Here is a 55,008-nt window from a genome sequence, read left to right on the forward strand (position 1 = left end):
GCGCGTCGAAGCTGATCCGGCCCATCAGCGCCAGCAACAGGTCGCTGGCCGTGCCCCCGACCCGCGACCGTGAGGAGGCACGGATGGCGCCAACCCAGCCGCACCCACCGGCGTGGCTCACGTTCGACACCGCGCCGTCGGACCACCCGGCCGGGGTCGCCCTCGACGGGGCGGCGGCCCGTACCCGCGCCGGCCTCTTCGACGCGCTGGCCGCGGCCCTCACCCTGCCCGACTACTTCGGCCGCAACTGGGACGCGCTCGCCGACGTGCTGGCCGACCGGCTGGACGCCGGCCCGCTCACCCTGGTCGTGTCGGACGCGGGGGAGCTGCTCGCCGAGGAGCCGCCCGGTCAGCTCGCCACTCTGTTCGCCGTGCTCGACACCGCCGCCGGGGGCCGGTCGCTGCGGGTGCTGCTGCGCGACCACTCCGATCGCCTCCCCGCGTTGCGGCACCGTATCGCCACCGCTCTGAGCACCCGCGCCGCCGCCCCGACCTCCGACAGGCGGGATTAGTTGGGGTCGAGGATGGCGCTGAAGCGTTCCTCGGCCAGGTCGAGCTGGGCGAAGATGTGCCGCTTCACCGGCGCGGACAGCGGCGTGTCGGGCCGGGCGATGAGATCCCGGAAGACTGGCACCAGCGGCCGGTACTTGGCGGCCGACCGGGCCACTTTCGGCCCGACAGTGTGGATCACGCCCACCCCGTTGTCGGTGAAGTCCGACACCTTGATCACCCGGGCCCACGGCTCCCGGTCCAGGCTCGCCGCGACGTGTTCGCGGTACTGGACGTGCCGGTCACGCTCCGGGTCGTAGGCCGGGTTGGTGACCGCGCCGACCAGCCGGGCGACCCGCGGGCCGAACCGGTCGGCCAGCACGGCCAGCGCCGCCATGGTCGGGTCGTCGGCGCCCGGGCCGGCCAGCTCCATCGGGTGGTCCTCCACCGCGTCGTGCAGCAGGCCCGCCACGATCACGTCGACGTCCCGCACCTGGTAGTGGTGCATCATCCGGATCGCCACCCGCAGCAGGTGGTTGAGGTACGGCTCGCGGACCCGCCGGTCGTCGCGGTGCAGTTCGGCGGCGAGGTCGAGGGCCGCGGTGAGCCGTCCCCGGGCGGCGGCGTCGAACGCCCGGATCTCCAGGCGGAACCGCTCCAGCAGGCCCGGTTCGCCGTGGATCTCGGTGATCGCGTGCATCGGCATGCTGGCCAGGTAGGCGGGGAATTCCATCCGTCTCTTATAGCTGATCTTCGCTGCCGGCGGGATCCGCCGTCGGTCATCCGACGACCGTCAGCCGTCGCCGGAGAGCCGCTTGACGAGGCGGACGATCGTCCCGTCCGAGGTGCCGACGATGGTCGCCTCGTCCATCACCCGTGCCATGATCAGCCGCCCTCGGCCCCGGTCGGTGCCGGGGGTGCCGGCATTGTCCCGCCAGCCCCCGTGGTCGCGTACCTCGATCTCCAGCCGGTCGTCGCGCAGCTCGGCCCGGAGTGTGGTGATCCCGCCGGCGGCGAACCGGTAACCGTGCTCGATGGCGTTCGCGCACGCCTCCCCGGTGGCGATCAGCACCGTCTCGACGTCCCATTCGTCCAGGCCGAGGGCGTGCAGCCAGCCGCGCAGCCGCTCCCGGGTGGGCGCGAGCTGCCCCGGGTCGGCCGGCACGGCGGCGGTGAAGACGGTCCCGGCCCGGTGCCCGTTGGTCGACGTCACGCAGGGCAGCGCCGGTCCGGGTCCGACCGACCCGGCGGCCGTCCGGGGCGTACTGCTGGTCGGCGCGCCCTCCGCCATCGACCCGGTGGTGGCTGTCCCGTCCTCCACGTTCGTTTCCCCGTCCCGCGCACGTCCGGCGGGCGTGGGCGCTCGTCGGCGCTGTCACCGCCCGGTCCTTGCCTTATTGTCCCCGGTGCGGTCGTCCTTCATTCCCCGACCCGGCGGATCGTGCCGGTGCTGGTGACCGACGAGTTCCCGGGCCGGCGGGCGGGGTGCCCGGCCACCCTGGGCATCGGCGCCGCGAGCTGCGCCGGCCCGGGCGGATCCCGCCGGGTGGCGGGGGACAATCGGCGGATGGACCGGGTGCTGAACCTGCTGATGGTGCTGCCGCCCGCCCTGGTCCTGGCGCTGGTCTTCCTGTTACCGGCGCTGGAGGCGTCGACGTTCCTCGGGCTGGTCGTACCGGGTGAGGTGGCGGTGCTGGTCGGTGGCGTGGTCGCCCACACGGGGCGGCTGCCGCTCTGGGCCGTGGTGCTGGCCGCGATCGCCGGGGCGACGCTCGGCGACCAGGTCGGCTACCTGGTCGGTCGCCGGTACGGCCACCGGTTGCTCGACCGGGCGCCCCGCCGGTTCGTCCGCCCGCACGACGTGCGCCGGGGGCTGGCCCTGATCCGTCGCCGGGGCGCCTTCGCGGTGGTGCTCGGCCGCTGGGTGGCGGCGCTACGCGCGCTGGTCCCCGGCCTGGCCGGGATGAGCGGCATGCCGCACGGCCCGTTCACCGTCGCGAACGTCGTCGGCGGCACGCTCTGGGCGGTGGCCGTGGCCGTGCTCGGGTACCTGTTCGGGGCGTCGTACCGGGTGTTGGAGCGGCGGCTCGGCTGGGGCAGCGAGGCGCTGCTGGCCCTGGTGCTGCTGCTGGTGCTGGTCCGGGTGATCCGGTCGCGGCGGGCCGCCCGCCGTGAGCGGGAGAAGGCCGCGGCGCGGCCCTGAGCCGGCGCCCCCGAGGGGACGCCGGCCCGGTCACGGGCGGTGGTCAGCCGCTGGCCGGGGCGGAGGTCGTCGCCGTCGGGTCGGCGCTGTCCGACCCCCGGCGGGTCGACCGACTGGCTACGCTCGCCACGGCCCGGGCGGCGACCCGGATCGCTGAGTGTCACATCACGCCGGTTCGGCGGATGAATGGAGGCTTTTGCCCGGTATATCCATCGTCCGTTCGGTTGAATTGATGGCGACGTTCGGTTTAAGGTGGCTGGCACGACCGGTGCTGGGAGGCACCCGTTCTCCCCAGGACAGCCGTTCTCCCCAGGACAGGAAGGGCAGCATGACCACGATGACCATCGCGCCGACGAAGACCACCACCGATGTACACCGCGCGGCGGTGACCGGCGAGGAGTCCCGCGCCAGCGAGCTGATCGCCGCCCTGTCCGCGCTGCCCGACGGGCATCCGGACCGGCCGGCCCTGCGTAACCGGGTCATTGAGGCGTGGCTGCCGCTGGCCAACCACCTCGCGGCCCGCTACAGCGGCCGGGGCGAGCCGGCCGGGGACCTGGCCCAGACGGCGGCCCTCGGCCTGATCAAGGCGGTGGACCGCTTCGACGCCGCCCGCGGCGTCGACTTCGCCGGCTTCGCCATCCCGACCATCCTCGGCGAGATCAAGCGGCACTTCCGCGACCGCACCTGGAACATCCGGGTCCCGCGGCGCCTCCAGGAGCTGCGACTGCGCATCTCCGAGGCGAACAGCACCCTCGCCCAGACGCTCAACCGGGCGCCCACCGTGGCCGACATCGCGGCCCACCTCGACACCACCGAGGAAGAGGTCCTCGAAGGGCTGGAGGGTGCGCGGGCCTACAACGCCGTCTCGCTGTCCACCCCGATCGGCGACGGCGACAGCGCCACCGAGCTGGGCGACACGCTCGGCACCGAGGACAACGAGTACGAGCTGGCGGAGCTGCGCGCGTCCCTCGGCCCGGCGCTGGCCACGCTCGACGAGCGGGAGCAGAAGATCCTCACGCTGCGCTTCTACGGCAACCTGACCCAGAGCGAGATCGCCGCCCGGGTCGGCGTGTCCCAGATGCACGTGTCCCGGCTGCTCGCCCGCGCGCTGGCCAAGCTGCGCGGCCAGCTCGCCGAGGTCTGATCCGCCCGGCTGCCCCGCCGTCCATGGCGCGGCGCAGATGCGCGGCGGAAGGGCCAGCGACAGCGGTTGATCTCGGCGCCTGTTCCGCCGACCCGTTCCTGCTCGCCGACGACAGCGGCGCGCGACCGATGTCACGCGCCGCGTTCGTCGCCGCCCTGCCCCGCCGCGAGCAGATGTTCGCCGCCGCCCGTCTCGGCCCGGCGGCGCTGACCGACGTCACCTGGCAGCGCCTCGACGACCGGTACGTCCTGGCCCGTACCGACTGGGACGCCCCGCGCGTCGACGGCGGCGGCGCGCCGGTGCGGCTCGCGTCGTCGTACCTGCTGCACGACGACGGCGGGCAGTTCCGCGTCGTGCTCTATCTCAACCACGAGGGCCTGCCGGGGCCTGAGCCCGCCGGGAGGGCGGCCTCCTCCCGGCGGCGTCCGTGTTCCCGCTACCGCATCGTGCACGGGGAGCCGTCGACCGTGCACGACGCGGGTGCGTTCGTGACAGGGTCGCGGTCCCGCACGTCGAACCGGAACGTCACCGACCCCCCGGCCGGCACCTCCGCACCGGTGAAGGTGACGACCTGCCCCTTCTGCTGCCACTCCGCCCCGCTGGCGTTGCTGATCGTGGCCCCCGCGCCCAGCGTCACCACCACCACCCAGCCCGGCTTCGCCGCGCTGCCCGGATTGCTCACGACGACCTCGCCCCGGTAGCCGAACACGCGGTCGGAGACGGTCTGATAGCTGGCGGTCAACGGGGCGGCGGCCGGGGTGGGGCTCGCGCTGCGCGTCCGGGTCGGCGTGGGGCTCGGGGTCAGGGTGGGGGACGGCGTGGCGCTGGTGCGGACGACGGCCGGTGTGGTCCGCGACGGGGTGCTTCGGGGCGGGTGGCTGGTGGGGGTCGGCAGCAGCAGCGGAGCCGAGGGCGGCGTGGCCTCCGGGGCGCGCGGCTCCGGTCGGGTCGCCCACACCGCCGCCCCGGCGGCCAGGGTGAGGCACGCCAGGCCTCCGCCGATCACCGCCGCCCGCCGGCGGCCCGTCCGGGTACGGACGTCGCCGAGCAACCGGACCACGGGCAGCTCGGCGGTCAGCCCGCCCTCGGCGCGGCGCAGGTCGACGCGCTGGAAAGCCAGCCAGTCGAGGATCGCGGGCAGGCGTACGGTCACCGCCTGCTGATGGTGCTCCGTGCGGCGGGCGCGCCGTTCGGCGTCCCACTCGCCGTGCACCGGAACCTCCTGCAGAGACAGCCGACAGCCGTGGCCGGCGGGGAAGAGCTGGCAGGTCAGCCGGCTACGCCCGGAGCCCTCCTGGCAGTCCAGCACGTACCGGTGCGGCGCCTGCTGCTCGACCACCGTCGCCTCGACGTCAGCGTCGAACCCGGGTAGTCCCGCCGTACGCAGCAACAGCCGCTCCGGCTGGTCCGCCTGCGGCGCGCACTCGGCGAACCACTTGGTGAGCAGCGTGGGTTCCGTCAACGCCCGCCACACCGTCTCGCACGGGTGGAACAGGTCGACCTCGATGCCGATCTCGATCACGCGCAGACTCTACGGGCCGCCGTTCCGGACGGGGATCCCGCCGGCAGTCACTGCGTGGGCTGCGTGGGGCCCCCGTTGTGCCAGCGGGCCCGAAACGCGGCCTCGCTCGTCTCGTGGCTGACCTTCTCCTCGTGCACGGCCCGGCGCAGGGCGTCGCGGGCGTCCGCGAACACCACCACCTCGACGACGGCGAGCGCGACGCAGATGACGGTCAGCAGGGTGAGCGCGGCGAGCGCCGGCAGCGGTCGGGCGGCGAAGAGCCCGGCCGCGAGCGCGACGAGTGTGCCGACCCGCGTCCACGCCACGGTCCCCAGCGTGCGCAGTTGGAACGCCAGGTCGGTGGCCAGGTAGATCATCACGCCGCCGAACAGCAACGGTACGGACGAGTCGCGTCCCCGTTCGGCCAACCCGCCCACCGGATCGACGATCGTCGCCACCAGCTCTTCCGCGCCGATCGCGAACAGGATCACGCCGGCGATCATCGGCAGGTAGAGGTAGGCCCACGCGTCCCGGGCCATCGTCACCCGCGGCGCGCCCTGGGCGGCGTGCAGCGCGATCCGGGCGGCCGGACCGATCATGTCGAAGTGCGCCCACCACAGCGCCGCCGTGAAGAGGATGCCCAGCATCGCCGCCACCACGGCCGGCCAGGTCACCGGCTTGCCGAGCAGGTTGCCGCCGACGCCGATGGAGATGACCGACTCGCCGAGCGCGATGATCAGGATGAGGTCGTAGCGTTCCGTCCAGTGTTCGGCGGAGGTGATCTCCCAGCCCCCGGGGCCGACCAGGAATCCACTGCCGTACTGGATGACGACGACGGCGATCCAGAGCCCGTCCCGGACCCACAGCGCGAGGTTCGGATCCGAGATGTGGATCGGGAGCAGTGCCGCGAGCAGCAGCAGGGCGGCCGTGATCACCGCCTCGGGGAGGAGCCGGGACAACTGGCGACGGGCCACCGGCTGCCCCCGGGTGGCGTGCGCGTACAGCACCAGGTGCATGCCACGGAACACGACGTAGCTGACCGTGACCAGGACCGGCCCGCCCGGTCTTCCGCCGCCGTCGCCGAAGGTCTGCGGCAGGGCCAGCGCGAAGGTGAACAGCGCGATCATGCCGATGACCATCAGTGCCGGGACGAAGCCCTCGCCGAGCCGGAGCCGGGACGCGACGACGCTGTGCACCACCCAGCACCACCAGAGCACGCCGATCACCAGCATGGCGTGCAGCAGATTTCGCCCGCCGACGTTGGTGGCGGTGGCCCGGGTGATGATGAAGAACGACACCACGAAGATGAGGTCGAAGAAGACCTCGAACTTGTCCACCCGGGCGGCCGGGGCGATCGGGATGGCCGGCCCCAGGCCCCCGCGTCTCCGCTCGCCGCCCACCGGACGAGTCTCCCAGCGCGGGAGCTACCGTGCGCCGGAATCGGCGCAGGCCCACCCGGGCCGGTTCTCACCCGGCCGGCTCTCACCTGGGCCGGCGGTCGGTCGGCCGAGGTGGGTGAACGGACCCGGGTCGAGCACCGGGATCACCTGGAGGCCCAGCCGGTCGTAGAAGCCGCGGGCCCGGACGTTGGCGGTGACCATGCCGACGTGCATGGCGGGCCCGCCGGCTCCGGGTAGCGGTCCGCCAGCCGGGGAATCCATTCGCGACGGTAGGCGTGGACGAAGGAGGGGGTGTCCGCCGCGCCGATCAGGTTGCCGACCACCCGGGCCCGCGTCCTCCGGCACGAAGGCCAACTCCGGCGCCAGGTGCAGGTAGGGGCCGGCGAACAGGTCGGGCATCAGGTGGTCGCTGGCGTACCGGCCGCGGGCGTCGCCGCGGGCGTCGGCCGTGCGGACGCAGCCTCGTAGACCGCGTCGTGGTCGTCGGGCCGGTACTGCCGGATCGTGGGCGGGTGCGGATGCGTCGTGCTGCTCAGCCCCGGACCGTACGGCGTGAAAACGCTCTCATGGTAAGCCGGCGACTCGGTCGCCCAGGCGCTGGCGGGCGAGGAACTTCGGCACCACCATCCGCCAGGATTCGGTCACCAGCTCGGTCATCCGGTCGTGGTCGAGCCGGTCCAGGTGGCAGCACACCCAGTTGAACCGCAGGTCGGACGGGCGGGGGAGCAGGAACAGGTCCGGCTCGGCGGCGATCAGGGCGCTCCGCTCGTCCCTGGGGTAGCCGAAGCCCATGATCCGTTCGTCCTGGCTGAACGCGACGTAGACGATGGCGCCCACCCGGAACTTGACGCGGTCGCGGATCAGGTGCTCGCTGGTGCGGGGGAGCGTCCGGGCCAGGGCACGGACGTCGTCGACGGTGACCACGGGCGCCACGGTAACTCCGACCGGCGACACTTTCGCCGCCGTGCCACGGCTCGTGCCGGGCCGAGGGTCAGCTCCCGCCGTCGGAGGCGGGCGCGGCGTGGGCGAGCGCGGCCCGGATCGCGTCGATCATCGGGGTGTCCGGGTGCTCGATGCCCTGCTGGGTGGCGACCCGCACGGTCGCCAGGAAGGTCGCCGCCAGGACCCTGGCGCGCAGTGTCTGGTCGGGGCCGGTGAGCCGCCGAGCGAGTTCGCCGGCGAGTTCACGTTCGATCGCGGCGTACGCGGCGGCCTGGTGCGAGAGGAGGCCCGGGTGGCCGTGCAGCCGGCGGCGGCGGTTCAGCCAGGCCCTGGCCGGACCGTCGTCCACCTCAGCCGCCAGGTGCAGGGCCGCCCGGCTCAGGGCGGCCCACGGCGGCTCGTCGGCCGGTTCCGCGTGCAGCAGCTCCAGCAACCGACGCAGCCGGGTGGTGTCGCCGTAGAAGAGGGCCTCCTCCTTGCTGGAGAAGTAGTTGGAGAACGTCCGCCGGGACACGTTCGCGGCGTCGGCGATCGCCTCGACGGTGACCCGGTCCGGCCCCTGCTCGGCGGCGAGCCGCAGGGCCGCCTCGTGCAGGGCGAGGCGGGTCGCCGCCTTCTTGCGCTCCCGCAGCCCCGCCGCCTCATCCATGATCCCAGCCTACGTGAGACGTGATCCTTTTCTCAACGAGCAAACTTGCCTGGTGCGCAAGATTCCCCGATCCTTGCTTGAGGCAACCAACGATGGGCAGGAGGACAAGAGTGGATACCGCCGTCCGTGCACTCGGTACCCGGCTGCACGACCTGCTGACCGGCGTGCGGCTGCTCCGGCAGCGGCGCGTCGACGAGCGCCCGGCCGTGCCGTCCGGGCTGGTGGGCCTGCTCATGCTCATCGACCGCTGTGCCAGCGGCTGCCACGCCCGGGACCTCGCCGAGCGCGGCCGACTCGACCCCTCGACGGTCAGCCGCGCCGTGGCGGCCCTCGTCGCGCACGGCCTGGTCGAACGGCGGACCGACCCGACCGACCGGCGCGCCAGCCAACTGACCATCACCCCGGCCGGCCGGGCCGCCCTGGCCGAGACGAGCGACTGGTACGGACAGGTGCTCGACCGGGCGCTCGCCGGCTGGACGCCCGCCGAGGTGACGACGCTGTCCACCGCGCTCGGCCGCTTCACCCGCGACCTCGAGGTCGCCCTCGCACACCACGATAACCAGGAGGACTCGTTATGAGTGAGCGCAGCGAGCGAATCGTCAAGCGCAGAGCGGTGGCGCCTCGCGCGGCCGCCGAGCGGAGCGAGGTGGCCGCGTGAGCGCACCCACCGCAACGGCCGAAGCCGCACCGATGAGCCGGCGCCAGACGCTCGAAGCCCTCAGCGGCCTGCTGCTGGTGCTCTTCGTCGCGATGCTCAGCGGCACGGTCGTCTCGATCGCGCTGCCGAAGATCATCGGCGCGCTGAACGGCTCCCAGACCCAGTACACCTGGGTGGTCACCGCCACCCTGCTCACCGCCACCGCCAGCACCCCGATCTGGGGCAAGCTGGCCGACCTGTTCAACAAGAAGCTGCTGATCCAGGTCGCCATCGTCGTGTTCCTGCTCGGCTCGGTCCTCGCCGGCCTGGCGCAGAGCGCCGGGCAGCTCATCGCCGCCCGCGCGTTCCAGGGAATCGGCGTCGGCGGCCTTCAGGCCCTGGTCCAGGTCGCCATCGCGGCGATGATCCCGCCTCGCGAGCGCGGCCGCTACAACGGCTACCTGGGTGGCGTCATGGCCGTCGCGACGGTCGGCGGCCCGCTGCTCGGTGGCCTCATCGTCGACACCTCCTGGCTCGGCTGGCGCTGGTGCTTCTTCGTGGGTGTGCCGGTCGCCGTCGTCGCGCTGATCCTGCTCCAGGCCACCCTGCACCTGCCCACCGCGCGGCGGGACAATGTCAAGATCGACTACCTCGGCGCGAGCCTGATCGCCGCCGGCGTCAGCGTGCTGCTGATCTGGATCTCGTTCGTGGACAGTTCCTTCGCGTGGCTCTCCTGGCAGACCGCCGCGATGGTCGGCGGCGGGTTGCTCCTGCTCGCCCTGGCGACCTGGGTCGAGTCGCGGGCCGCCGAGCCGGTCGTTCCGCTGAAGATCGTCCGCGAACGCACCACCGCGCTGGCCATCCTCGGCAGCCTCGCGGTCGGCATGGCCATGTTCGGCGGTTCGGTCTTCCTCGGCCAGTACTTCCAGATCGGCCGTGGCTACAGCCCCACCGAAGCCGGCCTGCTCACCATCCCGATGATGGCCGGCGTCCTCCTGTCGTCGATCGTCGCCGGGCGGATGATCACCCGCTCCGGGCGGGTCAAGCCCTACATCGTCGCCGGCTCGATCATCCTCGTCGCCGGGTTCGCCCTGCTCGGCACCATCGACCACGAGACCCCCCTGCTGCTGCTCGGCGCCGCCATGTTCGTCGTCGGCGTCGGCGTCGGCATGACCATGCAGAACCTCGTGCTCGCCGTGCAGAACACGGTCCCACTCAGGGACATCGGTGCGGCCAGCTCCAGCGTCGCGTTCTTCCGGTCCCTGGGCGGCACCATCGGCGTCTCGGTGCTCGGCGCTATCCTCGCCCGCCGGGTCAGCGAGCGGATCACCCACGATCTCGCCGCCGCCGGGATCCCGACCGGCAGCGGCGGCGGCAGCACCCTCAACCTCGAGGCGTTGCCGGCACCGGTGCAGCACATCGTCCGCGCCGCGTACGGCGACGCCACCGGGCACATCTTCTTCATCTCCGCGGCCATCGCCGTCGTCGGCATCATCGCCGCGCTGCTGCTCAAGCCGGTCCTCCTGCGGTCCAGCCTCGACCTGCCCGACGCCGCGCGCTCGGCGGCGGTCGCGGCGGACGCCGTCGACGGCGCGCCCGCCTTCGACCAGGTGACCGTCGACATGGCGGGCCGGGGGGAGTCCGCCCGCCGCTGATGTCGTTCCCGGTCGTGGGCCGTCGCCGTGGTACGGCGACGGCCCCGCGCCGTGTCCCGACGAGATCCTGGCCCGTTACGGCTTGAGCACGACCTTGAGGCAGTCGTCCTGCTTGTTCTTGAAGGTGTCGTAGCCCTGTGGCGCGTCCTCCAGCCGGAGCGTGTGCGTGATGATGAAGCTCGGGTCGATCTCGCCCTTGCGGATGCGTTCCAGCAGCGGTCGCATGTAGCGCTGGACGTGCGCCTGCCCCGACCGCATGGTCAGCGAGCGGTTCATGAACGAGCCCATCGGGAACTTGTCGATGAACCCGCCGTACGCCCCGATCGCCGAGACGGTGCCGCCGTTGCGGCAGCTGAGGATGGCCTCGCGCAGCGCGTGCGGCCGGTCCGTCTCCGACTTGACCGCCTGCTTCGTCCGGTCGTACGCGTGCAGGGCCGCCGACGCGTGGTGGCTCTCCATGCCGACCGCGTCGACGCACGCGTCCGGGCCCCGGCCGGCGGTCATCTCGCGCAGCGTGTCCAGGACGTCGGTCTCCTCGTAGTTGATGGTCTCCGCGCCGACCCGGTCCCGGGCCAGCCGCAGCCGGTACGGGAACCGGTCGATGACGATCACACTGCCGGCGCCGAGCAGGTAGGCGCTGGCGGCGGCGAACTGTCCCACCGGCCCGGCACCCCACACCGCGACCGTGTCGCCCGGCTTGATGTCGCACAGCTCCGCGGCCATGTAGCCGGTGGGCAGCACGTCGGACAGGAACAGCACCTGCTCGTCGGCCAGATCGTCCTCGATCTTGAGAGCGCCGACGTCGGCGTACGGCACCCGCACGTACTCGGCCTGGCCACCCGCGTAGCCGCCCATCATGTGGGAGTAGCCGAAGATGCCGGCGGGGGTGTGGCCCATGGCCAGTTCCGCCATCGGCGCGTTGGGGTTGGAGTTCTCGCACACGGAGTAGAGGCCACGCTGGCAGGAGATGCAGTCGCCGCACGCGATGGGGAAGGCGACGACGACCCGGTCGCCGACGCGCAGCCCGTCCCGTACGCCCTGGCCGAGCTCGACGATCTCGCCCATGAACTCGTGCCCGAGGACGTCACCCCGCTTCATCGTCGGGATGAAGCCGTCCAGCAGGTGCAGGTCGGATCCGCAGATCGCCGACGAGGTCACCCGGACGACGGCGTCGCGGGGGTTCAGGATCCGTGGCTCGGGTACGTCCTCGACCGCGACCCGGTTCGGGGCCATCCAGCAGTTCGCCTTCACGGTGCCTCTCCCTCACGCGCTCTGCGTCGCCAGCGGCCGTGCCGGACGCTGGTTCAGCTGGCTCGCGCTGCTCGTGCCGTCCGGCGTGCCGTCCGAGCGGGCGATCTCGCCGGTCTCGATGACCTGCTTGAACCGGCGCAGGTCGTCGCGGACCTGCTGCTGCGGGTGTTCCCCGAACGCCCTGGCCACCAGCGCGCCCAGAACGCGGCCCGGCGGGGCGTACTCCAGCTCCACCCGCACCTCGGTGCCCTTGCCGCCGGCGACCGGGGTGAAGCGCACGACCCCGGAGTTCGGCACCCGCGCCCCGTCGACGGACCGCCACCGGATCAACTGGTTCGGCCGGTCCTCGATCACCTCGGCCTCCCACCGCACGCTCCGGCCGGCGGGGGCCTTCGCGATCCACTGCGACCGCCGGTCGCCCGTCATCCGCACGGACTGCAGGTGGTACATGAAGCGCGGCAGGTTCTCGAAGTCGTGCCAGAAGCCGTACGCCTGCTCCGGGGTGCGGTTGACCGTCACCGAGCCGTATGCCCGGCCGGTGCCCGTCATGCCCCGGCGGCGCCGCGTCGCGCGCACCGAGACGTAAAGGTCGACCGCGGTGATCCCGGCGAGAGCGGCCATGACGTACGTCAGGCGGCGCTGACGCTCGCCGCAGCGGTGCCGCAACGCCTGCCCGGTCGCGGCCAGGTCCAGGACGTCCCCGGCCACCCGCGTCCACGCGCCCAGTCCCGGCCGCCGCGGCACCAGCAGCGTCGCGGCGTGGCCCAGCTCGCGGATCCCGGCGGTACGCAGCACCACCGGTGCGATGCGCGAGTCGTCCACGCCGGCCAGCCGGCTGGCCCGGGGCCCGGCGGCGAGGGCGGTCACGCCCAGACCCAGGCTGAACCAGCCGAGGAGACGGGCCAGACCCGCCGAGCCGCGATCCTGGGTCGCGCGCTCGATCCCGAGCGCGTCCGTCACCGACCGAGCCCCCATGGTCGTCCTACCTGTCATGCCTTCTCTCACCCCGTGTCTCGAGTAGTTCGCGGGTGCCGGCCCGGTCCATCGCCGCGTCCGACCGGTCGACTGGCCGGCGTGCCATTCCCGTTAATCCCGGCTCCACACCTGTGCTCTCACCGGCGCTGATTGGAGCCGACGGCGCGGATACGCCCGATATGCTCCATCTGGGGCCCGGCCGGACAGGGGGCGGCATGGCCGAGCAGTCAGGCACGAGGGACGAGGGTGGGTCCTGGGCCGATGCGGTGGCCGGCCGCGCCGGGGCGGCGGTGGCGCAGGCTCCGCGGCGCGTCGAGCGCGCCGGCCGTCTTCGGAAGCGGCAGCTCGGGATCATGGTGTTGATCTCCGTCCAGGCGGGCCTGGCCGCGGCGCTGTCCTGGGTCGTCGCCCGCGACCTGCTGCACAACCCGAGTCCGGTCTTCGCCCCCAGCGCGGCGGTGGGCACGATCGTCAGCGCGATCGGGCAGCGCGGACGCCGCACCGCGGAGACCATGCTCGGGGTCGGTCTGGGCATCCTGGTCGGTGACGCGGTGCTGCTCAAGATCGGGTACGGGCCGTGGCAGGTCGGCTTCGTGGTGACGGTGGCTCTCCTCGTCGCCTTCGTACTCGTCGGGCGCAGCGGCGCTCTGGTGGCCCAGGCCGGGGGCACCGCGGTGCTGCTCGCCACCCTCGCACCCGTCACGCCCAACCTCGAATGGCCTCGGATCGTGCAGGCCAGCGTCGGCGGCCTGGTGGGGCTGGCGGTGGTCGTCCTCCTCGTCCCGGTCGACCCGATGCGGATCCTGAACAGTGCCGCCGCGCCCGTCTTCGACACGCTCACCGCCCAGCTCGACGAGGTGGCCGGCGCGCTGGCCGCGCGCGACTCGGATCGCGCGGTGCGTGCGCGCGGCCGCCTGCGGGGGATGGGGGACGACCTCGCCCGATTGAAGGACGCGTTGAGCGGCGCCCAGGAGGTCGTGACCCTCTCGCCGGTTCGCTGGCGCCGGCGGCAGGACGTCGAGCGGTACCACCACGGCGCCCTGCGGCTGGAGCGGGTGATCCTGGAGTGCCGGCTGCTGGCCCGCTGGGCGGCCACGGCGGTGCAGCGGGGCGAGCGGGTGCCCGAGGAACTGGTCGACGCGACGCGGCGGCTCGCGGAGGCGATCCGGCTGCTGCACCGGATCAGCCGCACCGGGCGCGATCCGCAGCCGGCCCGGGACGGGGTGCTGGCCGCCCTGGGCCGGGCGGGGGAGGTCCCGCCCGAGACCCTCGGCACCTTCGGCGAGGCGTTCGTGACCCAGCTGCGGACGGTGGCCAGCGACCTGCTGCGGGCGACCGGCGAGGAAACGGACGCGGCCAACCGGATGGTGCACGAGGCGGTGACGGGGCAGTCACGGCCGGATCGGTGAGCGGTCGGCACCCTCGGCGTGCCGGCGCGGGCCGCTCGGTGACCGGGCCGGGCGATTATCCCCTCCGGCGCGGCCGTACGGGCCGGTTTGCCCGGCCCGGCGGTGGGAACGCTCACGGGGACGAGCGCGTCGCCGAAGGGCGGCGCCGCGAAGGGAGCATCATGGCCGAGGCCAAGCAGCCACTGCGCGGCAAGCGCGTCGCCTTCCTCGCCTCCGACGGGGTCGAGGACATCGAGTACACGCAGTCCCGAGCCGCCGCCGAGCAGGCGGGTGCCGAGGCGCACCTGATCTCCATCAGATCCGGCGAGATCCAGTCCATGAACCACGACATCAACCCGGCCAACCGGTATCCGGTGGACCGTACGGTGGACCAGGCGAATCCCGCCGACTACGACGCCCTGGTGCTGCCCGGCGGCACGGTCAACCCCGACCGGCTCCGGATGAACCCGGCGGCGATGAACTTCGTCAAGGCGTTCTTCCAGCAGGCCAAGCCGGTGGCGGCGATCTGCCACGGCCCGTGGTCGCTGGTCGAGACCGGGCTCGTCAAGGGGCGGACGGTCACGTCCTACCCCAGCCTGCGCACCGACATCCTCAACGCCGGCGGGACCTGGGTGGACCAGCCGGTCCAGGTCGACAACGGCCTGGTCACCAGCCGCCGCCCCAGCGACCTGCCGGCCTTCTGCGCGAAGCTGGTCGAGGAGTTCGCCGAGGGCACGCACGCACGGCAGACGGCGAACGCCTGACCCGACGGCGACGCCGGACCGGGACCCGAGCCCGGTCCGGTGGCCGTTCTCGCGCCTGCGGGTGTGGGACCGGCGTCAGCGGGAAGGCACCCGGCGGCACCGCACCGCGTACCGCTCGTGCGCCGTGACGTCGGGAGGGGCATGGGCGCGAAGACCTTCCTGGTGGCCGGGGGAACCAGTGGCCTTGGCCTGGCGGTCGCCCGCCTGCTCGTCGAGGAGCATCAGGTGGCCGTGCTCGGCGACGTGCCCGACGAGATCGCCGCGGTGACCGACGAGCTGGGCTGCGCCGGAATCGTCTGCGACGTCTCCTCGTGGCAGCAGGTGCGGGACGCGTTCGCCGAGGTGGTCGACCGGTACGCGACCGTCGACGGCGTCGCCGCCTGCGCGTCGGTGTGGGCGGGCGGGGGCCTGGGGGACCTCTCGCCGCAACACATCCGCCGGGCGGTCGAGGTCAACGCGCTCGGCACCACCTATCTGCTCAAGGCGGCGCTGCACCACCTGCATCGGCAGGGCTTCGGCAACGTGGTGTACGTCGGCGCGATGGCGGTGACGAAGGCCAGGCCGGGGATCCCGGTCTACCGGGCCACCAAGAGCTACGGCAGCAGCCTGGTCGAGTCCCTGGCGGAGGCGCAGCACAGCAACCGGATCAAGGTCATGGAGCTGCATCCGGGACCGATGCCGACCCGTCTGCAGGAGCGGGTGGGCGACGAGTTCCTCGACGAGATCTACGCCGGGGCCGATCAGGTCGCCGTCGAGGTCGTACGGCTGCTTCAGCTCGCCCCCGACGACCTGTACGTGTCCGGTGCGCGCGTGCTGCGGGCGGACGGGCGGTGGTGACCGAGGCGGGGGCCCCCGCCGAGGTCGCTGTCTCGGCGTGGGCGCCGCTGCGTACGGCGGTCTACCGCAGCCTGTGGCTGGCCCTGCTCGGGGCGAACATCGGCACCTGGATGCAGACGGTCGGCGCGCAGTGGCTGCTGATCCACCAGCCGGGCGCCTCCACCCTGGTCGCGCTGGTGCAGACCGCCAGCCTGCTGCCGGTGCTGCTGCTGGCCCTGCCGGCGGGGGCGCTCGCCGACACCTTCGACCGCCGGCACCTGCTCATCTCCGTACAGCTGTTCCTGGTGGTGGTGGCCACGGGGCTGACGCTGCTCACGGCGGCCGGTCGGATGCCCCCGGCGCTGCTGCTCACGCTCACCTTCGCCTTCGGCGTGGGGCAGGCGCTCACCCTGCCGGCCTGGGCGTCGGTGATTCCCGAGCTGGTGCCGCGGGAGCAGCTGCGGGCGGCCTCGGCGCTCGGCTCGATCAGCGTCAACATGGCGCGGGCCATCGGCCCGGCCGTGGCCGGGGTGCTGATCGCCCGGGTCGGCGTGGCCCCGGTCTTCGCCTTCAACGCCGTGGCGTTCCTGGTCTTCGCGCTGACGCTGGCCGGGTGGCGGCCCGGGGACGCCCGCGCCGTCGAGGTGCCCGAGCGGTTCACGGCCGCGCTGCGCGCCGGAGGCCGGTACGTGCGGCACTCGCCGACGGTGCGGCGGCTGCTGCGCCGCGCGCTGGTCTTCGTGATCCCGGCGAGTGCGCTGTGGGCGCTGCTGCCCCTGGTGGCGAGCCGCCGGCTGGGCCTGAACTCCAGCGGGTACGGCGTCCTGCTGGCCGCGCTCGGGTTGGGTGCCATCCTGGGCGGCCTGCTGCTGTCGTGGATCCGGACCCGGATCACGGCCAACCAGTTCCTGCTGTTGGCGGGAGCGTTGTACGGCGGCACGCTGTTCGTGGTGGCCTCGGTCCGGATCGTGCCGGTGGTGCTGGTCGCCCTGCTACCGGCCGGGCTGGCCTGGGTGGTGGTGCTGGCCAACGTCAACGCCGAGATCCAGTTGTTCCTGCCCGGCTGGGTACGCGCCCGCGGTCTGGCCGTCTACCAGGTGGTGCAGGGCGGCGGGCAGGCGGTCGGCGCGTTCGTCTGGGGTGTGGTGGCCGACGTCGGCGGCCTGGTCCTCGCGTTCGTGGTGGCGGCCGTGCTGATGCTGGTGGGCGCGGTGACGTCGCAGCTCTGGCCGTTGCCGGACCTGCGGGGGTTGACCCGGGACCCGGCCGTCTACCGGCCGCCGATGGCGCTGGCGCTGCAACCTGATCCCCGGGTGGGGCCGGTGCTGGTGGTGGTCACCTACCGGGTGCGGGCCGAACGGGAGGCGCAGTTCCTGGCGGCGATGGACCACGTCCGGGGGTCGCGGCAGCGCAGCGGAGCGATGCGGTGGGGGCTGTTCCGCACCGGCGAGACGCCGCACGAGTTCGCGGAGGTCTTTCTGGTGCCGTCCTGGGACGAGCACCTGCGCCAGCACGGTGGCCGGCTGACCGAGGCCGACCAGCGGGCCGAGGACCGGGCCCGGGAACTCGCCGACGGTGAGCCGGAGGTGCGGCACCTGCTGCCGGCGGGCGCCGGCCCGGCGTTGCAGGACGACCGGGAAGCGCCGTGACCGGTCCGAAATCCATCGACAAGAGTCTTTACTGTTAACAAGGTTTAATATATGTTCGTGGCAGCTCCACGTGTCGTCCAAGGGAGTTGCCGCCATGCGTCGAAGAATCACCGTCCCGCTCCTCACCACGGGTGCCGTCGCCGCGACCCTGGCCGTCGCCGCCCCCGCCCAGGCCCACGGCTACGTCTCCTCGCCCCCCAGCCGGCAGGCCCTCTGCGCGCAGAACCGGGTCCCGGACTGTGGGCAGATCAAGTACGAGCCGCAGAGCGTCGAGGGCCCCAAGGGCCTGCGTACCTGCCACGCCGGGATCACCCAGTTCGCCGTGCTGAACGACGACAGCCGAGGCTGGCCCGCCACCTCGGTCGGCAGCTCGGTCACCTTCACCTGGGTGAACACCGCCCGCCACGCCACCAGCAACTGGGAGTACTGGATCGGGAACACCCGGGTCGCCGTCTTCGACGGCGGTGGCCGCCAGCCCGACGCCACCGTGTCGCACACGGTCAACCTCGGTGGTTTCTCCGGCCGGCAGAAGCTCCTCGCGGTGTGGAACATCGCCGACACCGCCAACGCCTTCTACTCCTGCGTGGACCTGCAGATCGGCGGGGGCGGCGGCCCGACCCCCAGCCCGACCCCGACCAGTCCGTCGCCGACGCCGAGCCCGACCGCGAGCCCGACCAGCTCACCCGCCCCCGGCGGCACCTGGACCGCCGGGCGGGCCTACCAGGTCGGCGACCAGGTCACCTACAACGGCCTGACCTACCGTTGCCGCCAGGCGCACACCGCGATCCCCGGTTGGGAACCGCCCAACACCCCCGCACTGTGGCTGCAGGTCTGACCGTACGGGTGCGGCCACGTCCGTCGTGCGCCGCACCCGTTCCTCGGCGCGGCGGCGCCGTCCGCCGCCCGCTCACCGCCGCGCTGGTGGTGGTCCTGCTGGCCGCCACCGGCTGCACGGGCCCGACGGGGTCGCCCGCTCCGCGGGCGGCCCCGTCCGGGCCGCTGGTCGACGCCTCGACCAGCGGGATCGACGTGCTGTTCCTCGCCATGATGGTGGCCCACACCGAGCAGACCCTGCAGCTCGTCCGGCTCGGGCTCGACCGCACCACGGACCCGGAGATCCGGACGTTGATCGCCGCGATCGAGGCCACCGAGGCCGACGAGCTGTCGACCATGCGCGGCTGGCTCCGGGACGCCGGACCCTCGGCGATGGCCGCCGCCGCCCGGCACGACCACTCCGGGCACAGCGACGCCGTGTCCGGGCTGGCCCGCCTGCGCACGGCGCCGGCCGGCGAGGTGGACCGGGTGCTGCTCGACGTGCTCAGCGCCCATCAGGGGACGGCGGCGGACCTGGCCCGCGCGCAGGTGGGCGCGGGCACCAGCGCCAGGGTGCGGGAGCTGGCCCGGCGCATCGAACAGTCGCGGACGGCCGAGGTCGCCCTGATGGCGAAGCTCGCGCCCGCACCCCGGTCCGGGCGGTGACCAGGGCGGGCGGACGGCCGGGGCGGGCGGACGGCGGGGGTGTCGGCCGCGACGGAGATCACATCGTCCGACCGGGCTGCGGGCGGTAATCCGACGGCGAGGTGTCGGGGGTGCTCGCTACGCTGCCTGCGGGCGTCGCCCCCGCCACTCGCGACCTCCCACGCTCGCGCGGTGCCACCACCGCTCCCGCAACCGATCGGATTCAGGAGACCTTTTGTGACCCAGCAACCTGTCGCGACATCGGACAAACTCGACGCCGCGGTGCTCAAGGTGGCGGGAGTCGTCGTGCTCGGCGCGATCATGTCGATCCTCGACGTGACGGTCGTCAGCGTCGCGCTGCCGACGTTCATGCAGAAATTCGACGCGTCCTACGCCCGGGTGGCGTGGACGATGACCGGCTACACGCTCGCGCTGGCCACGGTGATTCCGCTCAGCGGATGGGCCGCGGACCGGTTCGGCACCAAGCGCCTCTACATGACCGCCCTGGCGCTGTTCACCATCGGCTCCGGGCTGTGCGCCACCGCCGACACGATCGGGGAGCTGATCGCCTTCCGTGTCCTGCAAGGTCTCGGTGGCGGCATGCTGATGCCGCTGGGCATGACGATCATGACCCGGGCTGCCGGCCCGCACCGGATCGGCCGGCTGATGGCCGTCCTCGGCATCCCGATGCTGCTCGGGCCGATCGGCGGGCCGATCCTCGGCGGCTGGCTGATCGACACGGCCAGCTGGCACTGGATCTTCCTGATCAACCTGCCGATCGGCGCCATCGCGCTGGTTTACGCCCTGCTGGCGCTGCCGAAGGACAACCCCGAGCCATCGGAGTCGTTCGACTTCCTCGGCATGCTGATGCTCTCGCCGGGGCTGGCCCTGTTCCTCTACGGCGTCTCGTCGTGGCCCGAGGCCGGCACGATCGCCGAGACCAAGGTGTGGCTGCCCATGCTGGTCGGCGGCGCGCTCGTGGTGAGCTTCGTCCTGTACTCGTTCCGGCCCCGGCATCCGCTGGTCGACCTGCGGCTGTTCGCCAACCGCAACCTGACCATCGCGACGGTGACCCTGGTCGTGTTCATCGTCGCGTTCATGGGCGCCGGCCTGCTGTTCCCGAGCTACTTCCTGCAGGTCCGCGGTGAGTCGACACTGACCGCGGGTCTGCTGATGGCCCCGCAGGGCATCGGCGCGATGCTCACCATGCCGATCGCCGGGATGCTGGCCGACCGGGTGCCGGTCGGCCGGACGGTGCCGTTCGCGCTGGTGCTCATCGCCGCCGGGTTCTTCACCTTCACCCAGGTCGACGCGAACACCTCGTACCTGCTGCTCTGCGGTTCGCTGTTCGTGATGGGGCTGGGCATGGGTGGCACGATGATGCCGATCATGACGTCCGCGCTGAAGACGTTGCACGGCCCGGAGGTGGCCCGCGGCTCCACCCTGGTCAACATCCTCCAGCAGATCGGCGGTTCGGTCGGCGCCGCGGTGATGTCGGTGCTGCTCACCAGCCAGCTGAACGGCTCCCGGCCGATCCCCGGGATGACCGATCCGACGAGCGGCAAGCCGCTCAGCGAGGCCGGGCTCGCCATCGCATCGCAGATGCAGCCGGAGCTCACCCAGCAGTACCCGGTGCCCCCGGCGCTCATCGAGCGCGGCCTGGACTTCGCGGCCAGCTCCTTCGCCGCCGTGTTCTGGGTGGCGTTCGCGCTCGTGCTGGTGACGTTCATCCCGGCCGCGTTCCTGCCCCGCCGGCGGCAGCCGTCGCAGCCGGCCGGCGGTCAGCAGCTGGAGCAGCCGCCGACCCCCGTCGTCATTCACTGAGTCACCGGCCGGGCCGTCGGGGAGCGTCCCCACGGCCCGGCCCCCGCCCTGGCACTCGGCTCGGGGGCGGTGACCGCCCGGTCACCGCCCCCGAGCCGCAGTTGGCCGCGGGGCGGGCCGACTCAGCCGGGACACGATCGAGCTCCATGGACAAGTCTCGATGGCATCGGTACTGTTCCCTCACCTCGGTTGCAGCGATACATATCAATTCGGAGGTGCAGGTGTTCAGAAGTCACATTCGAGGCCGGGCCGGTGTCGCGGCGTTGGTCACCGCGATCGTCCTCGCCACCCCCGCCGCGGCCAGCGCCGCGTCGCCGCCGTCGGCCGGCGGCGTCACGGCGGCGGTGACCGCCCGGCTGCTCGACCAGGCGGCGCACGGCGCCGACGCGGGACTGCGCTCCGCCCGGGCCGACGACACCCGGGTCACGGTCACCCGGCGTGACGGCCAGGCGTGGGCGTTCGGCACCGCCGTCATCGTCGCCCCCCACGAGGAGGGCGCCTACCCGGCGGGCTGGGTGTTCGTGGCGCACCGCGAACGCGCCGGCTGGCGGGTCGCCTTCGACGGCGAGGCCGGCTTCGCCGCGCTCGCCCAGGACGCCCCGGCCACCGTCGTGTCGGCAACGGAGCGACAGGTCTTCACCGCGCCCAGCCCGATGTACGCCGGCGGTGACTACCGCACCGGCATGCGCCTGCCGTACGCCGTGGGCCAGTCCTGGTACCTCACCGGCGGTCCGCACGGCTGGGCGGGCAGCGACACGCCGTGGAGCTCGATCGACCTCGCCGGCGGCGACCAGCGCGTGCTGGCCGCGCGCGGCGGCACCGCGTACACCATGTGCCGGGGCTGGATCCGGGTCATCCACGACCGCGGCTACGCCACCGACTACTACCACCTGTGGAACAGCATCAGCGTCAACGGGGCGGGCGTCGGCGAGGGCGCCTACCTCGGCGACACCGGCACCGACGTCACCTGCGGCGGTGCCGCCAGCGGCCGGCACGTGCACTTCGGGCTCCGGCAGAACAACGCCTACGTGCCGATCGCCGGGCACAACTTCGGCAAGTGGGTCGTGATGGGCGGCAGCGGGACCTACCAGGGGTACGCGCTGCACGGCTCGACTCAGGTGAACGTCGGCGGGGCGCTGTACAACTACGGCGCACTCGGGCTGAACCAGGCGATCATCGACGCCAACGGCGGCGGCACTGTCAACCGGCGTACCGGCCCCGGCACCGGCTACGGAATCGCCGGCTCGGTCGCCGACGGCGCCACGGTGACGGTGGCCTGCTCGGCCAACGGCACCACGCACAGCGGCCGGTGGGGCACCACCGCGCTGTGGAACAAGCTGACCGACGGCACCTGGGTCAGCGACGCGTACACGTGGACCGGCTTGGGCGGCCCGATCAACGGCTGGTGCTGAGCCACCGGCCACCGGCCGGCGGAGCGCGCGGCTCCCGGCGAGGCGACGTCGTCCAGGTCCGACGCCCCGCCGGGCGCCGCGCCGCTGCTGCCGGGCCAGTGCACGGCCCTGGCCCGGCGCGTGCCGCTGGGGCTGGCCCGGACCGGCACCAGCGGATCGCACTTCTCCGGTGACCTCTTCCTGGCCTTCTCCACCGCGAACCCCGGCGGGCTGCCGCACGCCCGGGTGGCCGAGTTGCTCCGCGCCGTCACCGAGTGACGCCCGGGGTGACAGCCGCCGCCAGCTACCTCGGGCGGTAGCCGCCGCCGGGCCGGCCATCTCCGCCCCCGCCCCCGCCGTCCGGCGCTACAGTGGCGACGCCCCCATCGCCTCGGCAGAGCCAGGTCCGAGAGGGAGCCCAATGTCACGGAGGCGGTCGTGAGGGCAGCCGCGCGCCGACCGCGGCCGCAGCGACCGTGCGGGCGGAGGCCCGTTCGGGGGGCCGCGTGATGCGGTGGATCTCGGGAGTTGCCGGCCTGGCCGTCCTGGTGATCACGGTGGGCAGCGTCCTGCGCAATCTGGTGGTGCCGCGTGGGCTGGGCTCGGCCCTGGTCCGGACGTTGTGGCGGCTGACCCGGTGGGTGCTGCGGCGGGTGTCGGCGCCCCTGCGCGGCTACGAGGTCCGCGACCGGTTCCTCGCCTGGCTGGCGCCGATCGTGTTGGTCGCGATGCTGTGGTCCTGGCTGTTCGGGCTGCTGACCGGGTACGGGCTGCTCATGCACGCGTTCTCCGAACTGTCCTGGGCGGACTCCTTCCGCGAGGCCGGGTCCAGCCTGTTCACCCTCGGCTTCGCGTCCAGCGTCCGCAGCCGGCTCAACCCGCTGGACTTCGTCGCCGCCGCGAGCGGACCGCTGGTCATCGCGCTGCAGATCGCGTACCTGCCGACGCTGTACGGCGCCTACAACCGACGGGAGTTGGAGGTCACCCTGCTGGGGGCCCGGGTCTCCCAGCCCGCCTGGGGGCCGGAACTGCTGGCCCGGCAGGCCCTCGTCGGTACCGTCGACGAGTTGCAGGGGCTGTACGAGAACTGGGAGCGGCTGGCGGCGGACATCGGCGAGACCCACACCAACTACCCGGTGCTGCTGTCGTTCCGCTCGCCGCGCCCGTACCGTAGCTGGGTCGTCGCCCTGATCGCGGTGATGGACGCGGCCGCGATGCACATCTCGCTGGCCCCGACGGCGGCGACCGTGCCCGCCGCACGACTGATGCTGCGCTCGGGCTTCACCGCGCTGCGCGACATCGCCCGGGTCGTCCACATCCCGTTCGATCCCGATCCCCGCCCGGACGGCCCGCTGCGGCTCACGTTCGAGGAGTACACCGAGGCGGTGGCGCACGTGCGGCGAGCCGGCTTCCCCCCGGAACGCTCCGCCGAGGAGTCGTGGCCGGACTTCCGCGGCTGGCGGGTCAACTACGAGACCATCGGCTATGCGCTGGCCCGCAGCACCGACGCGGTGCCGGCGCTGTGGAGCGGCGACCGGGACTTCCCGGGCACGCCCCTCGCGCTCCGCCGGCCGACCGACCGCCGGCCGCAGCCGCCGGCGCGGTGAGCCGTGACGCGGCCGACGGGGTCGGCTCGGCCCCGACGTGGTGCCCTCGGGGACACCGCACGGCCCTGCGGGGCGTACGGACGGCGTGGGCGACAATCGACGCCATGCGGTTCGGCATCCTCGGCGCGACGGAGGTGTACCCCGCCGACGGCGAGCGGTTCGCCGTCGGCGGGCCACGGCTGCGGGCCCTGCTGGTGCTGCTGCTGCTCGACGCGGGGCGGGTGGTGCCGGCCGACCGCCTGATCGACGGCCTGTACGGCGACGACCCGCCCGCCCGGGCGGCGAACGCGTTGCAGTCGCAGGTGTCGCGGCTCCGCCAGGCGCTGTCCGGCCCGGCCGGGCGGCCCGCGCCGGTGGAGTTCCATCCGGCGGGCTACCGGCTCGCCGTCGACCCGGAAGACGTCGACCTGCACCGCTTCACCGGGCTGGCCGGCGCCGGGCACGCCGCGCTGGCGGCCGGGGACCGGCCCCGCGCCGTCGAGCTGCTGCGTGAGGCGCTGCGGCTGTGGCGGGGCGAGCCGCTGGCGGACGTGCGGGAGGCGCCGTTCGCTTCCAGCTGGGTGGCGCGGCTGGGAGAACGCCGGCTGGCGGCGATCGAGGACCGGATCGAGGCGGAACTCGGCCTGGCAACGGACGGACGGGCGGCCGGGGCGGGGCCGGCGCCGTCCGCCGCCGAACCGCTGCTGACCGAGCTGCGGGAGCTGGTCGGCGCGTACCCGCTGCGGGAGCGGCTGCGCGGCCAGCTGATGCGGGTGCTGCACCTGCACGGCCGGCGGGCGGAGGCACTGGTCGCCTTCGCGGACCTGCGTCGCCTCCTCGCCGACCAGCTCGGCGCCGACCCGTCCGCCGAGCTGGTCGCGCTGCACACGACGCTGCTCCGGGACCATGTCGCGCCCGCGCCCGACGCCGGACCGGGCGGGGACAACCTGCCGAGCCAGCTCACCAGCTTCGTCGGCCGGGAGTCGGAGCTGCACCGGGTCGGTGACCTGCTCGGCTCGGGGCGGCTGGTCACCCTGCACGGCCCGGGCGGCGCGGGCAAGACCCGGCTGGCCCTCGAGGCCGCGGCCCGGCACGGCGGCGAGGTCCGCCTGGTCGAGTTGGCGGCGGTGGCCCCGGGGGCGGACCTGGCCGCGGCGGTGCTGGCCGCGCTCGACCTGCGGGACACCGCACTGGGCGGCCGCGTCGTCCCGCGGGAGCCCGCCGATCGCCTCGTCGCCGCGCTCGCCGGCCGGCGGCTGCTGCTCGTGCTGGACAACTGCGAGCACGTGGTGGCCGACGCGGCCCGGCTCGCCGCCCGGCTGCTCGGTGCCGCGCCGCTGCTGCGCGTCCTGGCCACCAGCCGGGAACCGCTCGGAGTGCCCGGCGAGGCGCTGTGCCCGGTGAGTGGCCTGCCGGTGCCCGCCGCCGCCGTCCCGCCCGCACTCGCCCGGGAGTACCCGGCGGTCCGGCTCTTCGCCGACCGCGCCGCCGACGTGGCCCCGGGCTTCTCCGTCGACGCCGACACCGTCGGGCCGGCCCTGCGGATCTGCCGTACGCTCGACGGCCTGCCGCTGGCCATCGAACTGGCCGCGGCGCGACTGCGGGCGCTGCCGGTCGACGCGGTCGCCGCCCGCCTCGACGACCGGTTCCGGCTGCTCAACCGGGGCAGCCGGGTGGCCGAGCCGCGGCATCAGACGCTGCGTGCGGTGGTGCGGTGGAGCTGGGACCTGCTGGACGAGACCGAGCGGCGGCTGGCGCGCCGGCTCAGCGTGTTCGCCGGCAGCGCCGACCTGGCGGCCGTCGAGCGGGTCTGCGCCCCGCACGACGCCGACGTCGTCGACGTGTTGTCCGGTCTCGTGGACAAGTCCCTGGTCGAGGCCGCCGGCGGGCGGTTCCGGATGCTGGAGACGGTACGCGCGTTCGCGGCCGAACAGCTGGCCGAAGCGGGGGAGGTCGAGCGGCTCCGCCGCGCCCACGCGGCGTACTTCCTCGACCTGGCCCGCACCGGCGACGCGCGGCTGCGCGGTCCGCGGCAACTGGAGTGGCTGCGACGGCTCGACGCCGACCGCGACGACCTGCACGCGGCGCTGCGTCAGGCGGTGGCCGCCGATGACCCCGGCGATGCCCTGCGGCTGGTCGCCGCCCTGTCCTTCTACTGGTGGCTGCGCGGCCTGCGGGGGGAGGGCGCGGTGGTCGCCGGCCGGCTCGTCGAACGGCTCGACGGGCCGCCACCCGGGCTGGCCGAGGAGTACGCGCTCTGCCTGCTCGTCGCGTCGTTGGGCGGGGCCACCCGGCGGGACGTCGAACCGGCCGCGGCGATCCTGTGGCAGCTGGGCCGGCCACCCGAGTACCCGTTCCTGCTCTATCTGGCCGGGATGGTCACCGGTCCGCCGTCGTCGGAGCGGCAGGCGCTGCTGCGCGCCCCGGACGGCTGGGCCAGGCTGCTCGGCAGCGACCCGTGGATCCGCGCGCTGGGCTCCCTCGGCGCCGGGATGATATGGCTGCTCGACGGCCGGTTCGACCGGGCCCGGGCGGTGCTGGCGGACGCCCTCGACGGTTTCCGCGCCATCGGTGAGCGGTGGGGGATCATTCTCGTGCTCACCTCGCTGGCCGAGGTGGCCAATCGCGCGGGCGAGCCCGCGGCGGCCGCCGGTCCGCTGGACGAGGCGCTGCGGCTGGCCGACGAACTCGGCTCCACGCTCGACATGGCCGAGCTGCTGCGGACCCGGGCCGACGGCCGGCTGGGCGTCGACGACCTGGCCGGAGCGGAGGCCGACTACCGGCGGGTCGTGGCCTTCGCCCGTTCGGCCGGGGCACCGGAACTGCTCGCCGCAGCCCACCTCGGGCTCGGCGAGATCGCCCGGCGGCGCGGCGACCTGGCCGGGGCCCGGCAGCTCTGCGAGCAGGCCCTGGCCGAGTGCCCCGCCGGCTGGTTCGGTGCCGAGGTGGTCCGCCTGGCGGCGCTGGTCACCCTCGGGCGCACGGCCGAGCAGGCGGGTGACGCGGCGACCGCCCGGCTGCGCTACCGGCAGGTGTTCGGCGCGACCGTCGGGGCCTGGGATCCGCCACTGCTCACCGCCGCGCTGGAGGGTCTGGCCGGCCCGGTCCTGCGATGCGGTGCCGACGAGGGGGCCGTGGTGCTGCTCGGTGCCATGACGGTGCTGCTGCCCGACGCCGTGGCCGCCGCGCACGCTACGCCGGCCGCGGCCGCGGCCCGGGACCGGCTCGGCGACACCGCGTACGAGCGGGCCTTCGCCCGGGGCGCCGCCATGGGCCGGCCCGAGGCGACGGCGTTGCTGGACGCCGGCTGACGGCGTCCCGACCGCGCCGTCAGCGTCCCGTGCGCGACCGGTGAGCGCCCGCGCCGAGGCTGCCGGCATGACCAACGAAACACCAGCCATCGTGGCCGAGGGACTGCGCAAGCGGTACGGCCGCCACCTCGCCCTCGACGGGTTCGACCTGGCCGTGCCGGCCGGCACGGTCTGCGGGCTGCTGGGGCCGAACGGCGCCGGCAAGACCACCGCCGTGCGGATCCTGGCCACCCTGTTGCGGTTCGACGCCGGACGGGCCCGGGTCGCCGGGTACGACGTGGCGGGGCAGTCCGAGCGGGTCCGCCACGCGATCGGCCTGACCGGGCAGTACGCGGCCGTCGACGAAATCCTCAGTGGACGACAGAACCTGGTCCTGTTCGGCCGGCTCCGTCACCTTCCGGCGAGGGTGGCCCGGCGGCGGGCCGACCAGCTGCTGGAGCAGTTCGGGCTGACCGACGCGGCGGACCGCTCCGCCGGGGGATACTCCGGCGGCATGCGTCGCCGGCTCGATCTCGCCGCCAGCCTGATGACGGCGCCGCGGGTGCTGTTCCTCGACGAGCCGACCACCGGCCTGGATCCGCGCAGCCGCAACGGCCTCTGGGCGGCCGTCCGGTCGCTCGTCGCCGACGGCACCACCGTGCTGCTCACCACCCAGTACCTGGAGGAGGCGGACCAGCTCGCCGACCGGATCGCGGTGCTGGACTCCGGCCGGGTGATCGCCGAGGGCAGCCCGGCCGAGCTGAAGGCCCGGATCGGCGCCGACCGGATCGAACTGGTGCTCCGGCACGCCGCGCAGTTGCCGGTCGCGGCCGACGTCGTCGAGCGGGCCACGGGCGGGCCGGTGACGATCGACGCGGAGATCCCGCAGCTCAGCGCCCCCGTGGCCGACCGGGTCGCCGCCCTCGCCGAGGTCATGCGGGCGCTGCGGGACGCCGCCGTGGCGGTCGAGGACGTCACCCTGCGACGGCCCACCCTCGACGAGGCGTTCCTGTGGCTCACCCAGCGCGAACCCGCCCGCGCCAACCAGACGGAGGTGGCCGCGTGACGACCGGGGTGTGGCTTCCGCCGGCCGACGTCGCGGCGCCGCCGGCGTCCGCCGGCCCGCTGGACCGGCTGCGCTGGGCGGTGCGGGACGGCTGGGTGATGACCGGCCGCAACATGTGGCACGTCGTCCGGTCGCCCGAGCAGATCGTCATCTACTTCAGCTTGCCGATCATGTTCGTGCTTGTCTTCGGCTACGTGTTCGGCAGTGGGATGGCGGTGCCCGGTGACGGCAACTACCGGGAGTTCCTGCTGCCCGGGGTCTTCGTGATGACGATGCTCTACGGTCTCGGTGCCACCGCGTCGGGCGTCGCCGCCGACGCCGATCGCGGCGTGATCGACCGGTTCCGGTCGATGCCGATGGCCCGCTCCGCCCTGCTCACCGGGCGGGCGGGTGCCGACGTCGTCCGCGCGGTGCTGGAGCTGGCCACCCTGGTCGTCTGCGGCCTGCTCGTCGGCTGGCGATGGCGCCACGGCGTGGGCGACGCGCTGACGGCGGTGGGCCTGATCCTCCTGCTGCGGCTGGCGCTGACCTGGGTGGGCATCCTCCTCGGGCTCGCCGTCCCGAACCCGGAGACGGTCAGCGTGATCGTGTTTCCACTCGCCTTTCCGCTCACCGCGCTGTCCAACGTCTTCGTCGCGCCGGACCTGATGCCGGACTGGCTCGGCGCGGTCTCCGCGTGGAATCCGCTCTCCGCCACCGTGGCGGCGGCGCGGGAGCTGTTCGGCAACCCGGGCATCGGCGGTGAGTCGTGGGCGGCGCAGCACGCGTTGCTGTTGGCCGTCGGGTGGCCGGTGCTGCTCATCGCGCTCGTCGCACCCCTCGCGGTACGCCGCTACCAGCGGCTGAGCCGTTGAGGCGCTGAGCGCGCCTGCCCGGCCGGGCCCGTCAGGCCCGGCCGGGCAGGCGTGGGGTGGCTGTCGGGCCGGCCGCAGCGGGGGCGGCGGCTCAGCCGTGCAGCGGCCGGCCGGTCTCCAGCAGCGTCTTGAGGTCACTGAGGACCTCGGGCCAGCCGCCGCCGACGCCTTCGACCTGGCCGTCCACCTGCGCCATGGTCTGCGGGGCGCCGGCCAGCTCATGGGTCACGGTGAGCGAGCTGACCCCGTCGCCCCGCTCCGCGATCTCGTAGGTCAGGCGGGTGGCCGGCTCGTCCAGCCAGGTCGGCCGCCAGGTCTGTACCAGCCGGACCGGCGGGTCGACCTCGATCACCTCGCCCTCGACCGGGATCTCCGGCATGCCGGCCTGCTGGTGCTCCGGTATCGCGCGGGCCCGGTAGCTGCCGCCCGGACGGAGGTCGTACTCGGCGATGCCCTGGTAGCCGTATCGCCGGGTCCACTCGGGCCTGGTGATCGCGTCCCAGATCGCCTGCGGGGTGGCCTTGATGTACACCCGGTAGACCTTGGTGGTCCCGGCGGTCGTCGTGGTGGTCATGGGTTCTCCTTCGTCTCGTCGCCCTCGAGTTCCGACTTGAGGTCCAGCAGTGCCGCGGCGTGGCGCCCGGTGTACTTGTCGATCCACCGGTCGTGGATCGACCGGATCGGCACCGGGTTGAGGAAGTGCAGCTTCTCCCGGCCCTGCCGGCGGGTGACCACGAGCCCGGCGTCCTCGAGCAGGCGCAGGTGTTTCATCACGCCGAACCGGGTCATCGCCAGCCCGGCCTCCAGCTCGGTCAGCGTCTGGCCGTCGCGGCGGAAGAGCCGGTCGAGCAGGGCCCGACGGGTCGGATCGGCGAGCGCCTTGAACACCAGGTCGTCGTCGCTCACGTTCTCAAGATAGGTGACCAAAAGGTCACATGTCAATGCCTGCGACCGGGTACCCGTTGGCGGCCGAACCCTGGGCTTGGGGCGGCGAGGTGCCCAGAAGGCGCTAGGGTCAGCGACAGGGCGTAGTGAATCAACAACTTGCTGTGATGTTCCTGGTCGGAAGTGCGGTCGAGGGCCGTAGTGGACTGCCTCTGCCGAGGTGAACTGACGGATGAATGGTTGCTGATGGTCCTGCGTGATGCTTCCGCACCGGCTCGCCCGGCCGCACCCTCACGTTCGCCGGCACCCCGGCACCGGCTGCTCGGCGTGCTCGGTTCGACCGTGATCGCGGTGGGCGGGCTGCTGGCGGGCGTGCGGCCGCTCGGCGAGGTCGCGATCGACCTGCCCCTCCTCCACGACCTGCGGGCGTTGACGGTGCTGTCGGTGTCCGTGGTCTACGTCGGCCTCGCGATGCTCCTGCTGGCCTGGTGGCGCGCCGGCAGGTCGGTGCGCGCCGCCGACGGCCCGTCCGGCCGGGAGTTGGCGACGACGGCGGCGTGGTGGGCCGCGCCGTTCGCTCTCGTCACCCCGATCTTCAGTGGTGACGTGCACAGCTACCTCGCGCAGGGCGCGATGACGATGGCAGGCCTGGATGCCTATCGGGTGGGGCCGTCCGCCCTGGGCGGCCCCCTCACCGTCAACGTGCCCGAGATCTGGCAGCACACCCCGGCGCCGTACGGTCCGGTCTTCCTCCAACTCGCCGCGGCCGTGACCGCCCTGACCGACCGCGGCGTCTGGGCCGGCATCGTCGGGATGCGGGTACTGGCGCTGCTGGGCGTGGGCCTGCTGGCCTGGTCGGTGCCCCGGCTGGCCGGCCTGTGCGGGGTGCCTCCGGCAGCTGCCCTGTGGCTGGGCGTGCTCAACCCTCTCGTGCTGCTGCACCTGGTCGGCGACGCCCACAACGAGGCGGTGATGCTGGGCCTGATGTGCGTCGGGCTGCTCCTGACGCTCCGGCGGCGGCCAGTGTCCGGCATCATGGTGATCACGCTCGCCGCCCTCGTCAAAGCGCCGGCGGTGCTGGCGATCGCCTTCGTCGTCCCCATCTGGGCGCGGCACCTCGCGGGCCGACGCAGACGAGTGCGCGCGGCCCGGCGGACCATCCTCGTCGTCGCCGTCACCAGCCTGGCCGTCACCGCCGCGACGAGGAGCGGTTTCGGCTGGGTACGCGCCCTGGACACGCCCACCCACGCGCACACCTGGATGTCGATCACCACGGACCTCGGTTGGGCGGCCGGGACCCTGCTGCACCACCTGAACGGCTTTGCGGTCGAGCACACCGTCCGGGCCTTCTGGCTGGTCGGGCTCGTCCTCGCCGCCGGGGTCAACCTGGCCCTGTGGCGGCGCGCCGCCCGGGTCGGGCCGGTTGCCGCCCTCGGGCTGGGGCTGGCGGTGGTGGTCCTCGCCGGCCCGGTGGTGCACCCGTGGTACCTGCTCTGGGCGGTCGTGCCGCTCGCGGCGGCCGCCCGGGGCGCGGTGATGCGCCGAGTGGTGGCCGTCGGCTCCGTCGTCCTCGTCCTGATGGTGCTGCCCGGCGGCGTCCAGCCCGGTCTGCCCGCCCTCCTCGGCGCGGTGCTGGGGTTGTCGGCGGTGCTGCTCGCCGCGGTGGCGGCCCGGCCGGCTCGATGGGCACGCATGCCACGGCCGGTGCGGGGTAGCCACGCGGGAACGGTACGAGGAGGTGGAGGCCCCGATGGGTGACGCTGTAGCGAATCAGTCCGCTGGGCCCGGACGGGCGGCCAGCCCGGTCGATCGCCTGGCCGAGGACGTGGCCGAGGTGGTCCGGGCGGAGGCACGTGCGGTGCGCGGCCAGTTGGCGGACGCCGCCCGGCCGGCCGGGCTCGGCGTCGCCATGCTCGCCGCGGCCGGCGGCTGCCTGGTGCTGAGCGCGGGAGCGGCCTCGGCGACCGTGCTGCGCATGTTGGAGGCGTTCCTGCCGCGCCGGTTGGCCGCGGCCGGACTCACCGCCGGCTATCTGACGGCCGCGGCGCTGCTGGCCCGGATCGGGCTGGACCAGCTGCGGGCGGCGGGGGGAAGTTCCGCCCGGCTGGCCGACGAGGTCCGCGACGCCGTCTCCGCCACCGCCGGACGGGTGGTGCCGGCCGGCTCCCACGCCGCGCGGGACGCGCTCGGGCGCTGAGCCGCCGCCCACGATGAGCACCGTTGCCCGCGTTGAGGAGGGCGTCGCGTCATGACGGACAAGCACCGGCAGGCCGAGGAGATGCGGGACGAGGTGCCGTCGACCGTGGCCCGGTCGGACGACAAGGCGGTCCGCACGTACAAGAAGACCCTGGAGTCCGCGGAGGAGACCTACGGCGAGGGCGAGCGGGCGCACCGCACCGCGTACGCGTCGCTCAAGCACACCCACGAGAAGGTCGGCGACCACTGGGAGCCCAAGGAGCGCCGGGGGCCGTCCGATCCGCAGGCGGCGCAGGGCGCACCGGCGTCACTGCGACAGCCGCGCCCCACCGCCCAGGGCGTGGACGCCAACGCCAGCAAGGGGCACCTCGACCAGGTGGCCCGCCGGGTCGGTGTCGACAACCCGCAGGACCTGGCCCGGGACGAGCTGGTCCGGGCGATCGAGAAGGCCAACGCCCGGGCCACCGCACGGGCCCGTAAACGGTGACGGTCGGCGGTGGCGGCCGGGAGCGGCCCGGAACGTTTGTGCCCTGCTGTGGTGGGTACCGCCCTCGAACGGACGAGGAAGGCGGTGGGCGATGAACACGGATCGGCTCAGCGACCTGGTGGTGGGCACGGCCGGCGACATCGCCGGGGCCTTCGTCGACCCTCGTCAGGGGCTCGGCAAGCTCCGGTCGGTGGTCACCCCCCGCGCCCTCGTCGCCGTCGCGGCGGGTCTGGTCGTCGGGTTCCTGCTGGCCCGGTCCGGCCGGCGCGACTGACGCCCGCCCGGCGGCTCTCGGCGGCGCGGCTCCTGCACCATCCCGGCCCGTGGCTCAGGATCCCGTCGACAGCAGCCGGTTGATCTCCGGGGCGGCCGGGTGCTCCGGGGCGACGGCCAGGAACCGTCGCAACGTGCCCGCGGCCTCCGCCGAGCGCGCGCCGCGCTGTGCCAGCCCCAGCACGAGCAGGCCGTCCGGCGAGTCCGGTGTCCGGGCGAGGACCTCCCGCGCGGTCTGCTCGGCCGCGCCGGCGTCGCCGGCCCGGAGCAGGGCGAAGGCGAGCCGCAGCCGGATCGTGTCGTCCGGCCGGTCCCGCAGGGCCTCCCGGTAGAGCTGGGCCGCGGCCGCGTACCGGTCCTGGGTTTCCAGGTCGTGGGCCAGTTGCACGGTGACCGCGACCGGGTCGGCCGGGGGTTGATCCGGTGGCCGGTCCAGGCGGTCGGCGGCGACCGCGACCGCGGCCACGAGGGACACCAGCCCGGCCGCGCCCGCCCACCACGCCCGGCGGGCGGCGTGGCCACCCGGCGCCGGCCGGGCCGCGGCGGCGCGGGCCGGGGCCCGGCGGGGGCGCAGCGTACGCACGGCGGCGTAACCGGCGCCCAGGAGGGTCAGCGCGGGCACCGCCCACAGCAGCGCGGTTGCGCCGTGGGCGGGTGGTTCGGTCAGCACCCCCGGCCCATACCGCTGGACGAACCACCGGCGGATCTCGGCGCGGTCCCGCCCCTGGGCGAGCTGGTCGGCCACCACCTGCCGCATCGCGGCGGCGATCGGGGACTGCGAGTCGGCCACCGACTCGCCCTGGCAGGCCGGGCAGCGCAGGCCGGCGGCGACCTCGCGGACCCGGTCCTCCCGGCCGGTGCCCCCGGCCGAGCGCAGCATCCCCACGCCGGCGCCGGCGGCCAACGCGGTGAGCACGAGCACGGCCAGCGCCGCCCGCCACCTCATCCGGACAGCAGCGGGGCCACCCGCTGCTCCAGCCACGCCGGGGTCACCACGCCCCGCTGCCGCTCGACGATCCGGCCGTCCCGGTCCACCACGAAGGTCTCCGGTACGCCCCGCACGCCCCACTCCACCGACCGGGTGCCGTCCGGGTCGGGCAGCACGGTCAGCCCGGTCGCGCGGGTCTCGTCGAGCAGCGCCCGGACCGCCTCGGTGCCGTCCCGGACGTTCAGCCCGACCAGGCGGAGCCCGTGCGGCGACCACCGGCGCTCGGCCTCGACCAGCAGCGGCAGCTCGTCGCGGCAGGGGCCGCACCAGGAGGCGAAGACGTTGACCAGCACCACGTGCCCCCGGGCGGTGGCCAGGTCGAACCGCCCACCGTCGAGGGTGGGGCCGGACAGTTGGGGTGCGGGTGCCGGCGCCGACGTACCGGCGTCCGCGTTCGTCGGCGTGGCCGGGGCGCGCAGGCCGAGGGCGACCAGCGTGCCGACGGCGACGGTGACCGCGAGCACCACCGCCGGCCCGGGGCGCAGCCCGGCCGGTAGGCGCAGCAGCCGGCGGCTCATCCGGCGACTCCCGGGCCGGCCGGCACGGGCGGTGGAGGGTCGCCGGCCGCCGGGGAGTGCGGAGGGCCGCCGGCCGCCACGGAAGCGGGGCGCTGACCACCGCCGGCCGTCGGCGCGGGTCGGCGGTCACCGGCCGACTCCGGTGGCCGCCGTCGACGGCGGGCGGCGCCGACCGCGGCGACGAGCCCACCGGCGGTGGTGAGCGCCCCGCCGGCCCAGAGCAGCCCGACGAGCGGGTTCACCGCGAGCCGTACGGTCGCGCTGCCGCTGTCGGCGGCGACCGCGATCAGGGTGACGTACGTGTCCCGCAGCGGTCCGGTGTCGATCGCCGGCACCGTCACCGTCGCGTCCCGCGCGGGGTGGTAGCGCAGCGCCGGGGTGACCGTCCGCCGCGTGCCGTCCGCCTCGGTGAGCCGGAGCCGGGCGCGAACCGCCATGCCACCGTCGCCGGCGGACCGGTCCACGCCGTCCAGCCGTACGCTCGCCCCGGCCACCCGCAACGTCTCCCCGGTGCGGATCGTCCCCTCGGTGTCCCGGCCGTACGCGGAGGACCCGGCGACGCCCACCGCGACCAGGGCGATCCCGGCGTGCGCGACGAGCCCGGCCAGGCCGACCACCCGCCCGCGGGCCCGCAGCCGGTCGACCAGCTGCCCGGCCAGGCCGGCGAGCACGAACGCCGCGGCGCCGAACGCGGTGAGCGCGGGCAGCCCGGGCCGGCTGAGCAGGCCCACCAGCGCCACCGTGGCCAGCGCGACGCCGCCGGGCACGGCGAGTCGGCGCAGTCCCCGCGCCCGGTCGCGCAGCGCCGGCGTCACCCCGGCGAGCAGCAGCACCACGACCGCCAGCGGCACCGCGGTGCGCTGGTAGTAGGCGGGCCCGACGGCGGCACGCACCCCGCCCAGCGGCTCGGAGACCAGCGGGAGGACCGTGCCGACCAGCACCACCGCCGCGATCGTCACCAACAGCACGCCGTTGACCAGCACGGCCGTCGGCCGGGACAGCATTGGGGCGCCCCGGCGGGCCGGCCGGGCGGTACGCCGTCCGGTCGCCACGGTCGACACCACGACGGCCAGCAGGACGAAGCCGAGCAGCATCGGGCCCAGCGGCGAGTCGGTGAAGGCGTGCACGCTGGTCACCGCACCGGAGCGGGTGAGGAAGGTGCCGAGCAGCACCAGGATGAAGCTGGCGGTGGCCAGCGTGCTGTTCCAGGCGGCCCGGCCGGCGGCCCGGCCCAGGGCGGTGTGCAGGAACGCGGTGGCGGTCAGCCACGGCAGCAGGGAGGCGTTCTCCACCGGGTCCCACGCCCAGTAGCCGCCCCAGCCCAGCACCGCGTACGACCACCAGGCGCCCAGCCCGATGCCGGCGGTCAGCGTCGCCCAGGCCGCCAGCGCCCACGGACGGGCCAGCCGGAGCCAGCGGCGGCCCTCCGGCCCGGCCAGCGGGGCGGCGAGCGCGAGGGCGAACGGCACGACCAGGCCGAGGTAGCCGGCGTAGAGCAGGGGCGGGTGCACCCCCATCGCGGGATGCTGCTGCAGCAGCGGGTTCGGGCCGGGGCCGTCGGCGGGCACCGGGTCGACCGGCCGGAACGGGTTCGCGGCGAACCGGGAGAGCGCGAAGAAGAACATGGTCACCGCGCTGACCACCACCATCGCGTACGCGTGCAGCCGGGCCGGGTACCGCTGCCCGGCCAGCAGCGCCGCGTAGCCGGCGAGGACCAGCAGCCAGAGCAGCAGGGAGCCGTCCAGCGCGGACCAGAGGCTGGTCACCGCGTAGTACAGCGGCACCTGGCGCCCGCCGTTCTCGGCCACGAACCGGACGCTGAAGTCGTGCCGGAGCAGGGCCGTCTCCAGGAGGGCGCAGGCGGCGACGGCCGCCACCAGGGTCGCCGCGGCGCCGAGGCGGGCCGGCCGGGCGGGTGCGCCGAACAGCGCCACCCGCAGCCAGGCCAGGGCGGTCAGGGTGGCGCAGGCCAGGCCGGCGGCGAGGGTGGCGGTGCCGAGTTCACCGAGCATCGACCGGTCCCGCCGGGCCGGTGGACGGGCGGTATTCGTTGCCGTGCCGGACCACCACGTGGTCGGAGTGGAACACCCCGTCCGCCCCCAGGGTGCCCTCGACGACCGCGCCCTCGCCCTCGCGGAACGTATCCGGCGGCACGCCGCGCTGCCGCACGGTGATCTCGTGGCCGTCCGCGGCGAGGCGGAACACCACCAGGTCGCCGTCGTGGCGCAGCGACCCGGGCACCACGTCGCCGCCGAGGCGGATCCGCCCGCCGCCAGTGGCGGCCGGCTGGTCGAGCACCTCGGCGGGGGTGCGGTAGTAGGTCAGGGTGTCCCGCAGCGCGCCGGTGACCAGCAGCCCACCGGCGGCGAGCAGCACGGCGACGAGGGCGGCCCGGCCCGCCCGGCGACGGATCATCCGACCCGGGCCGGGGAACGCTCGGGGGCGGCGTCGGCGGCCAGCCGCCGCTCCAGCCGGACCACCCGGTGCAGCACGACGCAGAACGCGACGAGCGTGGCCGCGGCGACGGCGAGCAGCAGCGCCGTGCCCATCCGCGCGTCGATCGGCGGGCGCTGCGGGGCGAGCACGGTCGCCTGCTGGTGCAGCGAGCGCCACCAGACCACCGAGAAGTGCACCACCGGGACGAGCAGGAACCCGGCCACGCCCACCACCGCCGCCGGGCGCGCCACCCGGTGGTCACCGCCGTCGCGCGCCCCGGTCCGCTCGCTCACGGTGCGGCGCAGGGCCAGGTAACCGGCGTACGCGACCAGCAGCAGGGCGGTGCTGACGAGTCGGGGGTCCCACGCCCACCAGGTGCCCCAGACCAGGTGTCCCCAGAGCGAGCCGGTGCCGATGGCCACGGCGGTGAGCACCACGCCGACCTCCGCGGCGGCCCGGGCGAACCGGTCCCAGCGCAGGTCACCCCCGATGAGGTACGCGCCGCCGGCGGCCAGTACGACGGCGAACGCGACGTACGCCACCCACGCGGCGGGGACGTGCAGGTACATGAGCCGTTGCGCCTGCCCCTGCGCCGCGTCGGGGGGCGCCAACCAGCCGCCGGCCAGCGCGGCGGCGGCGCACAACCCGCCGGCCAGCCAGGCCGCCGTACGTCGTGCGGCAGCCGCTCGGGCGGTGCCCGCGACCAGGTCCACCGTGGAGGAGCGCATGATCTCCCTGTCCGCGCCCGTGGCGCTTGCCGGAGGAGCAGAACTGCGGACCCCACCATAAGGGCGGAAACCGCCCCCCAGTCCTATATCGGCGTAAAAGGCGCGCAAGGGACCTGCTCCGTCTACTGTCCGATCCGATGGAGACGACAGCGCAGACCAGCTGGAGTGGGACCCGCCGGGGGCGGCGGCCGCGCCCGGTCGTCAGCGCGCTGGTCGGTCTGTGCCTGCTCACCGCCTGCGCCGGCGACTCGCCGTCGGCGCTGAACCCGGCCGGCACCGGAGCGGCCCGGGTCGCGGGCCTGTGGTGGCTGCTGTTCTGGATCTCCGTGGCCGTGTTCGTCGAGGTGATGGCGCTGCTGGTCTGGGCCCTGGTGTTCCGGCGGGGCAACGTCCGGGTACGCCACGGACAACCGCTGCGCTTCGTCGCGGTCGCCGGGGCGGCGATCCCGTTCGTCATCCTCGTCGCCGTCTACGGCGTCGGCCTGCGCGACCTCGCCGCGCTCGGCGCGGCACCCGACGGGGACGCGCCCACCGTGGAGGTGACCGGCCACACCTGGTGGTGGGAGGTGCGGTACGCGGGCGCGTCCGGAGCCACCGCCAACGAGATCCACATCCCGGTGGGGGAGCGGGTGCGGGTACGCCTGCGCACCGACGACGTGCTGCACAGCTTCTGGGTGCCGCAGCTGATGCCGAAGACGGACCTGATCGCCGGAGAGACCCGGGAGACCTGGCTACGGGCGGAGCGGGCCGGCAGCTACCGCGGCCAGTGCGCCGAGTACTGCGGCACCCAGCACGCCCACATGGCGTTCCTCGTCGTCGCGCAACCCCGCGCCGAGTTCGACGCCTGGCTGGCCCGGCTGGACGCCCCGGCCCGGCAGCCGCAGACCGACGCCGAGCGCCGCGGCCAGCAGGCCTTCGTCCAGGGCACCTGCGCCGGCTGCCACAGCATCCGCGGCACCGGCGCCCAGGGGAAGGTCGGGCCGGACCTGTCGAACGTCGGGTCCCGGTGGAGCATCGGCGCCGGGGCCGTGCCCAACGACGCCGGCCACCTGGGCGGCTGGATCGCCAACTCGCAGACGGTCAAGCCGGGCAACGCCATGCCGCCGCAGCCGGTCGACGCGGCCCGGCTGCCCGACCTCATCGCATACCTGCGGTCGCTGGAGTAGGTGGGACATGCCGACGACCACCAGCCCGCCCACCGGCCTGAGCGGCGACGACCTGGCCCGGCTGGCCGAGCACTGGGGCGAGCGCCCCTCGCTGCGGACCTGGCTCAGCACCACCGACCACAAGCGGATCGGCCGCCGCTACCTGGTCACCGCCGGGTTCTTCTTCGTGCTCGCCGGGATCAGCGCCCTGGTGATGCGGACCCAGCTGGCCCGCCCCGAGTCCGGCGTGGTGTCCCCGCAGGAGTACAACCAGCTGTTCACCATGCACGGCACGGCGATGATCTTCCTGTTCGCCACCCCGATGCTCTTCGGCTTCGGCAACTTCCTCGTGCCGCTGATGATCGGCGCCCGGGACATGGCGTTCCCCCGGCTGAACGCCTTCGGCTACTGGGTGTTCCTGTTCGCCGGCCTGTTCATGTGGGCCAGCGTGCCCTTCGGGGCGGCGCCGAACAACGGCTGGTTCGCCTACGCGCCGCTCAACCAGCTGCAGCACAACCCGGGGCTGCACATGGACATCTACTCGCTCGGCCTGCTCTTCCTCGGCATCTCCACCACCTCGGCGTCGATCAACTTCATCGTCACCGCGTTCAAGCTGCGCGCGCCGGGGATGTCGCTCAACCGGGTGCCGCTGTTCGTCTGGGCGATCGTGGCCACGTCCTTCATGGTGATCTTCGCGTTGCCCGCATTGAACGCGGACAACGCCCTGCTCTTCCTGGACCGTCGCTTCGGCGCCCACTTCTTCGACCCGGCCGGCGGCGGGAACGTGCTGCTCTGGCAGCACCTGTTCTGGATCTTCGGGCACCCCGACGTGTACATCATCGTGATGCCGGGGTTGGGGATCGTCTCCGCCGTGCTCCCGGCGTTCACCCGCCGAGGCGTGGTCGGCTATCCGTTGATCGTGCTGGCGATCGTCGCGATCTCGATCATCTCGTTCGGGGTCTGGGTGCACCACATGTTCGCCACCGGGCTGCCGCAGCTGTCCTACAGCTTCTTCAGCGCGGCGAGCACGATCATCACCATCCCGTCCGGCCTCCAGATCTTCGCCTGGCTGGCCACCATGCTGCTCGGCCGGCTGGTGCTGCGGGTACCGCTGCTGTACGTCATCGGGTTCATCGTGACGTTCGTGCTCGGCGGCTTCACCGGCGCGATGTTCGCGCTGACCGCGTTCGACCAGCAGACCACCGACTCGTACTTCGTGGTGGCGCACTTCCACTACGTGCTGATCGGCGGGGCGGTGTTCCCGATGCTCGCCGGCATCTACTTCTGGCTTCCCAAGATCACGGGCCGGATGTACCACGAGGGGCTCGGGCGGTGGGCGTTCTGGCTCGTGTTCGCCGGCATGCACGTCACGTTCTTCCCCATGCACCTCACCGGCCTGTTCGGCATGCCCCGCCGGATCTACACCTACCGCAGCGAGCCCGGCTGGGACGGGTGGAGCCTGGTCAGCACCGCCGGGTCCTACCTGCTCGCGCTCGGCCTGCTGCTGGTGCTCGCCGGCATCGTGCACACCCTGTGGCGGGGCCGCCCGGCGCCGCCGGACCCGTGGCAGGCCGACACCCTGGAGTGGACGGCGGCGTCACCGCCCGAGCCGTACAACTTCCCGGTCATCCCCCGGGTGCACAGCCTGCACCCGGCCTGGGACGAACGGACCGCCGAATCCACCGGTGCGGGGGCGACCGAGGACCGCATCCTCAGCGAGGGCAAGCGCACGCTGTTCACCAGCGAACTGGACGCCCGCTACGAACGGGCGGTGGAGATGCCGGAGTCCAGCTTCAAGCCGCTCGTGCTCGCCGGCGCGCTGCTGGTCTTCTTCGCCACCATGCTGTTCGCCTGGTATCCGGTGGCGCTGGCCGCGGTGCTGGCGGTGGCGGCGACGATCGCGGCCTGGCTCTGGCCGCCCCGCCGTCCCGTCGAGGAACTGGGGGTGGCGACATGACCGACCGGGGCGGGGTGGTGGCCGCGGCCACCGGCGCGGAGGCGCTGAGCACGGAACTGCCGGCCGGCCGACCGACCGGCTGGTGGGGCATGGTGATGTTCGTGGCCACCGAGGCCACCCTCTTCGCGTGCCTGCTCGGCAGCTACTTCTACCTGCGCTTCCAGTTCGGCCCCGAGTGGCCGCCGGGTGGCCTCGAAAAGCCCAAGCTGCTCATCCCGCTGCTGATGACCCTGGTGCTGGTGCCCAGCAGCCTTCCTGTGGTGTGGGCCGAACGCGGCATCCGGCAGGGCCGCCGCGGGCGGCTGCGCGCCGGACTGGCCATCACCATGGTGCTCGGGCTGTCCTTCATGGGCCTGCTCGTGAAGGAGTACTCCGACGACCTCAAGCTGCACACCCTGACCACCAACGTCTACGGCTCGCTCTTCTATGTGATCACCGGGTTCCACGGGCTGCACGTCCTGGTCGGCCTGACGATGATCGGGTGGCTGCTCGCCGCCTCGCTGCGCGGCGGCAGCTTCGGGTCCCACCGCCACGAGCGGGTCCGCAACGCCGCCATCTACTGGCACTTCGTCGACACGGTGTGGGTCGCCATCCTGTTCACCATCTACCTCTCCCCGCGGCTGTGATGACCACCCGACCCGACTCCCGAGTCCGCCTGGCCGGCGGGCTGCTGCTCTGGTACGGCGTGCTCGGCGGCGGCGTCGCCTGGGCGGTGCACCTGCTCGCCGCCTGGTCGCTGGACGAGTTGGCCTGCGCCGCCGGCGCCGAGTCCATCTCGGCCCTGCCGCTCTGGCAGGCCGTCGGGCTGGCCGTGGTGCTCCCCGGCCTGGTCGCCGTGGGATCCCTGCTGGTGGCCGTGCTGGCCTGGCGGCGCACCGCGGGGGCTCAGGCGGCCGGGACGACGGGCCGCGCCTACGACCGGTCCCGGATGCTCGCCGGGTTGGGCGTCTGGGCCAACCTGCTGTTCCTCGCCATCATCGTGCTCGGCGGGGTCGCCGTGCTGGTGTTCCCGCCATGCCAGCGGTGAGCGGCTACCGGGCCCACGGCCCGGATGCCCCGGCCGAGAGCCTGCTGACCATGCTCGCGGTGGTCGCGATCTGCGTGCTCGCCGCCGGCTACGGCCGGGGCGTGCACGAGCTGTGGTACCGGCGCGGCGCCGGGGCGGTCCTGCCGGCCTGGCGGGTGGGCGCGTTCGGCGCCGGCGTGCTGGTGGTGCTGGCCGCGGACCACGGCCCGGTGCACACGCTGGCCGAGTCCTCGTTCGCCGGCCACATGACCCAGCACATGCTGCTCCTGCTGGTGGCCGGGCCGTTGCTCGCGGCCGGCGCCGCGGGCCTGCCGCTGAGCCTGGCCGCGCCGGCGCCGCTGCGCCGGCTGCTCGCCCGCTGCCGGGCGGCGCCACCGGTACGCCGGCTGCGCCGGCCCACCACGTACGCCCTCCTGGCCGGGGCGGCGCAGATCGTCGCGCTCTGGTTCTGGCACCTGCCGCGGCCGTACGTCGCGGCGGTGGACCGGCCCGTCGTGCACTACGCCGAGCACCTCTGCCTGCTGGGAACGGCCTGGCTGTTCTGGGCGCCGGTGCTCGGCACCGCCCGGCACCGCCCGCCCGCCCCGGTGACGGTGCTGCTGCTGGTCGGCACCATGCTGCCCGCCTCCGCCCTCGGCGCCGTGCTCACCTTCGCCCCGGAACCGGTCTACCCGGTGCGCGTGCTCGGCCCGGACCCGCTGACCGACCAGCAGCTCGCCGGGCTGCTGATGTGGGCGCCGATGGACGTGGTCGTACTGGTCGTGGCGCTCAGCGTGTTCCTGCGCTGGCTGCTGCGGATGGCCGGGGATCGCCCCGACGGGCCGCCCGCGGCACCGGTGGCCCGACCGGTCGAGGCCGGATCGGAAGGGATGGCCCGATGACGTTGACCCGTACCCTCCGGGCGCTCGGCGTGGCCCTCGTCGGCCTGCCGATCGTCGCCGTCCCCGGCTGCGCGTCGACGGCCCCGCCACCGCCGCCACCGCAGTCGCACGCCGGGCGGCCCGATCGGGGCGCGCAGCTGATCGCCCGGTACGGCTGCGGCTCGTGCCACACCATCCCGGGCATCAACCAGGCGGACGGGCTGGTCGGCCCGCCGCTGACCCAGTTCGGCGCCCGCTCCTACATCGCCGGTGAGCTGCCGAACAACGCAGACAACCTGCGCCGCTGGATCACCGACCCGCAGGCCGTTGAGCCCGGTACCGCCATGCCGAACCTGGGCGTCAGCGCGATCGACGCGCAGGACATCGTCGCCTACCTCTACACCGCGGGCTGACCGATGCGGCGTACCCGACCAAGGACCTGGCTGCCTGCCGCGCACCCGCACCGGGCGCTCGCGGCGGGGGCGGTGCTGCTGCTCGCCGCCGGCCCCGCGGCGCTCGTCCCCGCGCCGACCCCCACCGCGAGCCCCGGCCCGACCCCCACCGCGGCCGCCGGCCCCGCCGGGCCGCGTGACCGGGGCAGCCAGCTCTACCTGGCGAGCTGCGCGAGTTGTCACGGCCCGCAGGGGCAGGGCACCCAGCAGGGACCATCGTTGATCGACGTCGGCGCGGCCTCGGTGGACTTCCAGGTCTCCACCGGACGGATGCCGTTGACGCACGTGGAGCAGGAGGCCCGGCGCGGGAAGCCGGCCTTCTCGGCCGAGGACATCGCGGCCCTGGTCGACCACGTGTCGAGCTTCGGCGGCGGGCCGCAGATCCCGCGGGTCGCGCCCGGGAACCTCAACTCGGGCCGGGAGCTGTTCGCGGCGAACTGCGCGCCCTGCCACGCGACGACCGGCGCCGGCGCGGTGCTGACCAACGGGTGGATCGCGCCACCGGTGTACGACGCCACGCCCGTCCAGGTCGCCGAGGCGATCCGGGTCGGCCCCGGGCTGATGCCGGTCTTCCCGAGCCAGGTGCTCAGCGACGCGCAGGTGAACGACCTGACCACCTACGTGGAGCGGCTGCGCAGCGAACGGCTGGACCGGGGCGGCAACCCGCTCGGGCGGCTGGGCCCGCTCGCCGAGGGGCTGGTGGGCTGGCTGGTGGCGTTGGTGGCGCTGGTGGGTGCCATCCGGTGGCTGGGCCGGAGGGCGGGGCAGTGAGCGCCCGGCGTCCTTCGCCGGCCGAGCGGGCCGCCGGCCGTCGCATCGTCACCGCGTTCCTGGCGAGCACGGCCGGGGCAATTGGCTTCGCGGTGGTGTACGCCCTCAACGCCGGTCCTCAGTGGGAGGGGGTCTGCCTGGCGGTGGCCTTCGCCGGGCTGGCCGTGGGGCTGGCGCAGTGGGGGCGGCACCTCGTCCCCGTCGGCGGGTCCGTCGAGGAGCACGAGGGCTTCACCCCGCCGCCGGACGAGCAGGCGATGACGGCGGCGGTGCTCACCGCCCCGGACAGCCCGATCCGGCGGCGCGGCCTGCTGGCGGCTCTCGGACTGGCGGTGGCCGCGCTCGGCGTCGCGGTGCTGTTCCCGGTGCGCTCGCTGCTGCCCTGGAACCGCCGGAGCCCGGCCCAGGAGTTCTCGAGCACCCCGTGGGGCCCGGGCGTCCGGCTGGTCGACGAGCAGGGTCGCCCGCTGCGCCCCGAGGACGTGCCGGCGAACACCCTGGTCGGGGTGTTCCCCGAGGGCGCCGTCGACTCCGGGGACGGCCCCGCCTTCGCGGTCCGGCTGGACCCGGAACGCTTCATCCGGCCACCCTCCGGCGGTCACCTCGGCGGTCTGGTGGTCTGGTCGCTGCTCTGCACCCATGCCGGCTGCCCGGTCCGGCTGTACCTGAAGGGCACCGGGCGGCTGCTGTGCCCCTGCCACCAGTCCTCCTTCGACCTGCTGGCCGACGCCCGCCCGGTGGCCGGCCCGGCCGCGCGACCGCTGCCCGGCCTGCCGTTCGAGGTCGGCCCGGACGGCTTCCTGCGCGCCACCGGCGACTTCACCGCCCCACCCGGCGCCGGCTTCTGGAGGCGGCAGTGATCATCGATCGGCTGGCTCGGGCGTTGGACGACCGGCTGCGGCTGTCCCCGATCACCCGGCGCGCGCTGGCGAAGGTCTTCCCCGACCACTGGACGTTCATGCTGGGCGAGATCGCGCTCTACTCGTTCGTGGCGTTGATCCTGACCGGCGTCTACCTCACCTTCTTCTTCGACGCCAGCTCCGCCGACCGCGTCTACCGCGGCGACTACGCGCCGCTGGACGGCGCCACCACCTCCGCCGCGTACGCCTCGGCGGTCCGGTTGAGCTGGGACGTGCGGGCCGGGCTGCTGATCCGCCAGACCCACCACTGGGCGGCGCTGCTCTTCGTCGCGGCGATCCTGCTGCACCTGTGCCGGATCTTCTTCACCGGGGCGTTCCGCAAACCGCGCGAACTGAACTGGCTGATCGGCGTCACCATGCTCGCCCTCGCCCTGGCCAACGGCTTCACCGGCTACTCCATGCCCGACGACCTGCTCTCCGGCCTGGGCCTGCGGATCATCGTCTCGGTGGTGGAGTCGATCCCCCTGGTCGGGACGTGGCTGGTCGCGCTGGGCCTCGGCGGCGAGTTCCCCTCCGACTACCTGATCCCGCGGATGTTCATCACGCACGTGCTGCTGGTGCCCGCCCTGCTGGTCGCCCTCGTGTCGCTGCACCTGGGCATCCTCGTCCGGCAGAAGCACAGCCAGTTCCCGAGCCCGGGGCGGACCGAGCACAACGTGGTCGGGTCCCGCCTGTGGCCGAGCTACACGCTGCGCACGCTCGCCCTGTTCGCCTGGGTGTTGGCGGTGCTGTTCGCCCTCGGCGGCCTGGTGCAGATCAACCCGATCTGGCTCTACGGCCCGTTCGAACCGTCCCAGTCCACCTCGCCGGCCCAGCCCGACTGGTACGTCGCCTGGGGCGACGGGGCGCTGCGACTCTTCCCGCCGTGGGAGTTCCGGATCGCCGGGTACCTCGTGCCGGCCCCGTTCTTCCCGGGCGTGGTGCTCGGCGCGTTCACCTTCCTCGCCCTCTACGCCTGGCCGTTCTTCGAACGCCTGTGCACCCGGGACCGCCGGCCGCACCAGCTGCTCGACCGCCCCCGGGACCACCCGGTCCGGCTGGGTGTGGGCGTGGGCGCGTTGACGTTCTTCGTGGTGCTCGTGGTCGCCGCCGGGGACGACATCCTCGCCCGGCTGCTGCGGGTGCCCGTCTACGACCTGCTCGACCTGTTCCGGGTGCTGGCGCTCGTGCTGCCCGTCCTGACCGGGCTGGCCGCCTACCTGATCGCCCGGGCGTTGCGCCGCGGCGACGCGGCCAGCTTCGGCGAGCTGACCCGGGCGGACCTGCGGCGCTCCGCCGGTCCCGCCCCGGCGCCCCGCGCGGAGGAGGGCGGAGTCGAGACACCCGCCCGGGACCGGCCGGGGGAGCGGGTCGAGTTGTGGCCGGAGGGCGGGCTGTGGCGGTGGCGCTACCGCGACGAGGCGGAACGCGTCGTCCTCACCACCAACCGCGCCGTACGCTCCGAGGAGGAGGCCGTGGAGGCGTCCCGGCTCGCGTACCCCGGGGTCGATCGGGTGGTGGTGCCCGGCCCGCCGCCGCCCCCGCCGCCCGGCCGGCTGCGCACCGCACTGCGGCGCTGGGGCCGCGCCGCCGCCGCCGGATCGCTGCTGGTCGGCCTCTTCGCCGACCGCCGCCGGCGCGGCCAGCGCGACGGCGACCGCGGGCCGCAGCCGCCGGCTCCGGCCGAACCCGGGTCGCCGCCGGCAGACGAGGCCGCCACGCCGGGTGGACGGCCGTGAAGGCGCTGATCGGGCATCCGCCCGAGCTGGTCTGGGTCGGGATCAAGGCGGTGCTGCTCTACGTCACCGCCGTGGTCGGCTTCCGGATCAGCCGCCGCCGCACGGTGGGCGACGTGTCCCCGTACGACTTCGTGGCCGCCGTCGCGGTCGGCGCGATCGTCGGCCGGCTGCCCAGCGCGGCCGACGCCAGCTACCTGGCCGGCCTGGTCACCCTGCTGGCGATCCTCCTGTTGCACGCCCTGCTCACCCGGGTCCGGTTCACCCGGCTGGGCCGTCGCCTGGTCGACCACCCACCCCGGGTGCTGGTGGCACACGGTGAGGTCCTTCATGACCAGCTGCGCGGCGCCGGGCTCACCCGTACCGATCTCGACGCGCTGCTGCGCGGGCACGGGGTGACCGACCCGGGCGCGATCGACTTCGCGGTGCTGGAGCAGCAGGGCCGGTTGTCGATCGTGGCCCGGGTACCGGCCCGATGACGGGCTCGGCGCGCTTCGTCGCGGCTGGCCGGCCGCCGGAGCCCGTTGCTCGGTGATGTCCATGACGGTCTCGCAGACAGAGATCGGCTTCGCGTCTTTCGTGGCGGTGAGCTCCCTCGTTGCCATCGCAGCTGTGCTGTCCAACCGGTTGACCGTGTGGCTGCGGATACCCGCGCCAGCACTCTTCCTGCTCGCCGCCGCCGTGGTGTCGGCAGTGCTCCCGCAGGTCGATCGGCTTTCCCTGTTCTCCGTGCGGCACCTGGTGACCGTCGCACTGATACTCGTGCTCTTCGACGGTGGCATGAGTATCGGCTGGAGTAAGTTCCGTCCCGCGCTCGGCCCGATCGTGCTGCTCGGGGTCGTCGGCACGCTGCTGACCGCGGCGGTCATGGCTGTCTCGATCCATTATCTGTTTGGCGTGGGATGGCTGTCCGCGCTGCTGGTGGGAACAGCCCTGGCCCCTACGGACCCGGCAGCGGTGTTCTCGGTGCTCGACCGCCGGGAGGTGGTCGGCCGAAGCGGCATCATCCTGCAGGGTGAGGCCGGCGCGAACGACCCGGTCGGTGTCGCTCTGATGGTGGGGCTGCTCTCTGCCGGGTCCTCGGGCCTGTTCACGGCCGGGACAACGGCGGGTGGGTTCGCCCTGCAGATGGTGGTGGGTGGGCTGGTGGGCCTGCTCGGCGGAGGGCTGATGCTGCTGATGATGCGACGAGTCGTCCTGCCCAGCGAGGGGCTCTACCCGTTGCAGGTGCTGTTCGCCGCCCTGTCCGTGTACGGGCTGGCCACCCTCGCCCGGGGGTCCGGCTTCCTCGCGGTGTTCGTGGCCGGGATCATGCTCGGGGACGCGCGGGCGCCGTTCAAGCGGGAGATCCGGCGATTTCACGGGGCGCTCGCCAGCTTCGGCGAAATTCTGGCGTTCAGCCTCCTTGGGCTGGTGGTTCCGCTGCGTACGGTGATCGCGCAGGGCACCTGGGTGGTCGGCCTGGCGCTCGCCGTGTTGCTGACCTTCGTTGTCCGTCCGCTGATCATCGGCGGGTTGTTGACGGCGGTGCGGCTGCGGTGGGGCGAGCGGATCTTCATCGTGTGGTCCGGTCTCAAGGGCGCCATGCCGATCCTGCTCGGCACGTTCATCCTCACGTCGCAGGTCACACAGGAGGTGCGATTCTTCGATCTGATCTTCATCGTGGTGGCCTTCTCCGTTCTGGTGCAGGGCAGTTTGGTGCCGGTCGTCGCGCGGTGGTGCCGGGTGCCAACCCGAACGGTGCCGCTCAAACCCTGGGTCGTGGGCATCCGCCTCGAACAGGAGCCACCCGGGATGCATTGCTTCACCGTGCACGAGGGGGCGCCGGCTGAAGGGCGTCCGCTGCACGACCTCAGCCGGGACGAGGGCGTCTGGATCAGCCTGGTCGCCCGCGACGGCGAGCAGATCCTCGCCGACGGCCAGACCGTGCTGCGGGCCGGAGACGAGGTTCTTGTCGCCAGTACGGACGTTCGGCGACCCGACATCGAGAGGATTTTCGAGGGCACGCGAGGCACGGCCGCTGCTGAAGGAGCTGGCGGTGGAGATTGACGAGAGCCGCTCTGCACAGGTCCGTGCCCCTACTGCGGGTTTCGGAGCCGCTTCGACGGGTATCGGGCCCCCCTTGGAGCGGGAGCGCGTGCCGAGGGTGGTGACATGGACAACCGGCCGGAGGTAGCCGTCGATGGCGTCGACGTGCATGCCTTCACGGTGCCTACCGACGGTCCGGACGGCATCGAGCAGGACGGCACGGCGACCTGGAGTTCGACGACCATGATCCTGGTGCGGGCACACGGCGGCGGCGTGACCGGGCTGGGTTACACGTACGGCGACGTCTCCGTCGCACGGTTCGTGGAGTCGAAGTTGGCGCCGGTGGTCCGGGGCGCGGACGCGTTCACGCCGGCCATGACGTGGCAGGCGATGTCCTCCGCGATCCGCAACTCGGGCCGGCCCGGGGTCGGCGCGATGGCGGTGTCCTGCGTCGACATCGCGTTGTGGGATCTGCGCGCCCGCCTGATCGGGCAACCGTTGTTCCGGACGCTACCGGCCAGCCACGACCAGGTGCCGGTCTACGGCAGTGGCGGCTTCACCAACTACCCGCTCCCGCGGCTGGTCGAGCAACTGACCGGGTGGGTCGACCAGGGCATCGACCGGGTGAAGATGAAGACGTCCCGCGATCCCGACCAGGACCCGCGCCGGCTGGCGGCCGCGCGCGAGGCCATCGGCGACGGGCCGTGCCTGTTCACGGACGCCAACGGCGCGCTGACCGGCAAGCAGGCCCTGGCCTGGGCGTACCGGTTCCACGACGAGTGGGGTGTGTCGTGGTTCGAGGAGCCGGTCAGCTCGGCCGACTTCGACGGGTTGCGGCTGGTCCGCGAGTGCGGGCCGCCCGGCCTGGACGTGGCCGCCGGCGAGTACGGCTATGTGCTGCGTGACTTCACCAACCTGATCGAGCGCCGGGCGGTGGACTGCCTGCAGGCCGACGTGACCCGCTGCGGCGGGATCACCGGGCTGCTGGAGATCGCCGGTCTCGCGGCCGGCCATTTCCTGGACCTGTCCGCGCACTGCGCGCCCGCGGTGTCCGCGCATGCGTTCTGCGCCGTCCCGAGGTGTCGTCACCTCGAGTACTTCCATGATCATGTCCGGGTCGAGCGCATGCTCTTCGACGGTGTGCTGTCGCCTGTCGACGGCGCCCTGCGGCCGGATCCATCGCGATCCGGACTGGGACTTGAGGTGCGGTGGTCGGACGCCGAACCGTACCGGGTTCACGGTCGCCCAGTCGGTTGACCGCTTGGTGGACTGGCCGGGCCGGTCCGGGGTGGACGCGGCGGGCGTTTCTCGGGATCGCCGGACATCGACTCAGCAAAGGAAGGGAGCCCGGTATGAGTCACCCCGAGGACGTCTCGCACGAGCCGGACCGCACCCCGCTGAAGCCCCCGTCTGCCCCACGCGGCGGGTCCAAGCCGTCCCCGCCGGCAGCCGGCCCGCAGGGCACCGTGCCGGAGGCCGACCGGGCGACCTACGAAACGGCAAACCAGAACCCCAGCCCAGTCCCGGACGAGCCGCTGCCGCCGCAGGACTGACTCCTCGACGACGGGTCGGCCCGCTTGGGCGGGTTCGCGGGAGCTGTGCAGCGGCTCACCCGATCGGTTTGCCCCCGGATCGGAGGTTTGCCGGCTAAGTGCGCGGGTAGCCGCGATATCGGGATGGGCCGGCGACTGGCCCGGACGTCCGACGGCCGGCTTCGCCCGTCGCCTCCGCCCCGGCGACCGACGGGCAGCGGGGTAGGCCAGATCAGGAGGCGTGAGGTGCAGGAGATCGTAGGCGACAGCCTGGCCCGACGACTGGTGGAGTGGGGCGTCGACACCGTCTTCGGCCTGCCCGGTGACGGTATCAACGGGCTGATGGAGGGCTTCCGCCGGCAGCGGGAGAAGTTGAAGTTCGTGCTGGTGCACCACGAGGAGGCGGCGGCCTTCATGGCCACCGGCTACGCCAAGGCCACCGGCCGGATCGGCGTCTGCGCCGCCACCTCCGGCCCGGGCGCCATCCACCTGCTCAACGGGCTGTACGACGCCAAGCTCGACCATGTGCCGGTGCTGGCCATCACCGGCATGCAGGAGACCTCGGTGCTCGGCTCGCACTACCAGCAGGAGGTGCACACCCAGCTGCTCTACCAGGACGTGGCGGCCTACAACCTGATGGTCACCAACCCGCAGCAGGTGCCCGGGGTGGTCGACATCGCCATCCGTCACGCCCTGGCCATGCGGACGGTGGCCCACCTGACCTTCCCCAACGACGTGCAGGTGGCCGCGGCCGGCGAGGACCCGTACCGCCACGTCAGCCCGGGTACGCCGCCGATGAGCAGCCCCGTCGCGTCGCAGCCGGCGGTGCCGGCGGCGCAGGCCGACCTGGCCCGCGCGGCGGAGGTGCTCAACGCCGGCAAGAAGGTGGCCATGCTGGTCGGCGTGGGCGCCCGGCACGCCCGCGACGAGATCATCGCGGTGGCGGAGGCGCTGGCGAGCCCGATCGTCAAGACGCTGTCGGGCAAGATGGTGGTGCCCGACGACCACCCGCTCACCACCGGCGGCCTCGGCCTGCTCGGCACCAGGCCGAGCGAGGAGCTGATGGAGGAGTGCGACACCCTGCTGATGGTCGGCACCTCCTTCCCGTACGGGAAGTACCTGCCGAAGCCGGGGCAGGCCCGGGTGGTGCAGATCGACATCGACTCCAGCCTGCTCGGCCTGCGGCTGCCGCTGGACGCGGCGGTCACCGCCGACGCCCGGCTGGCGTTGCAGCAACTGCTGCCGATGCTCCAGCCCCGGTCGGACCGGGCCTTCCTGACCAAGTACCAGCGGGAGCGGGACGCGTGGCGATCGGACATGGTCGCCCTGCAGGACCCGTCCCGCGACCCGATCGCCCCGCAGTACCTGATCAGCTGCGTCGACGAGGCGGCCACCTCCGACGCGATCCTGACCTGCGACTCCGGCACCATCGCCACCTGGGCGGCCCGGCACTGGACCATCCGCGGCAACCGGGAGTTCTACCTGTCGGGAAACCTGGCCACCATGGCGCCGGGTCTGCCGTACGCGGTCGCCATGCAGCACGCGTTCCCGGGGCGGCAGGTGATCGCCTTCGTCGGTGACGGCGGGTTCGCCATGTTGATGGCCGAGTTCCTCACCGCCGTACGGCACGAGCTGCCGATCAAGGTGATCATCAACAACAACAACGCGTACGGGCAGATCCTCTGGGAGCAGATCATCCTCGGTTATCCCGAGTACGCGGTGCGGCACCGGCAGCCGGAGGCGGACTTCGGCGCCTGGGCCCGGGCCTGCGGCGGCTACGGCGTCAAGGTCACCGATCCGAAGGCGTTGCCCGGGGCGATCCGGGAGGCCCTCGCCCACCCGGGTCCGGCACTGGTCGACTGCGACGTCAACCCGAACGAGCCGCCGATGCCCGGCAAGGTCCGTTACGAGCAGGCGAAGCACTTCACCGAGGCGTTCCTGCGCGGCCAGCCGCACAAGGCGGCCACCGTGGCGACCGTCGCCCGCGACAAGATCAACGAGCTGCGATCATGACCCGGGTCACGGCTCCTCCGGTCGCGCTGCCCGACCCGGTGACCCGGGCACCCGCGCCCGCCACCGGCGTGGACCTCGACGCCCTGGCCGCACAGTTGCGTCCGGTGGTCGACGGCGAGGTGCGGTTCGACGCCGGCTCGCGCGGTGCCTACTCCACCGACGGCTCCAACTACCGGCAGATTCCGCTCGGTGTGGTCGTGCCGCGCACCGTCGAGGCCGCCGTCGCCACGATCGCGGTGTGCCGCCGGATGAGCGTTCCCGTGCTCTCCCGGGGTGGCGGCACGAGCCTGGCCGGCGAGTGCACCAACACCGCCGTCGTGATCGACTGGTCGAAGTACTGCAACCGGCTGCTCGAGGTGGACGCCGAGGCGAAGACCTGCCTGGTGGAGCCGGGCATCGTGCTCGACACGCTCAACGAGTTGCTGGCCCCGTACCAGTTGGAGTTCGGCCCACGGCCGGCGACCCACAACCACTGCACGATCGGCGGGATGATCGGCAACAACTCCTGCGGGTCGACGGCGCAGCGTACCGGCAAGACGGTCGACAACCTCGTCGAGATGGAGGTGCTGCTCTACGACGGCACCCGGATGTGGGTCGGCGAGACCAGCGACGAGGAGTACGCCGAGATCCAGCGCCGAGGTGGCCGCCGGGCCGAGATCTACCGCCAGCTGCGGGCACTGCGGGACGAGTACCTGAGTGACATCCGTACCCGCTACCCGGACATCCCGCGACGGGTCTCCGGCTACAACCTGGACAGCCTCCTGCCCGAGAAGAACTTTCACGTGGCGCAGGCGCTGGTCGGCTCCGAGAGCACCCTGGTCACCGTGCTGCGGGCCCGGCTGAAGCTGGTTCCGGTGGTCCCGGCCAAGGCGATGGTCTGGCTCGGCTACCCGGACATCGCCGCCGCGGCCGACGACGTGAAGCACATCCTGCCGCACCACCCGATCGCGCTCGAGGGGATCGACGACAAGCTGATCAACTTCGAGAAGCGCAAGCACCTGCACCCCGCCGCCCTGCACCTGCTGCCAGCGGGTGGCGGCTGGCTGGTGGTCGAGATGGGCGGCAACACCCTGGAGGAGGCGGAGGACGCCGTCGTGCGGATGCTGCACGCGTTGCGGCGCGACGGCGGGCCGACCGTGCACCGCTTCGACGACGAGGCCCACGAGGAACAGATGTGGCAGGTCCGCGAGTCCGGCCTCGGCGCGACCGCCCGGGTGCCGGGCGAGGCCGACACCTGGGAGGGCTGGGAGGACTCGGCGGTCCCGCCGGAGCGGCTGGGCGACTACCTACGGGACCTCGATCGCCTCTTCCGCGAGTACGGCTACGAGCAGGCGTCGCTGTACGGGCACTTCGGGCAGGGGTGTGTGCACACCCGGATCCCGTTCCGGCTGGCCACCGCCGACGGCGTACGGCAGTTCCGCTCGTTCATCGAGCGGGCCGCGGACCTGGTGGTCTCGTACGGCGGCTCCTTCTCCGGCGAGCACGGCGACGGGCAGTCCCGGGGCGAGCTGCTGCCGAAGATGTTCGGCGACCGGCTGATCCGCGCGTTCGGGCAGTTCAAGGCGATCTTCGATCCGGACAACCGGATGAACCCCGGCAAGGTGGTCGCTCCCTACCCGCTGGACAGCCACCTCCGGCTCGGCGTCGACTACAACCACGGCGAGGTGGTGACCCACTTCCGCTACCCCGACGACTCCGGCAGCTTCGGCCGGGCCGTGCTGCGCTGCGTCGGCGTGGGCAAGTGCCGGCGGCAGCACGGCGGGGTGATGTGCCCGTCGTACATGGCCACCCGGGAGGAGGAGCACTCGACGCGGGGCCGGGCCCGGCTGCTGTTCGAGATGCTCGACGGCACCGCCCGGGGCGGGGTCATCGGCGACGGCTGGCGCTCCGACGCCGTCCGGGACGCCCTCGACCTCTGCCTGGCCTGCAAGGGCTGCAAGCGGGACTGCCCGGTCAACGTCGACATGGCCACCTACAAGGCGGAGTTCCTGTCCCACCACTACGCCGGCCGGCTGCGCCCGCGGGCGCACTACTCGATGGGCTGGCTGCCGGTGGCGGCCGCGCTGGCCGCAACCGCGCCCCGGGCGGTCAACGCGCTGGCGCGGGCTCCCGGGCTGAGCCAGCTCGCCAAGGCCGTCGGCGGGGTCGACCAGCGGCGCGACATCCCGCTCTTCGCCCCGGAGCCGTTCCAGCGCTGGTTCGCCCGTCGCACGCCCCACGGGGACGGCTCCCGCGGCGAGGTCCTGCTCTGGCCGGACACCTTCACCAACCGCTTCCATCCCGCCATCGGGCAGGCCGCGGTCGAGGTGCTGGAGGCGGCCGGCTGGCGGGTACGCGTGCCGGAACGGCCGGTCTGTTGCGGCCTGACCTGGATCTCCACCGGCCAGCTCGGCATCGCCAAGCGGGTGCTCCAGCGGACGGTGGACGTGCTGCGCCCGCACCTGCGCGCCGGCACCCGGGTGGTCGGGCTGGAGCCGAGCTGCACAGCCGTGTTCCGCAGCGACGCCCACGAACTGTTCCCCGAGGACCAGGACGTCGCCAAGCTGCACGAGCAGACGGTCACCCTGGCCGAGCTGCTGCACGACCACAGCCCGGGCTGGCGACCGCCCCGGCTGCCCGCGCACGCGCTGATCCAGACTCACTGCCACCAGCACGCGATCCTCGGCACCAGCGCCGACCAGGCGGTGCTGTCCGCCGCCGGGGTACGCCCCGACTTCCTCGACTCCGGCTGCTGCGGCCTGGCCGGCAACTTCGGCTTCGAGCAGGGGCACTACGAGGTCTCCGAGGCGTGCGCCGAACGCGTGCTGCTGCCCGCCGTACGCGACGCCGCCGACACCGACGTCATCCTCGCCGACGGCTTCAGCTGCCGTACCCAGGTCGAGCAGAGCGCGTCCGACGGCCGGCGCGCCATCCACCTGGCCGAGCTGCTCCGCGCCGGCCTGCACGGCGGATCGGTGCCGCCGCGGCCCGAGCACAGCTGGGCCCCCCGGCCCACGCCGCCCTCGCGGGCCACCCGGTGGGCCGCCACCGGGGCGGTCGGCCTGGCCGCGCTGGCCCCGGTCGCCGCGCTCGCCGCCCGGGCCGCCCGGGCCACCCCGGAGTCGATCACCGCGACGGTCACCCCGGCACCGGTCGCGAGCGGGGC

The 55,008-nt window shown here is 73.7% G+C and carries 55 protein-coding genes; 37 read left to right on the forward strand and 18 right to left on the reverse strand.

Annotation, left to right across the window (positions count from 1 at the left end; all coding sequences use genetic code 11):
• Positions 1 to 512: barstar family protein (locus ABZ570_RS19220; RefSeq protein ID WP_358064976.1), on the forward strand; the 512-nt coding region annotated here is incomplete at its 5' end.
• On the opposite strand, the gene ABZ570_RS19225 is transcribed toward ABZ570_RS19220, so the two are convergent.
• Positions 509 to 1,222, reverse strand: a complete 714-nt coding sequence (locus tag ABZ570_RS19225; protein ID WP_358064979.1) for an HD domain-containing protein — start codon at positions 1,220 to 1,222, stop codon at positions 509 to 511. The genes ABZ570_RS19220 and ABZ570_RS19225 overlap by 4 nt on opposite strands.
• 60 nt (positions 1,223 to 1,282) lie before the next feature.
• The gene (locus ABZ570_RS19230; RefSeq protein WP_358064981.1) at positions 1,283 to 1,810 is read right to left on the reverse strand and encodes an ATP-binding protein; all 528 of its coding nucleotides are present in this window, start codon (positions 1,808 to 1,810) and stop codon (positions 1,283 to 1,285) included.
• A 126-nt stretch (positions 1,811 to 1,936) separates the two neighbouring features.
• On the opposite strand from ABZ570_RS19230, the gene ABZ570_RS19235 reads away from it, so the two are divergent.
• Positions 1,937 to 2,692, forward strand: a complete 756-nt coding sequence (locus ABZ570_RS19235) for a DedA family protein (protein WP_358064984.1) — start codon at positions 1,937 to 1,939, stop codon at positions 2,690 to 2,692.
• 165 nt (positions 2,693 to 2,857) lie between these two features.
• Here ABZ570_RS19235 and ABZ570_RS19240 read toward each other — a convergent pair whose 3' ends face one another.
• Positions 2,858 to 3,058 carry a hypothetical protein gene (locus tag ABZ570_RS19240; RefSeq protein ID WP_358065136.1) on the reverse strand — a complete coding sequence of 67 codons (201 nt, stop codon included), beginning with the start codon at positions 3,056 to 3,058 and terminating at the stop codon, positions 2,858 to 2,860.
• Between ABZ570_RS19240 and ABZ570_RS19245 the strand changes: the two genes are divergently transcribed.
• The gene (locus ABZ570_RS19245) at positions 3,021 to 3,836 is read left to right on the forward strand and encodes a SigB/SigF/SigG family RNA polymerase sigma factor (protein WP_358064987.1); all 816 of its coding nucleotides are present in this window, start codon (positions 3,021 to 3,023) and stop codon (positions 3,834 to 3,836) included. The genes ABZ570_RS19240 and ABZ570_RS19245 overlap by 38 nt on opposite strands.
• A 131-nt stretch (positions 3,837 to 3,967) precedes the next feature.
• Here ABZ570_RS19245 and ABZ570_RS19250 read toward each other — a convergent pair whose 3' ends face one another.
• The 6 genes from ABZ570_RS19250 to ABZ570_RS19275 all read right to left on the reverse strand — a co-directional run bounded on the left by ABZ570_RS19250 (position 3,968) and on the right by ABZ570_RS19275 (position 8,328).
• Positions 3,968 to 4,207, reverse strand: a complete 240-nt coding sequence (locus ABZ570_RS19250) for a hypothetical protein (protein WP_358064990.1) — start codon at positions 4,205 to 4,207, stop codon at positions 3,968 to 3,970.
• Positions 4,208 to 4,272: 65 nt separating this feature from the next.
• Positions 4,273 to 5,358, reverse strand: coding sequence for a cellulose binding domain-containing protein (locus tag ABZ570_RS19255; protein WP_358064993.1), 1,086 nt, complete (start codon positions 5,356 to 5,358; stop codon positions 4,273 to 4,275).
• 47 nt (positions 5,359 to 5,405) lie between these two features.
• Positions 5,406 to 6,737 carry a low temperature requirement protein A gene (locus ABZ570_RS19260; RefSeq protein ID WP_358064996.1) on the reverse strand — a complete coding sequence of 444 codons (1,332 nt, stop codon included), beginning with the start codon at positions 6,735 to 6,737 and terminating at the stop codon, positions 5,406 to 5,408.
• 24 nt (positions 6,738 to 6,761) lie between these two features.
• A complete protein-coding gene (locus ABZ570_RS19265; RefSeq protein WP_358064999.1) occupies positions 6,762 to 6,998 on the reverse strand; it encodes a hypothetical protein in 237 nt (78 codons plus the stop codon).
• A 303-nt stretch (positions 6,999 to 7,301) separates the two neighbouring features.
• The gene (locus ABZ570_RS19270; RefSeq protein ID WP_358065002.1) at positions 7,302 to 7,661 is read right to left on the reverse strand and encodes an MmcQ/YjbR family DNA-binding protein; all 360 of its coding nucleotides are present in this window, start codon (positions 7,659 to 7,661) and stop codon (positions 7,302 to 7,304) included.
• 67 nt (positions 7,662 to 7,728) lie between these two features.
• Positions 7,729 to 8,328, reverse strand: coding sequence for a TetR family transcriptional regulator (locus ABZ570_RS19275; protein WP_358065005.1), 600 nt, complete (start codon positions 8,326 to 8,328; stop codon positions 7,729 to 7,731).
• Positions 8,329 to 8,438: 110 nt separating this feature from the next.
• On the opposite strand from ABZ570_RS19275, the gene ABZ570_RS19280 reads away from it, so the two are divergent.
• Together ABZ570_RS19280 and ABZ570_RS19285 are read left to right on the forward strand one after the other, a co-directional pair.
• The gene (locus ABZ570_RS19280) at positions 8,439 to 8,906 is read left to right on the forward strand and encodes a MarR family transcriptional regulator (protein ID WP_358065008.1); all 468 of its coding nucleotides are present in this window, start codon (positions 8,439 to 8,441) and stop codon (positions 8,904 to 8,906) included.
• A 76-nt stretch (positions 8,907 to 8,982) separates the two neighbouring features.
• Positions 8,983 to 10,620, forward strand: coding sequence for an MDR family MFS transporter (locus ABZ570_RS19285; RefSeq protein WP_358065011.1), 1,638 nt, complete (start codon positions 8,983 to 8,985; stop codon positions 10,618 to 10,620).
• 75 nt (positions 10,621 to 10,695) lie between these two features.
• Here the strand turns inward: ABZ570_RS19285 and ABZ570_RS19290 are convergent, their stop codons facing one another.
• A complete protein-coding gene (locus ABZ570_RS19290; protein WP_358065014.1) occupies positions 10,696 to 11,871 on the reverse strand; it encodes a zinc-dependent alcohol dehydrogenase in 1,176 nt (391 codons plus the stop codon).
• Positions 11,872 to 11,883: 12 nt separating this feature from the next.
• Positions 11,884 to 12,831, reverse strand: a complete 948-nt coding sequence (locus ABZ570_RS19295) for an SRPBCC family protein (protein WP_358065017.1) — start codon at positions 12,829 to 12,831, stop codon at positions 11,884 to 11,886.
• Positions 12,832 to 13,061: 230 nt separating this feature from the next.
• On the opposite strand from ABZ570_RS19295, the gene ABZ570_RS19300 reads away from it, so the two are divergent.
• The 13 genes from ABZ570_RS19300 to ABZ570_RS19360 all read left to right on the forward strand — a co-directional run bounded on the left by ABZ570_RS19300 (position 13,062) and on the right by ABZ570_RS19360 (position 28,932).
• Positions 13,062 to 14,255 carry an FUSC family protein gene (locus ABZ570_RS19300; RefSeq protein WP_358065020.1) on the forward strand — a complete coding sequence of 398 codons (1,194 nt, stop codon included), beginning with the start codon at positions 13,062 to 13,064 and terminating at the stop codon, positions 14,253 to 14,255.
• Between the two features lie 161 nt (positions 14,256 to 14,416).
• The gene (locus tag ABZ570_RS19305; protein WP_358065023.1) at positions 14,417 to 14,998 is read left to right on the forward strand and encodes a type 1 glutamine amidotransferase domain-containing protein; all 582 of its coding nucleotides are present in this window, start codon (positions 14,417 to 14,419) and stop codon (positions 14,996 to 14,998) included.
• 141 nt (positions 14,999 to 15,139) lie between these two features.
• The gene (locus ABZ570_RS19310; RefSeq protein WP_358065026.1) at positions 15,140 to 15,835 is read left to right on the forward strand and encodes an SDR family NAD(P)-dependent oxidoreductase; all 696 of its coding nucleotides are present in this window, start codon (positions 15,140 to 15,142) and stop codon (positions 15,833 to 15,835) included.
• A complete protein-coding gene (locus tag ABZ570_RS19315) occupies positions 15,832 to 17,463 on the forward strand; it encodes an MFS transporter (RefSeq protein ID WP_358065029.1) in 1,632 nt (543 codons plus the stop codon). Before ABZ570_RS19310 ends, ABZ570_RS19315 begins: the two co-directional genes overlap by 4 nt.
• 94 nt (positions 17,464 to 17,557) lie before the next feature.
• Entirely contained in the window at positions 17,558 to 18,298 is a 741-nt protein-coding gene (locus ABZ570_RS19320; protein WP_358065032.1) for a lytic polysaccharide monooxygenase, read from the forward strand.
• The gene (locus ABZ570_RS19325) at positions 18,283 to 18,942 is read left to right on the forward strand and encodes a DUF305 domain-containing protein (protein ID WP_358065035.1); all 660 of its coding nucleotides are present in this window, start codon (positions 18,283 to 18,285) and stop codon (positions 18,940 to 18,942) included. Before ABZ570_RS19320 ends, ABZ570_RS19325 begins: the two co-directional genes overlap by 16 nt.
• Positions 18,943 to 19,158: 216 nt before the next feature.
• Positions 19,159 to 20,745 carry a DHA2 family efflux MFS transporter permease subunit gene (locus ABZ570_RS19330; protein ID WP_358065038.1) on the forward strand — a complete coding sequence of 529 codons (1,587 nt, stop codon included), beginning with the start codon at positions 19,159 to 19,161 and terminating at the stop codon, positions 20,743 to 20,745.
• Between the two features lie 215 nt (positions 20,746 to 20,960).
• Positions 20,961 to 22,157, forward strand: a complete 1,197-nt coding sequence (locus ABZ570_RS19335; protein WP_358065041.1) for a peptidase M23 — start codon at positions 20,961 to 20,963, stop codon at positions 22,155 to 22,157.
• Between the two features lie 87 nt (positions 22,158 to 22,244).
• Positions 22,245 to 22,415, forward strand: coding sequence for a P1 family peptidase (locus ABZ570_RS19340; RefSeq protein WP_358065134.1), 171 nt, complete (start codon positions 22,245 to 22,247; stop codon positions 22,413 to 22,415).
• Between the two features lie 230 nt (positions 22,416 to 22,645).
• Positions 22,646 to 23,743, forward strand: a complete 1,098-nt coding sequence (locus tag ABZ570_RS19345) for a hypothetical protein (protein ID WP_358065044.1) — start codon at positions 22,646 to 22,648, stop codon at positions 23,741 to 23,743.
• Positions 23,744 to 23,847: 104 nt separating this feature from the next.
• A complete protein-coding gene (locus tag ABZ570_RS19350; RefSeq protein ID WP_358065047.1) occupies positions 23,848 to 27,033 on the forward strand; it encodes a BTAD domain-containing putative transcriptional regulator in 3,186 nt (1,061 codons plus the stop codon).
• 67 nt (positions 27,034 to 27,100) lie between these two features.
• Positions 27,101 to 28,078: an ATP-binding cassette domain-containing protein gene (locus ABZ570_RS19355; RefSeq protein WP_358065050.1), complete on the forward strand. Its 978-nt coding sequence runs from the start codon at positions 27,101 to 27,103 to the stop codon at positions 28,076 to 28,078.
• Positions 28,075 to 28,932, forward strand: a complete 858-nt coding sequence (locus ABZ570_RS19360) for an ABC transporter permease (RefSeq protein WP_358065053.1) — start codon at positions 28,075 to 28,077, stop codon at positions 28,930 to 28,932. The genes ABZ570_RS19355 and ABZ570_RS19360 overlap by 4 nt, the downstream gene beginning before the upstream one ends.
• A gap of 91 nt (positions 28,933 to 29,023) precedes the next feature.
• Here the strand turns inward: ABZ570_RS19360 and ABZ570_RS19365 are convergent, their stop codons facing one another.
• Together ABZ570_RS19365 and ABZ570_RS19370 are read right to left on the reverse strand one after the other, a co-directional pair.
• Positions 29,024 to 29,506, reverse strand: coding sequence for an SRPBCC family protein (locus ABZ570_RS19365; RefSeq protein WP_358065056.1), 483 nt, complete (start codon positions 29,504 to 29,506; stop codon positions 29,024 to 29,026).
• On the reverse strand, positions 29,503 to 29,838 hold the full coding sequence (locus tag ABZ570_RS19370) for a metalloregulator ArsR/SmtB family transcription factor (protein ID WP_358065059.1): 336 nt from the start codon (positions 29,836 to 29,838) through the stop codon (positions 29,503 to 29,505). The genes ABZ570_RS19365 and ABZ570_RS19370 overlap by 4 nt, the downstream gene beginning before the upstream one ends.
• A 306-nt stretch (positions 29,839 to 30,144) precedes the next feature.
• On the opposite strand from ABZ570_RS19370, the gene mptB reads away from it, so the two are divergent.
• The 4 genes from mptB (at position 30,145) to ABZ570_RS19390 (ending at position 32,774) form a co-directional block, all read left to right on the forward strand.
• A complete protein-coding gene (gene mptB / locus ABZ570_RS19375; RefSeq protein ID WP_358065062.1) occupies positions 30,145 to 31,575 on the forward strand; it encodes a polyprenol phosphomannose-dependent alpha 1,6 mannosyltransferase MptB in 1,431 nt (476 codons plus the stop codon).
• Positions 31,568 to 32,014, forward strand: coding sequence for a phage holin family protein (locus ABZ570_RS19380; RefSeq protein ID WP_358065065.1), 447 nt, complete (start codon positions 31,568 to 31,570; stop codon positions 32,012 to 32,014). The genes mptB and ABZ570_RS19380 overlap by 8 nt, the downstream gene beginning before the upstream one ends.
• Before the next feature lie 51 nt (positions 32,015 to 32,065).
• Positions 32,066 to 32,500 (forward strand): ChaB family protein, encoded by a 435-nt coding sequence (locus ABZ570_RS19385; protein WP_358065068.1) that lies wholly within the window; start codon positions 32,066 to 32,068, stop codon positions 32,498 to 32,500.
• Positions 32,501 to 32,591: 91 nt separating this feature from the next.
• Positions 32,592 to 32,774, forward strand: a complete 183-nt coding sequence (locus ABZ570_RS19390) for a hypothetical protein (RefSeq protein WP_358065071.1) — start codon at positions 32,592 to 32,594, stop codon at positions 32,772 to 32,774.
• Between the two features lie 54 nt (positions 32,775 to 32,828).
• On the opposite strand, the gene ABZ570_RS19395 is transcribed toward ABZ570_RS19390, so the two are convergent.
• From ABZ570_RS19395 to ccsA, 5 genes are read right to left on the reverse strand one after another with little or no spacing between them, the layout of a single operon-like run.
• A complete protein-coding gene (locus ABZ570_RS19395; RefSeq protein WP_358065074.1) occupies positions 32,829 to 33,719 on the reverse strand; it encodes a cytochrome c-type biogenesis protein CcmH in 891 nt (296 codons plus the stop codon).
• Positions 33,716 to 34,279, reverse strand: a complete 564-nt coding sequence (locus tag ABZ570_RS19400) for a TlpA disulfide reductase family protein (protein ID WP_358065077.1) — start codon at positions 34,277 to 34,279, stop codon at positions 33,716 to 33,718. The genes ABZ570_RS19395 and ABZ570_RS19400 overlap by 4 nt, the downstream gene beginning before the upstream one ends.
• Positions 34,276 to 36,291: a cytochrome c-type biogenesis CcmF C-terminal domain-containing protein gene (locus ABZ570_RS19405; RefSeq protein ID WP_358065080.1), complete on the reverse strand. Its 2,016-nt coding sequence runs from the start codon at positions 36,289 to 36,291 to the stop codon at positions 34,276 to 34,278. The genes ABZ570_RS19400 and ABZ570_RS19405 overlap by 4 nt, the downstream gene beginning before the upstream one ends.
• Positions 36,281 to 36,694 carry a cytochrome c maturation protein CcmE gene (locus tag ABZ570_RS19410; RefSeq protein WP_358065083.1) on the reverse strand — a complete coding sequence of 138 codons (414 nt, stop codon included), beginning with the start codon at positions 36,692 to 36,694 and terminating at the stop codon, positions 36,281 to 36,283. The genes ABZ570_RS19405 and ABZ570_RS19410 overlap by 11 nt, the downstream gene beginning before the upstream one ends.
• The gene (gene ccsA / locus ABZ570_RS19415; RefSeq protein ID WP_358065086.1) at positions 36,691 to 37,443 is read right to left on the reverse strand and encodes a cytochrome c biogenesis protein CcsA; all 753 of its coding nucleotides are present in this window, start codon (positions 37,441 to 37,443) and stop codon (positions 36,691 to 36,693) included. The genes ABZ570_RS19410 and ccsA overlap by 4 nt, the downstream gene beginning before the upstream one ends.
• A gap of 137 nt (positions 37,444 to 37,580) precedes the next feature.
• Between ccsA and coxB the strand changes: the two genes are divergently transcribed.
• From coxB to ABZ570_RS19490, 15 genes are all read left to right on the forward strand, one after another.
• Positions 37,581 to 38,609: a cytochrome c oxidase subunit II gene (gene coxB / locus ABZ570_RS19420; RefSeq protein WP_358065089.1), complete on the forward strand. Its 1,029-nt coding sequence runs from the start codon at positions 37,581 to 37,583 to the stop codon at positions 38,607 to 38,609.
• Between the two features lie 7 nt (positions 38,610 to 38,616).
• Entirely contained in the window at positions 38,617 to 40,545 is a 1,929-nt protein-coding gene (ctaD, locus tag ABZ570_RS19425; protein ID WP_358065092.1) for a cytochrome c oxidase subunit I, read from the forward strand.
• Positions 40,542 to 41,171, forward strand: coding sequence for a cytochrome c oxidase subunit 3 (locus ABZ570_RS19430; protein ID WP_358065095.1), 630 nt, complete (start codon positions 40,542 to 40,544; stop codon positions 41,169 to 41,171). Before ctaD ends, ABZ570_RS19430 begins: the two co-directional genes overlap by 4 nt.
• A complete protein-coding gene (locus tag ABZ570_RS19435; RefSeq protein ID WP_358065098.1) occupies positions 41,171 to 41,572 on the forward strand; it encodes a hypothetical protein in 402 nt (133 codons plus the stop codon). Before ABZ570_RS19430 ends, ABZ570_RS19435 begins: the two co-directional genes overlap by 1 nt.
• The gene (locus ABZ570_RS19440; protein WP_358065101.1) at positions 41,569 to 42,453 is read left to right on the forward strand and encodes a cytochrome c oxidase assembly protein; all 885 of its coding nucleotides are present in this window, start codon (positions 41,569 to 41,571) and stop codon (positions 42,451 to 42,453) included. The genes ABZ570_RS19435 and ABZ570_RS19440 overlap by 4 nt, the downstream gene beginning before the upstream one ends.
• The gene (locus ABZ570_RS19445; RefSeq protein WP_358065104.1) at positions 42,450 to 42,845 is read left to right on the forward strand and encodes a c-type cytochrome; all 396 of its coding nucleotides are present in this window, start codon (positions 42,450 to 42,452) and stop codon (positions 42,843 to 42,845) included. Before ABZ570_RS19440 ends, ABZ570_RS19445 begins: the two co-directional genes overlap by 4 nt.
• A 3-nt stretch (positions 42,846 to 42,848) precedes the next feature.
• Positions 42,849 to 43,655, forward strand: a complete 807-nt coding sequence (locus tag ABZ570_RS19450; protein ID WP_358065107.1) for a c-type cytochrome — start codon at positions 42,849 to 42,851, stop codon at positions 43,653 to 43,655.
• Positions 43,652 to 44,515, forward strand: coding sequence for a Rieske 2Fe-2S domain-containing protein (locus tag ABZ570_RS19455; protein WP_358065110.1), 864 nt, complete (start codon positions 43,652 to 43,654; stop codon positions 44,513 to 44,515). Before ABZ570_RS19450 ends, ABZ570_RS19455 begins: the two co-directional genes overlap by 4 nt.
• Positions 44,512 to 46,293, forward strand: a complete 1,782-nt coding sequence (locus ABZ570_RS19460; protein WP_358065113.1) for a ubiquinol-cytochrome c reductase cytochrome b subunit — start codon at positions 44,512 to 44,514, stop codon at positions 46,291 to 46,293. The genes ABZ570_RS19455 and ABZ570_RS19460 overlap by 4 nt, the downstream gene beginning before the upstream one ends.
• Positions 46,290 to 46,769: a YetF domain-containing protein gene (locus ABZ570_RS19465; RefSeq protein WP_358065116.1), complete on the forward strand. Its 480-nt coding sequence runs from the start codon at positions 46,290 to 46,292 to the stop codon at positions 46,767 to 46,769. The genes ABZ570_RS19460 and ABZ570_RS19465 overlap by 4 nt, the downstream gene beginning before the upstream one ends.
• Before the next feature lie 61 nt (positions 46,770 to 46,830).
• The gene (locus ABZ570_RS19470) at positions 46,831 to 48,339 is read left to right on the forward strand and encodes a cation:proton antiporter (protein ID WP_358065119.1); all 1,509 of its coding nucleotides are present in this window, start codon (positions 46,831 to 46,833) and stop codon (positions 48,337 to 48,339) included.
• A gap of 105 nt (positions 48,340 to 48,444) precedes the next feature.
• Positions 48,445 to 49,575 carry an enolase C-terminal domain-like protein gene (locus ABZ570_RS19475; RefSeq protein ID WP_358065122.1) on the forward strand — a complete coding sequence of 377 codons (1,131 nt, stop codon included), beginning with the start codon at positions 48,445 to 48,447 and terminating at the stop codon, positions 49,573 to 49,575.
• A 95-nt stretch (positions 49,576 to 49,670) separates the two neighbouring features.
• Entirely contained in the window at positions 49,671 to 49,871 is a 201-nt protein-coding gene (locus ABZ570_RS19480) for a hypothetical protein (RefSeq protein WP_358065125.1), read from the forward strand.
• Positions 49,872 to 50,096: 225 nt separating this feature from the next.
• Positions 50,097 to 51,863, forward strand: a complete 1,767-nt coding sequence (locus ABZ570_RS19485; protein WP_358065128.1) for a thiamine pyrophosphate-dependent enzyme — start codon at positions 50,097 to 50,099, stop codon at positions 51,861 to 51,863.
• Positions 51,860 to 55,008: FAD-binding and (Fe-S)-binding domain-containing protein (locus tag ABZ570_RS19490; RefSeq protein WP_358065131.1), on the forward strand; the 3,149-nt coding region annotated here is incomplete at its 3' end. The genes ABZ570_RS19485 and ABZ570_RS19490, both read left to right, overlap by 4 nt.

Origin of the sequence: Micromonospora sp. NPDC007271 (genome assembly GCF_040634005.1) — a bacterium.
GTDB lineage: Bacteria > Actinomycetota > Actinomycetes > Mycobacteriales > Micromonosporaceae > Micromonospora.

What these genes read in the sequence shown, in the direction of transcription:
- ccsA (WP_358065086.1), bottom strand. Translation starts at nt 37,443, where the DNA reads ATGCGCTCCTCCACGGTGGACCTGGTCGCGGGCACCGCCCGAGCGGCT.
- ABZ570_RS19430 (WP_358065095.1), top strand. Translation starts at nt 40,542, where the DNA reads ATGACCGACCGGGGCGGGGTGGTGGCCGCGGCCACCGGCGCGGAGGCG.
- ABZ570_RS19225 (WP_358064979.1), bottom strand. Translation starts at nt 1,222, where the DNA reads ATGGAATTCCCCGCCTACCTGGCCAGCATGCCGATGCACGCGATCACC.
- ABZ570_RS19355 (WP_358065050.1), top strand. Translation starts at nt 27,101, where the DNA reads ATGACCAACGAAACACCAGCCATCGTGGCCGAGGGACTGCGCAAGCGG.
- ABZ570_RS19300 (WP_358065020.1), top strand. Translation starts at nt 13,062, where the DNA reads ATGGCCGAGCAGTCAGGCACGAGGGACGAGGGTGGGTCCTGGGCCGAT.
- ABZ570_RS19265 (WP_358064999.1), bottom strand. Translation starts at nt 6,998, where the DNA reads ATGGATTCCCCGGCTGGCGGACCGCTACCCGGAGCCGGCGGGCCCGCC.
- ABZ570_RS19245 (WP_358064987.1), top strand. Translation starts at nt 3,021, where the DNA reads ATGACCACGATGACCATCGCGCCGACGAAGACCACCACCGATGTACAC.
- ABZ570_RS19395 (WP_358065074.1), bottom strand. Translation starts at nt 33,719, where the DNA reads ATGAGGTGGCGGGCGGCGCTGGCCGTGCTCGTGCTCACCGCGTTGGCC.
- ABZ570_RS19390 (WP_358065071.1), top strand. Translation starts at nt 32,592, where the DNA reads ATGAACACGGATCGGCTCAGCGACCTGGTGGTGGGCACGGCCGGCGAC.
- ABZ570_RS19365 (WP_358065056.1), bottom strand. Translation starts at nt 29,506, where the DNA reads ATGACCACCACGACGACCGCCGGGACCACCAAGGTCTACCGGGTGTAC.
- ABZ570_RS19380 (WP_358065065.1), top strand. Translation starts at nt 31,568, where the DNA reads ATGGGTGACGCTGTAGCGAATCAGTCCGCTGGGCCCGGACGGGCGGCC.
- ABZ570_RS19385 (WP_358065068.1), top strand. Translation starts at nt 32,066, where the DNA reads ATGACGGACAAGCACCGGCAGGCCGAGGAGATGCGGGACGAGGTGCCG.
- ctaD (WP_358065092.1), top strand. Translation starts at nt 38,617, where the DNA reads ATGCCGACGACCACCAGCCCGCCCACCGGCCTGAGCGGCGACGACCTG.
- coxB (WP_358065089.1), top strand. Translation starts at nt 37,581, where the DNA reads ATGGAGACGACAGCGCAGACCAGCTGGAGTGGGACCCGCCGGGGGCGG.
- ABZ570_RS19275 (WP_358065005.1), bottom strand. Translation starts at nt 8,328, where the DNA reads ATGGATGAGGCGGCGGGGCTGCGGGAGCGCAAGAAGGCGGCGACCCGC.
- ABZ570_RS19410 (WP_358065083.1), bottom strand. Translation starts at nt 36,694, where the DNA reads ATGATCCGTCGCCGGGCGGGCCGGGCCGCCCTCGTCGCCGTGCTGCTC.
- ABZ570_RS19435 (WP_358065098.1), top strand. Translation starts at nt 41,171, where the DNA reads ATGACCACCCGACCCGACTCCCGAGTCCGCCTGGCCGGCGGGCTGCTG.
- ABZ570_RS19400 (WP_358065077.1), bottom strand. Translation starts at nt 34,279, where the DNA reads ATGAGCCGCCGGCTGCTGCGCCTACCGGCCGGGCTGCGCCCCGGGCCG.
- ABZ570_RS19345 (WP_358065044.1), top strand. Translation starts at nt 22,646, where the DNA reads ATGCGGTGGATCTCGGGAGTTGCCGGCCTGGCCGTCCTGGTGATCACG.
- ABZ570_RS19310 (WP_358065026.1), top strand. Translation starts at nt 15,140, where the DNA reads ATGGGCGCGAAGACCTTCCTGGTGGCCGGGGGAACCAGTGGCCTTGGC.
- ABZ570_RS19450 (WP_358065107.1), top strand. Translation starts at nt 42,849, where the DNA reads ATGCGGCGTACCCGACCAAGGACCTGGCTGCCTGCCGCGCACCCGCAC.
- ABZ570_RS19445 (WP_358065104.1), top strand. Translation starts at nt 42,450, where the DNA reads ATGACGTTGACCCGTACCCTCCGGGCGCTCGGCGTGGCCCTCGTCGGC.
- ABZ570_RS19480 (WP_358065125.1), top strand. Translation starts at nt 49,671, where the DNA reads ATGAGTCACCCCGAGGACGTCTCGCACGAGCCGGACCGCACCCCGCTG.
- ABZ570_RS19320 (WP_358065032.1), top strand. Translation starts at nt 17,558, where the DNA reads ATGCGTCGAAGAATCACCGTCCCGCTCCTCACCACGGGTGCCGTCGCC.
- ABZ570_RS19305 (WP_358065023.1), top strand. Translation starts at nt 14,417, where the DNA reads ATGGCCGAGGCCAAGCAGCCACTGCGCGGCAAGCGCGTCGCCTTCCTC.
- ABZ570_RS19475 (WP_358065122.1), top strand. Translation starts at nt 48,445, where the DNA reads ATGGACAACCGGCCGGAGGTAGCCGTCGATGGCGTCGACGTGCATGCC.
- ABZ570_RS19470 (WP_358065119.1), top strand. Translation starts at nt 46,831, where the DNA reads ATGACGGTCTCGCAGACAGAGATCGGCTTCGCGTCTTTCGTGGCGGTG.
- ABZ570_RS19405 (WP_358065080.1), bottom strand. Translation starts at nt 36,291, where the DNA reads ATGCTCGGTGAACTCGGCACCGCCACCCTCGCCGCCGGCCTGGCCTGC.
- ABZ570_RS19350 (WP_358065047.1), top strand. Translation starts at nt 23,848, where the DNA reads ATGCGGTTCGGCATCCTCGGCGCGACGGAGGTGTACCCCGCCGACGGC.